This is a genomic window from Nostoc sp. JL33, from assembly GCF_017114985.1.
Lineage (GTDB): Bacteria > Cyanobacteriota > Cyanobacteriia > Cyanobacteriales > Nostocaceae > Nostoc.
Genome location: NZ_JABXKP010000080.1, coordinates 57,672 through 113,312, shown reverse-complemented (window position 1 = coordinate 113,312; position 55,641 = coordinate 57,672). Strand labels below are relative to the sequence as shown.

The window sequence follows — 55,641 nt, the reverse complement described above, 5'->3', positions numbered from 1 at the left end:
CTTTTAAGTTAGGTATCTTGGGTAAAACGAAGCGAAATGTAGCGTACTTTTGTGTAACTGATTTAGACGAACGTGGCTTGATAAATAGACATCTCCAGAAATTAAATATGCGTTACCCAGAACCCTTGTAGAGACGTAGCAGTGCTACGTCTCTACATTCTTTTTCGGAAAAGTTGGGACAGCAACTAAGGACGATCACCCTAGCTTTCGTTTTGTTTTTTGCAATCAATAATTTGTGCTATTACGACTACTTACACAAACAGTAGCTTAACGGCTAATTTCGATCAAGCTACGATGTGAAATAAGAACAGCGAGAAAAAGCGATCGCTGAAGTCTAGACTTAATCCTTTAGTCCTCGCTCATCTGAAAATTTACCATTTCATAAATATCACTAAATAAAATTTGGAAATTTCTATAAACCAGTGTTAACAATGCATCGGGTGATTCATATTCAGTTAATACCCATTTACCATCTGAGTTTTTAGCAAATTGCTCAACCTAAAATTTGTATTGCTCAATCACGATATATTGTTTAAATTCAGGAATTGAACGATAACAACGAAACTCAACTGTTTACTATTCCCTGATTTAAGCAATACTGCCCCGCTTTCTGGCTTCTTTGTAGGAAGTTCCCACATTTTTCAGACCAGCTTTAATCATTTGTTGTTCAAGCAGGGCAAAGAAACGTGCTCTATCGCCACCTTTTACGACTGCTTGATTATGGGCTTCGGCGATCGCTACAGGGTAGCCATATCCTTTTTGCACTTGTGCTAGCATTAGCCCTAGTGCTTGATCTAACATGGTTGCATTCTCCGCTACCCATGCCGGAACTTCGATTCGGGCGATTTCAGTACCAACGTGGACGTAGCAAAAGTAAATGGTTTGGTCTCCGTAGAGTTCGAGAATGGGGGAATTACTGCGCCACAGGGTACTGCGTTGTCCTGGTTTGAGTCGGGTTGCCCAAACAGAAGTATCTCGCAACTGTTCAAAAATTTTACAAGCTACTTTTTCTAGCTGATTTGGGCAATAAGTTTTACAGTCTGGGGCTGGATGAGGACAAGCCAACAACCGTAAAAAGTTCATTGTTTCGATGCTGCGAGAGGCGCTGAGATAGCCCATCAGAGGAATTTGAGCATCACGCATCTGCTGCCAAGCTTCGAGGATGGGAGGTAAAATGCGATCGCGTGCATCCATCGGCAATTGTTCTAAAAACCAGTAAATTAACGAACCATCTACCATCGCCAGTGCTGGCGCTTCCCCCTTCGTCGCACATGCAAGTTCTGCTAACACTGTTGTTTCTGAAGCAGTGCGACGGAAACTCATCCATTCCTCGGTTCTAATTCCCCACTGTCGAGACATATATAAATCTTCTGGGCGATAAAATACCTCTGGCAAACTATCAAGTAGCGGATGGCGATTTTGTCCGTAGTGCAAGACGACCCTGCCAATATTTAGGAGATAACAGTAAGCAATTTCGTGATGGTTGGGGGCAATTTGCGAACCATCGGTAGCGATGACAGTATGAATTTTTGGGGGAACTGGGATATCGATGCAGGTTTCTAACGGCTCCATTGGGGTAGCATTAGCAAAGAGAATGCGATCGCGCCATTTTTCCTGGCGATCGATTAAATCTTGTTGACACTCGTAAGCATTTTTGAGATGTTGTTGCGCCAATTCTAAACGCTGGCGACTGGCAACAGCTTCTAAAGTAAGATGTTGACTTAAACCCTGCATTTGTCGCGCAAGTTTTGTCAGGTCAAGCATAAAGGTAAGTCAAGAGTGAAGAGTTATGAGTTATTATTTCACTGAAATGGAAAGACGGAAACTCTGATTTCTAATCCTTGTTATTTACGTACATCTTTTAAATATTCTGCTTCGTTGATTTTAGTCCACTTGAGTGGACTTGGGCTATTAACCCGGAACTTAAGTTCCGGGCGGTATATCGGGAAAGGCAACAATTTCACTGTTACAAACATCTGGGCAATCACAAGCCCTTCTAGGGTGAATGTATCAAGAGATTATTGCAATATATTTAATATATTAAAGCCAAACAGAGAAATGTTTGGTAAATTGAGACAGTGATAACAACTGAATCCGTCGATCATTTTGGGCGGCTTCCCGTTCTGCTTGGGTATTATAGCCCCAGTCTGCAAGGAAGAGTTTCACATCTTCAAGGTCTGCTTGCTGTTGGACTAACTGCAATGTCTTAAGTCTGTCTTCTACAAACCAGAGACTAACTGGCTTTTTATCTGCTGCTTGAATTAATTCTCGCAGAATTTCGTATTTGGAACGCTTGACTTCTTTCCCAAAAATCGCTGCGGCTGGTAAATTCACTCCTTCTTGTTGCAACAACTGCTGTATAAAACGCCCTTCTTTAGTTGTCACAATGTATAGCTTAACTCCACTGTCAAGAGTTAATTTGATTTTTTCTACTACACCCGGATAAAATCTATGCAGACTTAGCCAACCGTCTAAATCGGTGGTAATCCATTCATCCCGTTGGTTATCTAGTTTTGCACCAATTTCTCTTGCTTGTAGCTGATCATCTAACAAAAGTTTCGGGGCGATGCTTACCCATTCATGAAGAATTTTATCATCAGGAATTCCATCTACCAAGGCTTTGATTAAAACGGGCATTTCCCAACCTGTTTCAATTACAGGTCGCAGACGATAGAATCTCAAAGCTAAATCATCTGGTGGTGTGTGGTTAGCAGGCGACCAAATTTGACAGTAGGTGCGCCATGATACCTCAAAATATTCAATTAGTCCGTCGCAAATCACTCCATCAAAGTCCAGGGCTAAAATCGTGGGACTACTTGCGGTCATTGTTTTGAGGATGAAACTGCTGTTGTCAGCTTACCCGATCCTGAAAGTAATTTTTGTATAAGAATATCTTAACAGATCAATCTAGATTCAATCTAGCAATAGCCTTTAGTAGCTAAGTTGTTTACAAAAGCTGAGTATTTGATAATTATGTATTATACTAACCACATATCCGCTCATAAGTGAGATCAATAGTACGTGATTTTGTGTAAATCCGAACTGGAAGTGTTTTAATATCTCCACATTCTCCAGAACATGCATTTACAAATGCAGTACCTTTTTCACCTACCACCTCAATAACAAAATAAGTACTGTTGCCAACAAAAACAAATGTTTGGTAATTTCTACCTTCAGCCAAAGCATATGCTTCTTTAGTTCCAATATAATCTTCAAGTTGCTGGCATTTTTCTATTTTTTTGATTACATTCTTATAAGAAAACCCGAACTGATTAAGTCCCACCATATTGCGAAATGCAATGGGTAAAATTAAGCCTGGTGTAAGCTTAATTGTAGCTGCAATGATATATGGAATTATAACGATAGCTAATAAAGGAATTATATATTATATTATCCGCTTACGAATAGAAGACGGCTTATTTTGAAAATTTTGGCTATACAAACATGAAAAATAAATACATATTAAAGGAGTTGGTATTAAAAAACTATAAAATATGCCAGCTATTATAGCAAGTGTTGTCAAAATAGGAGTTTGTATAAGAGATATTAAAAATAAAACGAAAATCATTAAAATATTAACAGGAAAAGGAATATACAAAATATATAATAGAAGATTAAAACTACATCCACAAAATATAGCTAATATTACAAAGAATATATTAATATCTTTTTGCTTTTCCCTCAAAGTCCATAAAGTAACTGCACCACAAGATAAAGCTACAAAGAGAGCCATAGAAAAGCTAAATGGATAGTAACCGGGTGCTTTTAACCAAAAACCAACAAATTTATCCCGAAAAATTATAATTGGTAAACTTAAACATACCAAAAAAGGTAAGCTGTAAATGATAATCAGTAAAGTTGTTTTAAGTGCAATAGACTTTACTTCTGAATTGCTTTGATTTATTTCCATGTTGTAATAAGCTGATATTTTATTGGTAATAAATAAAACATGTATGCGATCGCCATAACAAATCGAATGCGATTCGGGATGCTTTGATTAAGCAATCACCTGAAGATAGAGAAAAATTTACTCACAAGGCATCGCAAGTTACTAATGAATTACAGCAGTTGCATAGCTGGATTAATCAACAGATTCAAACTATCCCCGCACTCGGCGGAAACTGGTGACAAGGCATGATGCATTCCAATATTATGGACATGCTTTTGGGATTGCGATGCCTGCGGCGGGCGTAGCCATCGCAGGTACTTTAATTGGCATTAGTACCGAAGAACAACCAAGCGCTCAAACAGTCCAGCGATTAGTAGAGTCAATTAAAAAAATAGGCGTTACCGCAATTTTTTTTGAAACTACAGTTAACCCAGCCTTAATTAAAACTGTTGCTGAAGAAGCAGGTGTGAAATTAGCACCAAATCAACTCTCTTCTGATTCAATTGGCGCTAAGGGAAGTGATGGGGATTCCTACATCAAAATGATGGAAGCGAATACTCGTACAATTGTAGAAGCATTGGGGGGAAAATATACCCCATTTTAACTAAAGAAATAAGGTGAAAATTAGCGTACTTTTTTCTTTTTGGCACTTGATTATTAAAACTCCCTTGTGTGGGTTTGCTTTTCATAATTAGAGTCTTCAGTACCAAGCAGTTTGTCCCAAAAGGTAAAATACAAACCGTAGTGTACTTTATATTTGCTATGATGTATTGAATGATGCATAGAACCGATAAGCCACCTTCCAATCCAGTAGCTCTTAGATGAGTTGGGAAATACCTCAAATCCGAGATGGGTAAACACTGCCCACACTGTCATAGTTATTAGTGCAGTAAGTAAGGTGATAAAATGCAACGGAACTATGAAACTTACACCTACAAAGAAAAGTCCTTGGACGATCGCCTCTGGCAAGTCGAACGCTGATGAACTCCAGGGCGTTGGCTCTTTTGAACCGTGGTGTCCATAATGCATCCATTTAAAAATCAGAGGCTGGTGAAACATCCGATGGATAAAATAAAAGTAAGTATCTTGAAGAACTAGCACCGCAATAAAGCTAACTACTAAATACCACAGCCCGTACTTGTATAAGCCAGTGTATAAAAGCGTTCTTCCCAAACTATACTCTGAGATAATAAACGCTCCACAAATAGCAAAAACCACTGCGGAGAGTACAGATAATTTGATATCCTTTTTAATCGAAGAACTCATCAACGGTTTTAAATGCAAACTCCTGTTGGCGAGGGACTTTCCCAGAAGTAAATAAAAGAGCAAGTATGCTCCCCCAGCGATCAGAAAGTATCGGGCAAGAGTAATAACGAAAAGGAAAAAGCAATAATACCAAAATGAGTGGTTCGTCAATTAGACCCATCCGTAATATTAATAAGGTGAAATTAAAGGTAAGTATTCAGTCCATACCAAAATGTCTACAATTTTGGCTAAATCTTAAGCATTATTGCTTATTGACAAATGGTTAATAACCTTAAACTCTCACCGATGTTCTGAGTCTGTGAAAGCCAGTTCTTGTGATGAAACAGTCAATTGAAACAGTCAATTTTTTCAGCCAATATCCTACACACTACTTTGATTATTTCATTTTTTGAAACCTTTGAGAGCATCACATCAAAGTAAATATCTAACCTAAGACGTGTCCTTCTGAAAATCTCTCCAAAGAAAGAACTCTTTGTATCCTCGATTTTCTACAGTGTTATTAGTAAAGCTAGAATTTTCAATACCTGAAAAAGCCATGACTGATAAAAATCAAGGAAATCAAATTAATCAACCAGTAAGTGAGGATACACATTTACGCGAAGAACCGAACGTCAATGAAAGAAACTTAACAGCGAATCCAGGAGATAAAATTGCTGATGAGTCTCAATCTGTTGAAGAAAAGGCTCAACAGGTAGCTGTGGATGATGTACCAGACATTACAGGCGACAAAATTACAGTCCCGACTTATTTCGTTGTAGATGAACCCGACGGCGAAAAGAAAGCACTCCACCACGTTAAAGATGCTGAAGAGATATCTGACGTAATTCGGGCAGCACGAGTTGACGAAAATGGAAATCGAATTTGGTGGTAGCCCTTCATTGAAGAGACACGGGGACACAAGAGTTCTTTCTTTGCGTCCCCGTATCTGCCTTGTTTGATGAAGTTAGTGAATTAATGGCGCAATCAAAATCTGGAAATTCTCCCACGAGGATGATGGCAAATGTCACAAGGTTAGTTAAGAGTCAATGAGAAGCAACACAGCGACCAAGTTATACAATAGCTGTTCGTAGACGTTGAAGTAACAAAATTTTCTAATGCTATGCCCTCAACACAACAGCAAGTTACTTCTACTGACAGCTACAACTACCTGCTATTTTTGCCGGATGGGCTACGCGCGGCCGGAGGCGATCGCAACGAAACACAACAGCCACTTTTGCCAACAATCCTGTTTTTACATGGTGCGGGTGAGCGAGGTTCTAACTTAGATGATGTGAAAAAGCAGGGTATTGCCAAAATTGTTGAACAACAGCCAGACTTTCCCTTCATTGTCATTTCTCCCCAATGTCCGCGCGGTGAACATTGGAATGTAGAACGATTGAGCGCCCTTCTAGATAAGGCGATACCTGGCGAGAAGCCCCAAAGCGGCTATGCATCCTATGTTGATCCAGATCGGGTTTACCTGACCGGCTTAAGTATGGGTGGTTACGGAACATGGCATTTAGCAGCAGCGCAGCCCCAAAGATTTGCAGCGATCGCGCCTATCTGTGGCGGTGGGAACCCACAAGCAGCACGTAAGTTAAAAAACCTCCCTGTGTGGGCATTTCACGGAGCCAAAGATAATGTGGTTCCCTTAAAGGAGTCTGAAATCATGGTTTCTGCACTCAAAGCCCGCGGCGGGAATGTGAAATTTACAGTTTACCCAGAAGCGGATCACGACTCCTGGACGCAGACATACAATAATCCAGAGTTGTATGAGTGGTTTTTGCAGCATCGGCGACAGCCGACTGTGGGTTAAAGCACCAGGAATCAGACAAAGGTGATTGCAGAGAAATTAAACTGGCATTTATAATCAATTTAAATTATCTGTATAACCTCAATTTAATTAGAGCATGTTTGTAAAGCCCTGGCGACTAGAAGTCGCGGCTACACAGACAAAACCCGCCTGCGCGGGTTAAAAGCCTTAGTTTTTCCTTAGTTCACGGAGGTAGACTTTGATTGTGTAGTAGCGACTAGAAGTCGCCCAATACTTTTAAAACATCCTCTTAAAAAAACTATTGAACATATTTTGTCTAATTTAGTATTGATAACTTGCTACATTTCGTTTTGCTCATCTACTGTTTCTCCAAGCGGATGAATTATTTTTCCCTCAAATTTTGCACCTAAACCGAGCGCTAATTCAATTTTATAAATTGTTTCCAACTCAGCTTCTAACTGCTCAATCGTTGGTAAATTTCCTTGCAACGGCTCCGGTAAAGTATCTTTTAGCTGATATACTGAAACACTAATCGGCTTATGCATATCCCGCAGAGAGTATTCGGCAATTACCTTATTTTTGCTTTTGCACAAAATCATCCCAATCGTAGGCTGATCATCTGGGTGTCTCAATAAATCATCTACCGCACTAACATAGAAATTCATCTTACCAGAAAACTCTGGCTTGAATTCTTCAATTTTCAGGTCAATCACTATATAGCAGCGTAAACGCAAGTGGTAAAACAATAAATCAATATAAAAATCTTCACCGCCAATTTCAAGATGATACTGACTACCTACAAAAGCAAAACCAACCCCTAATTATAGTAAAAAATCGCGGATATGGTTGATTAAAGCACGTTCTAAATCGCGTTCCAGAAAATCTGTCCCTAAATTTAGAAAATCAAAAGTGTAGGGATCTTTCAATAATTGCTGTGCTAATTCTGATTGTGGTTGAGGCAGAGTGCGGTTAAAGTTGGTGGTTGCTTTACCCTGACGGTGATACAACTTGCTTTCAATTTGATGAACTAAAACATTCCGACTCCATCCATACTCGATAGTCTGTTGCGCGTACCACAAGCGTTCTGTTTGGTCTTTAATGGTATCCAATATACGGGCATTATGACCCCAAGGAATTAGTGCAACAACCTGTTGCACTAATTCCTCATCTGGATAAGCTTCGGCAAATGCCCGCATATACTTAAGGTTACGAAGGGAAAAGCCCTTCATCTCTGGAAAAGCTTTCTGCAAATCAGCCGCCAGACGATTGATAACTTTTGCTCCCCAACCTTGCTGCTGTTGGCGATTCAGAATATCTCGCCCAATTTGCCAGTAGAGTAATACTAATTCTTTATTAACTGCAACTGCTGCTCGTAATTGAGCGCTAGAAATTCGTGTTTTTAATTCAGTTAAAAAATCTTCATAGCCAACGATCGCAGATGCGCCGGTTTGTGAAGCTTCGGATTTCTCGCCTCTAGGCATAAAAAAAAATTAACGCTACTTCTATACTGCCAGCATCACGCAAAATTTTGCTAACCAAATTAGGGATACACTCAGCAGCGAGTCTGAAATAATCGTTTCCGTGCTGAAAGGCTGCGACGGGAAGTAAAATTTCCAGTTTACCCAGAAGGCGATCGCAATACAACAATCCAGCATCGGCGGCGGAAGGCTGTCGAGTTAAATTTGCCAGCATTTGCGTAAGTGCGATGTCTACGACGGGCTACGCCTACGCTAAAACTTCAACATATTTTCATTAAAAATATTTTTTAGCGCCCAAAGAATAAAACTTCTAAGAAGTCTTCGCTTGTACATTTGACATCAGAGTATATAGCTTCAATAATGTTCTTACGTAAAAATCAGTACTCATATAGAAATCCTATTTGAATTTTGCTAAATATACTGAGAGCCGAAACCTGATCCGGCTAGTTCTCAGTCAGTTTGGCTTTTATAAATCAAATTGAATTGTTATATAACCTGATATTAATAGGGTTGCATTATGCTTTTCTCGAATTCAAAAACTAGCTTAAAAATTCGCCAAAAAAATAATAAATGCGGAATTTTTTGGAGTTGTAGTAACATTGTGCTGCTCGCAGGATATTTAATCACTCTACCGATTTGTACATTGATAACTTTATCCTTATTATTGCCTTTATTAACTACTAGCTTATCCGCTTCCATTGGAACCTCGTACCACTCTACATCGATTCCTTGGATAGATAATGCGTCGGAATGTGAACATACTGGGAGAAACTGGCGCGATCGCAAGTGTTGGGATAATCAACACAATCCCCTGTTCTGAATGGATACCGCACAAAAAAGGTATGCAAACAATCAGAACAATTGCTTAATTTGACAAAACAGGTTAATAGCCTGGGAATTAGATCAAAATAGATATGTAGCCTGTTGTTTGTCCAACCTTGAATCAACCTAACTTTGTGCGAAATCTGCAAGAAACTCACTTAAATCGTGCCCGCGCCAGTCTCAGACAAGCGCTGTCTTGGTATGGATATCTTCGCAAGTCAGGACAGCTTTCATCAAACCCAGAATTAGTAGGTTTGGTGAAACCAGAATTGGAAGCTTTGAATTCCACACTCAACAAACTGGACTCTAACGTTATTAAAATTGCCGCCTTTGGTTTGGTGAGTCGTGGTAAGTCAGCAGTTTTAAATGCCTTGCTGGGAGACAAGATTCTGCAAACTGGGCCCCTGAACGGTGTCACTCAATGGCCGCGTTCCGTCCGTTGGCAGCCCGGTGGTAAGGTGTTAGTAGAGTTAATTGATACCCCCGGATTAGATGAAATTGAGGGTGAGTCACGGGCGGATATGGCGCGAGAAGTAGTGCATCAGGCGGATTTAATCTTGTTTGTCGTGTCTGGTGATATCACCCGCACTGAGTATCAAGCACTGCTGGAATTGCGGCAAGCACAAAAACCCCTGATTTTAGTGTTTAACAAGATAGATTTATACCCAGATACAGATCAGGGAGCGATCTACCAAAATTTGCAACAACTGGGTACAGGACATCCGAAAGCGAAGCCTCTACTACCTGATGAAATTGTGATGGTGGCGGCGGAACCAGCCCCAATGGAAGTGCGAGTTGAGTGGCCCGATGGGCGTGTCAGTTATGAATGGGAGACACCAGCACCGCAAGTAGAGGAACTAAAGGAGACAATTCTGAATATTCTGAATCGAGAAGGGCGATCGCTTCTGGCTTTAAATGCACTCATCCAAGCACGGGATGCAGAAGCGGCGATCGCTCAAAAAACCATCGACTTACGCGAACAAGAAGCCGAAGATATCATTTGGCAATTTACCAAATACAAAGCTTTGGCAGTAATGCTTAATCCCATTGCTTTTTTAGATATCCTTGGCGGAACTGTCGCCGATTTGGCTTTAATTCGCGCTTTAGCTAGATTGTATGGTTTGCCGATGACTAGCTATGAAGCCGGGAAAATTTTAAAAACGATTTTATTTAGTTCCGGTGGCTTGCTGCTGGGAGAATTAGGTAGTAGTTTGCTTTTGGGTTTGGGTAAGAGTACTGCTGCAATAACCAGTGCTGATAATCCTAGTAATATTACTGCCTTTGCTGGCAGTGCGATCGCTCAAGCTGGTATTGCCGGTTATGGAGCATACTCCGTTGGCAAAGCTGCTCAAGTGTATCTCGAAAAAGGCTGCACTTGGGGACAGTTGGGCGCTAGCAGCGTCATTCAAGAAATTCTTTCTCAAGTTGACCAAAACACAATTCTGTATCGTCTGCGACAGGAATTAGGATTAAAGTTATAAGATTTTTGAGTTGTGTTCCGAAAAGTTTCTGTTAATACTTCTATACGGCGATGCGATCGCGCCAAAAGGGTAAAATAACCCTTGAGCGTAGGCGTAGCCAGCCGCAGGCATCGCCATTCACCTCTAACATCACGTTATCATCGAATATTGTGGAATTTACATGCGTAATTACTAGTATCTATGACATTAATAGAATATAGATAATTAACTAAATAGGAAAATTGAATGGAAGGTAAAAGATTTATCCGTACTCTGCGATTAGAAAACTTTCTTTCTTATGGAAGTGAGGGTGAAGAAATTGAACTGCAACCTCTGAATGTATTAATTGGCCCTAATGCTTCTGGGAAATCGAATTTAATTGAAGCAATTGGAATTTTAAAGGCAACACCCACAGACTTACCTGCCCCATTTCGGCAAGGGGGAGGGATTGGTGAGTTTCTGTGGAAGGGTGGACAGGAAAATCCAGTAGCTACAATTGAAGCTACTTTAGATTACCCTCAAAGACCCCAAAATTTACGTTATCAAGTTAGCTTGACAGCAATTGGCCAAAGACTACTAGAGCTAGTTGATGAAGCTATAGAGAATGAACGACCATATCCAGGATCGGATGATGTCTATTTTTACTATCGTTACCAACGTGGTCGTCCGGTTTTAAATATTAATAAGTTAGACGATGACTTCAACATTCAACGTACTCTTCGGCGAGAAGATTTAATTCCAGATCAGTCAGTTTTATCTCAACGAAAAGATCCAGACTTGTATCCAGAACTCTCTTATCTCAGCACTGCATTTTCTAATATAGGTTTATATCGTGACTGGCAGATGGGGCGATATTCAGTACCACGAAATGCTCAAAAACCTGACTTACCTGAACATCCTCTACTAGAAGATGGAAGTAATCTGGGTCTATTTTTAAACAATTTAAAGAATAAAATAGGTCATAGGAAAATTATTGATAAGCTGAAAAAATTTTATGAAGCAGCCGAAGAACTGGGTGTAATAATATCTGGTGGTACAGTACAGATAATTATTCGTGAAGAGGGTTTAATTGAACCAATTCCTGCAAATCGGTTATCTGATGGTACACTCCGTTATTTATTTTTAATGGCTTTACTTTTAGATCCCGTTCCACCGCCACTTATATGTATTGAAGAACCAGAGATTGGTTTACATCCAGATATTTTACCGACTATTGCAGAAATGCTCATTGAAGCGTCTCAGAAAACACAATTAATAGTGACAACTCATTCTGATGCTTTAGTTTCTGCTTTGAGTGAATATCCCGAATCAGTCATAGTTTGTGAACGAGATAAAAAAGGTAGCCACCTCCATCGTCAGGAACCTGAGAGATTGGAAAAATGGTTAGAAAAATATACCCTTGGCGATCTCTGGCGGATGGGGCAAATTGGTGGAAATCGTTGGTAATGAAGATATACATTTACATTGAGGGTGCTGGAGATGAAGATGATACTGAACTACTACTCAGACCACGCCCAGGTTTTCGTAGTGGGATCAGAAGTGGAAAAGAAACCACAACTGGACTACGCCCAGGTTTTATAAAATTTTTTCACGAACTATATGATATTGCTGGTGAAAACATTAAAATATTTATCGTTATGTGTGGATCAAGGCGTGATGCTTATGAAGATTTTAAAACGGCTTTAGAGTCTCAACCAGAAGCTTTCAATGTTTTATTAATTGATGCTGAATCTCCAGTTGATTCTACTGTTACACCTTGGGAACATCTCAGAAGTAGAACAGAAGATCATCCTTGGATTTTAGATGCAGTTAATTTTGAAGATGATCAGTGTCATCTGATGGTACAAACGATGGAAGCATGGTTTATTGCTGATATGGATGCTTTAAAAGAGTTTTATGGGGAGGGATTCAGGGAAGATGGAATCCTTCAGGGAATGGCACGGTATGGTAGCGTAGAAGAAGTTTCTAAAGCTACTCTGAAAGTATGGCTTGAGGCAGCTACTCGCCGTACCGATAAGAGAAAATATCATAAAACAAACCACGCTCCAAAGCTCTTGGAATTGCTTGATGTAGCTAAGGTTCGCCAAGCTTCGGCATACTGCGATCACGTCTTCACCACATTAGCCGCAATAATGGATGCATCAGCACGTTAATATAACGAAGGGTAAAAAATTCTTCAGCGATCGCCATTCATCTTTAACATCAAGCTATCATCGGATATTGGGAAATTTCCGTGCGTAACTCAGTAGCATCTATGACCGCTTCTCACTCTGAAACTCCATCTCCCAAACCTGACGCGAGTACTTTTATTTCCGACCATCGACAGGTAGACCGCACCAAGCTAAGTCAAATGTACCTGCACTATGTCGAGACGAAGGATAAGTACCCTCACGCCGTATTGCTATATCGGGTAGGAGATTTCTTTGAATGCTATTTCCAAGATGCTGTAAAACTAGCGCAAGAATTGGAATTAGTACTCACTAGTAAGCAAGCTGGGGAACAAGGACGAGTGGCGATGTCTGGTGTTCCGCACCACGCATGGGAACGGTACGCGACGCTACTGGTAGAAAAAGGCTATGCAGTCGTAATTTGCGACCAAGTGGAAGATGCTTCAGAAGCTGCAGGTAGATTGGTGCGGCGGGAAGTAACGCGCATCCTGACTCCTGGCACTTTGCTGGAAGAGGGAATGCTCAAATCAAGTCGCAATAATTACTTGGCAGCAGTAGTAATTGCCGCAAACCATTGGGGTTTAGCCTATGCAGACATCTCCACAGGGGAATTCCTCACGACTCAAGGTAGTGATTTAGAACATTTGACACAGGAATTAATGCGCTTACAACCTTCTGAGGTGCTAGTTCCGACAAATGCGCCTGATTTAGGTAGTTTGCTGCGTCCAGGAGAAACTTCGCCGCATCTGCCCCAGTGTTTGCCATCATCATTTTGCTATAGTTTGCGATCGCAGGTTCCCTTTTCCCAAGCCGAAGCTAGACCAAGATTATTGCAGAAATTTAAGGTGCGATCGCTCGAAGGACTCGGTTGCGATCATCTTCCCCTCGCCGTTCGTGCGGCTGGCGGTCTTCTGGAATACTTGGAAGATACTCAAAAAGAAAACCCTGTCACCCTTCAAAGACTCCGCAGCTACACTGTCACCGACTACCTAATTGTTGACAATCAAACCCGCCGTAACCTGGAAATCACTCAAACTGTCCGGGATGGCACTTTTCACGGTTCCCTACTCTGGGCATTAGATCGAACTAGTACAGCAATGGGTGGGCGTGCTCTGCGGCGGTGGTTATTGCAACCGCTACTCGATATTAAAGGCATTCGGGCGCGGCAAGATACCATCCAAGAATTGATGGAAAATACGCCCCTGCGTCAAGATTTGCGGCAGTTGTTACGCCAAATTTATGACCTGGAACGCCTGACGGGAAGGGCGGGTTCTGGTACAGCGAATGCTAGAGATTTAGTAGCTTTGGCAGATTCCCTCTCACGCTTACCAGAATTATCCAGCTTAGTAACTGAGGCGCGTTCTCCCTTCCTCAAAGCTTTGCAGAAAGTCCCAAGTGTCTTAGAAGAATTAGCACAAAAGTTACACGCACATCTTGTCGAGTCGCCACCCATACAAATCAAGGAAGGCGGATTAATTCGTCCTAGCGTAAATTCCCTGTTGGATGAAAGGAAAGCAACTGTAGAAGCGGATCAGCAATGGATTGCCAACTTAGAAGTTGATGAGAGAGCTAAGACAGGAATTTCAACACTGAAGGTAGGATTTAACAAAACTTTTGGTTATTATATCAGTATTTCCCGCACCAAATCTGACCAAGTACCCGCTAATTATATCCGCAAGCAAACCTTGACGAATGAGGAACGTTACATCACCCCAGATTTGAAGGAACGGGAAGCGCGGATTCTCACAGCGCGGGATGATTTAAATCAGTTGGAATATGAGATTTTTACGGCGTTGCGGGAAGAGGTAGCACAAGAGGCGGAGGTAATTCGCAATCTGTCTCGTGCAGTGGCGGCGGCGGATGTGTTGTGTGGTTTGGCTGAGTTGGCGGTGCATCAAGGTTACTGCCGTCCAGAAATGTTGTCAGGAAGGGAGATAAACATTGTTGATGGGCGTCATCCGGTAGTGGAACAGTCTTTACCTGCGGGTTTCTTTGTGCCGAATTCGACTCAATTAGGGAGTAGGGAATCGGGAGTAGGGAGTAGTGAAGAAGAAATTTCCCCACTCCCCACTCCCCACTCCCCACTCCCCGATTTAATCATTCTCACTGGGCCAAACGCGAGTGGTAAAAGTTGTTATTTGCGTCAGCTGGGATTGATTCAGTTAATGGCGCAGATTGGTAGTTTTGTACCAGCTAGGTTTGCCAGATTGGGAATATGCGATCGCATTTTCACCCGTGTAGGTGCAGTAGATGATCTTGCAACTGGTCAATCTACGTTCATGGTAGAGATGAATGAAACAGCGAATATTCTCAACCATGCCACATCTAGGTCACTGGTGTTGTTAGATGAAATTGGCCGCGGAACAGCGACGTTTGATGGTCTTTCTATAGCTTGGGCGGTGGCGGAATATATCGCAGTAGATATTCGGTCACGCACGATTTTTGCTACTCATTATCACGAGTTAAATGAACTGGCTAGCATTTTACCGAATGTGGCTAACTATCAAGTGACAGTGAAAGAATTACCCGACCAAATTATCTTTTTGCATCAAGTCCAACCGGGAGGCGCTGATAAGTCTTATGGGATTGAAGCGGGAAGATTGGCGGGTTTGCCTGCGGTGGTGATTCAACGCGCAAAACAAGTTATGGGACAAATTGAGAAGCATAGTAAGATTGCGATGGGTTTGCAAAATCTGGATTGATATCGATTGCCAAAATAGATGTTCGCGTTGTCAAAACTATTCTAGAGAGGGTTAAAATTTGAGGGGCGTTTCCGTTATGGTTTCTGTCCTGAAAAGGCGAAGTACAAGTCAATCAGATTAAAAATAATCTAGCCATATCTACAACTGCATAAGCTAATGCCCACGCCTATCTACCACATCACCCACATCAACAACTTACCCTCCATTCTTAAATCAGGTGGATTGATGGCAAACAGTAGGCTACGGCAAGAAAAAATTAAATACCTTGATATTGCTTATGGACACATCCAAGATAGACGAGGAATGACTCGTGTTATTTGTGGTGGTGGTGGTTCTTTACATGATTATGTACCGTTCTATTTTGCCCTCGCTCTCCCATGCTCTACCCTAATCACAAAAAGAGTGTAGATAAATATAGTGGTGGACAAACACCAATTCTCCATTTAGTTTCCAGTGCTTCCACCTTTAGGATGCGGTAATGGTGGCTTAGATTGGCAAGAAGTTAAGCCTTTAATAAAATTAGCCTTTGCCGAACTGCCTAATGTGGAAGTAATTATTTTTGAGCCATCAGGCGCACCAGCAGCAGAAAAGATGCTGGTTGCAACCAAAAAACCCAACATGACCCGTGGTCGCGCCCTAATCATTCACTTACTGGAAGCTTACGGTATCCCAGGCTATGAGTTAACCAAGCTAGAAATTCAAAAACTTGCCTATTTTCTCCAAGAAGCGGGGGAATTGCTCAAGTTACCCTATCAAAAGCATTTATATGGCCCCTACGCTGACAACCTTAATCAAGTTTTGAAACATATAGAAGGTCATTACATTCTTGGTTATGGTGATGGTACTGGCAGAGCAAGCATTTATGTATTGCCAGAAGGTAGAAAAGCAGCAAAGACTTTTTTAGAAGCAGAACCAGAAGCCCAAGAGCATTTAGAGCGAGTTAGCAAGCTGATATATGGCTTTGAAACACCTTATGGGATGGAATTATTAGCGACAGTCCACTGGGTTGCCACCAAACACTCCAACCCAGCAAAAGATAGTGAAGAAGCGATCGCTCTTGTGCATAAATGGAGTGAGCGTAAACGCAAGTTATTTAAACCCGAACATATTCGGAAAGCTTGGCAACGCTTAGGTGAACAAAACTGGTTAGTATCCTAGCTTAAAGGAGCAGGAGATTTGCCAAGTAGTTGAAATCTTGTTAGCATTTATGCTTAAAATTGCACAATGAGGTTTATTTAGCATCTACTAAAAGCTAAAGTTGACCCTTTGCAGGACTCCAATAACCCATGCTGACTGAAATTTTGCCTTTCCGCTTTGAGTTAGACACGATCGCGATCGCTGGAGCGAGTTTGTGGTCATTAGCGCTATATCTAGGTTTTTCAAAAGTCAATGAATGGGTAATCGAGCAACTCAATCGCTGGTTTAACTTTGCGGAGCGATCGCTTTACACCAGCCAGTCAGAATTTGAAAAGACTCGTAAAGCCAGAGAATCACAAAACGCTTTCTACGCTTCTCTGTTCAGCATCGCGCCTTTTTTGGTAGTTGGTGCTTTATGTAACTGGGGTCTAGAAATTAGTTTAGGTGAAAGTTGGGGAATTAGTACAGGAATATTAGCTTGTATGGGTGCTGGCATTTATGAACTTGGGCGCAGGGATGGAGAATCTTCGGATTAAGAGACTTGCAAATCAGAAGTTCACAAAAATTGTTCGAGAACCTTTTTCAACGGTGACTTGATATTATAAGACCTTGCCTGTTCTCGAACTATCACTTCAATAATTGCATAAGCTAGATCGTGAAAAAATGCTTTAGAAGAGCCTATTTCGCCAAATACACCCCATCTAAAAGAAATTTCACCAGAGCCAAAGATGTTGCTAACTCCAGTTTCTTGAAGCTTTAATTTTGCGCCATCAACAACACTTGGGGCGTACTCTTCAGTTATGCCAACTCTCACTATATCTAACGATGATGCAAGAGAAGTATTCAGTTGGCGCTCAAATTCAGTTGAAATGCTAACCTTTAATACTAACTTGCCAGAGTCATTTGGCTCAGAAATAGCACCTAAGCAGCCATACAAAAATCTCGCTCCTAGAGGCGCTAATATCTCAATCATTACTTCTCTTTTAGAGAATGAACCAATTTTTGTATTCTCAAGGATGATTTCTATCCTTTCATCTATTACAGGATAAAAAACAGGTTGGCGATCTCCAGGAAAATATAATGGTTCATCTTGCCAAATACGAGCTTTTCCCGTTAACCCTAGATCAAGTGCTTTCATATTTACTCAATTCCCCAAGCTTTTCTCCAATTTCTATTGAAGTCTTCTGGATAAGCTTTAATTACTTCAGGATGATACAAGCTGTATGGTGATACACCATAATATGCTATGGCCATAGGATGAGCCGTATACCAATCATAACCTTGTTCCATTAGTGCAGCCTCTTTTAGTTCATGAAAGTAGAAACTAGCATCAGCTCCAGAAATTTTCTGTCCCAAATCTAAAGTTTGCTCAAGTCTCTCAATCATTTTTTAGCTGGGTAAGAATTCATCAAACTTACTTATGTGCTTCCTAATAATCTCCAGTTTTTCATGTTCAACATTATACTCTTTATCAGTTAAGGTTCCAAGAAAATTTTGGTCGCTATTTACAAACACAAGAGTGACTTACTTTTACCTAAATGCATCACATTTTTTCAGTATAGACATAAAAAACCACTATTTAAAATTCAAATTAATTTCTGCCCACTCCTCCTACTTTCCAATTTCCTCGCCAACAATCTGTGCTATCTTCTGGGCTGCACCGCTTTCGCCGCGAATCTTACGAAGTTTAGCGCGGATATCATCCAATTTTTCTGGATGGGCTAATAAATCTAACACCATTTCCCCAATTTCTTGCGGTTGAAGTTTACCCATAAGTTCTGGCACTATCTCTGACTGTGCCCAGATATTTGGCCATGCTAATAAACCTTTGCGTCTCACGAATCTTAGGAATAGCCAATTAATCACCTTAGCAAAAGGCGTACCGACTCCTGGCAGATTTGCCAACAACCCAGGTAAACCATCCCAAGCACGCATGGCATCAAGTTGCTGTGTTGGCAGCAAAACAATCATTGGCACTCCTAAAGCACCGAGTTCAGCAGTGTTTGCCCCCACCGTAGTCAAGCAGATACAGCACTGGGATAATAATTGATATGCAGGGTTTTCTTGCCACAGTTCCACAGTTAAGCCCGTTGTTGTTTTGAGCAATGCCTTGCTGCTAGCATCCTCTGGGACAATTAAGGAAGCACCGCCAAAGCCAAAGATTTCAGCAATAGAGTTCTTTTGAGGATCGGCAAAACTAGCTAAAGTTTGTAAATCCAAAGTCGGGGCTACAGGAATCACAAACTTGGCTTGGGGTCTTTTAGCATAAACGTATTCGGCAGTAGCTAAACATAATGGCACTCCTTGGGCTAATTTTGCCGCTTTTGAACCAGGGAGTAAACCAATCAATTCAGTTTTGAGTGATGGAGTTATAGCCAGAGGGGAATTTGAATTTAGGCTCTTTTCTGCAACACCTGCTGCTTCTACCATCAAATCACCGACAACGGTAAATTTGTGAGCATATTTCTGCGGGACACGGGTAGTAACTTCGGGTTTCATCACGCCAAAGCGATCAATCCAGTTATGCCAACGGGCTGACCATTCGGCGTAAATCACTGTGCGATATCCCAGCTTTTTGCCTATAACTACAGGGAAAATTTGATCGCCACCGAGGAAAACAACTACACCGCGACTTCTCCAGTCCCAATTTTCAAATGTTTTCCCCCAAAGCAAAAATTGCCAAAAATGTTCTGCTCCCTGAACTCTATCTACTTCTGGATAAGAAAGAGCGATCGCTACTTCTTTTCCACTAGCATTTGAGCAAGGTGATAATACTACACTGATCCTGACTTGATTTCGGTCATCGCCGAATTTTTGCCGCAACGCCTTTACTACTGGGCGTACCCAGGTTGTTACCTCACCTGGGCCATTTGATAGGATGAGAATATCTACTTGAGTCATTAGTTAATGGTCAAGAGTTATGGGTCATTAGTCAAGAGGGAAATATTACCTAATTCGTTCCTAATTTTTAGAGACACAACATCGCGGGAAGGTTGAAGAAGAATTAAAGGGTAGGGAATCCCACCCCTACAAATGCATCTGTCGCATTCTTTTTTGAAATTGGTAAATAAATCTCAAACCTCTATTATGTAGAAATCGAATACTCTAGGGAACGTGGATTATCGATTCTTTTGGAAGCGTCTAATATTTCTAGCCCGGTAATATTTCCATCTTCGTCGTAATCTAAAATTATCCCTGGCTTTTCTTCGTCACTATCTTCTATCGGTACATCACTCAATATAATTATTAATATATCTACTTCTGGGTCATAGGTAATTTTCATATTTCTCTCCAGTATTTTTCAATCTTACTAGTACCGCAGGAAGTTACGCATTCACGCATTCAAAAGTATTATGAAATAAGCTATGAGAGGGATTTGAAATGGTTGCTCTATTTCCGCCGTGGCGTACTAGTTTTATCGCTTATTTCAAGTGCTTTATATCTTACTAAAACAAGCTTGTTTGTCCTGGTAATACTTTACTCTTAATTTTCTTACTATCGCCACTAGGTAACATTTAATAAGCCTTGCTCAATAGCATAATATCTTTAAATAACTATTTAACTATTAAGATAATATTACAAATTGTTTACATTAAGGTGAGCTATTACTTTTATATAAAGTCAACAAATACAAAGAAATATTTCGTTTTTTATATCGATTTGTGTCAGATAGACGATAAAATGCCCTCTGGGTAAGCGTTTTCTGATAAAAAACACATATTGCCTAAAAATCACAAGTTACCTGTGGCTGATGATGCCGCTAGGAACTTACAGAGAGAACACGCATCAAAGGAGCCGAAGAAGCATGTTCACACACGTCAAGTCCACCATTAGACACATTGCGCCTGATAACTTACGCGGACGTAATTTAATCAAGGTGGTCTATGTCGTGCTTGAGTCCCAGTACCAGAGTGCTTTGTCGCAAGCGGTTCGCACGATTAACGCGAACAATCCTAACTTGGCGATTGAAATCAGTGGGTACTTGATTGAGGAACTCCGCGACCCAGAGAACTATGAGGAGTTCAAACGAGAAATTGAGAGTGCGAATATCTTCATCGCTTCCCTCATTTTCATCGAAGACTTAGCACAGAAAGTAGTAGCAGCAGTAGAACCACACCGCGATCATCTGGACGTTTCTGTTGTCTTTCCCTCAATGCCAGAAGTAATGCGCCTGAGTAAAATGGGCAGCTTTTCCTTGGCACAGTTGGGTCAGTCAAAAAGTGCGATCGCGCAATTTATGCGGAAACGCAAAGAAAAATCCGGTGCGGGATTCCAAGATGGAATGCTGAAGCTTTTGCGAACGCTGCCGCAAGTGCTGAAGTTTTTACCAATGGACAAGGCACAGGATGCCCGAAATTTCATGCTCAGTTTTCAGTATTGGCTAGGTGGTTCTCCAGAAAATCTGGAAAACTTCTTGCTGATGCTAGCTGATAAATACGTATTTAAAGGTTTAGAGAAACAAAATTTTGCACCTTCTACATATCAACAGCCGGTGGTTTATCCCGATTTAGGGATTTGGCATCCTTTGGCTCCTAGTATGTTTGAGGATGTCAGAGAGTACCTCAATTGGTATACAGCTCGTAAGGATATTTCTAGCGATCTCAAAGATCCCCTAGCTCCTTGTGTCGGGTTAGTCTTGCAACGCACCCACCTAGTTACAGGCGATGATGCCCATTATGTAGCAATGGTGCAGGAGTTAGAAGCACTAGGCGCACGAGTACTACCTGTGTTTGCTGGTGGTTTGGATTTCTCCAAGCCTGTTGAGGCTTACTTTTATGAACCAAATACCAACATACAGTTGGTAGATGCAGTGATATCGCTGACTGGTTTTGCTTTAGTCGGTGGCCCAGCCAGACAAGACCATCCCAAGGCAATTGAGGCACTCCAACGCTTAAACCGTCCTTACATGGTGGCGTTACCCTTAGTTTTCCAAACCACAGAAGAGTGGATGGATAGCGATTTAGGCTTGCATCCAATTCAGGTAGCTTTGCAAATTGCGATTCCGGAATTGGATGGGGCAATTGAGCCGATAATTTTATCAGGTAGAGATGGGACTACAGGGAAAGCGATCGCACTACGCGATCGGGTGGAAGCTGTAGCCGAACGCGCTTTAAAATGGGCTAATCTCCGCCGCAAACCGAAGCTGGATAAAAAAGTCGCCATCACCGTTTTCAGCTTCCCGCCAGATAAAGGCAACGTCGGAACCGCCGCTTATTTAGATGTATTCGGCTCAATCTACGAGGTGATGAAAGCCCTCAAAAATAACGGCTACGACTTACCAGAATTGCCAGAATCCGCCGAAGCGTTGATGCAAGAAGTCATCCATGATGCACAGGCGCAATACAACAGCCCAGAACTGAACGTTGCTTACAAAATGTCGGTTCCTGAGTATGAAGCGCTGACCCCATACTCTCAACGCCTAGAGGAAAACTGGGGCCCACCTCCGGGACATCTCAACAGCGATGGGCAAAACCTGCTAATTTATGGTAAGCAATTCGGTAATGTCTTCATCGGTGTGCAACCGACATTTGGTTACGAAGGCGACCCGATGCGGCTGTTGTTCTCTCGTTCAGCTAGTCCTCACCACGGTTTTGCTGCTTACTACACTTACTTAGAGCAAGTTTGGAAAGCTGATGCCGTGCTGCACTTTGGTACACACGGTTCCTTGGAATTCATGCCAGGTAAACAGATGGGGATGTCTGGTGACTGTTATCCAGATAACTTGATTGGCTCAATTCCTAACCTGTATTACTACGCAGCTAATAATCCGAGTGAAGCGACAATTGCCAAACGTCGAAGTTATGCCGAAACAATTTCTTACTTGACACCGCCGGCAGAAAATGCTGGTTTGTATAAAGGTTTGAAGGAACTGAGCGAGTTAATTGCTTCCTACCAAACCTTGAAAGATAGTGGACGCGGTGTTTCCATTGTCAACAGCATCATGGATAAATGCCGGATCGTGAATCTGGATAAGGATATCAATCTGCCAGAAACCGATGCCAGAGACATGAGCGCTGATGAGCGGGATAATATTGTTGGCAACGTTTACCGCAAGTTGATGGAAATTGAGTCGCGGTTGTTGCCTTGTGGGTTGCACGTTATTGGTAAACCTCCAAGTGCAGAAGAAGCGATCGCAACTCTCGTCAACATTGCTAGTCTAGATCGTCAAGAAGAAGGACTTCAAGGCTTGCCGGGAATTATCGCCAATAGCATTGGGCGTAACATTGACGATATTTACCAAAATAATGACCGAGGCATTTTACAAGATGTCCAATTACTGCAAGACATCACCTTGGCAACCCGTGCAGCAGTTACCGCCCTTGTGCATGAGCAAATCGACGCTGAAGGGCGAGTTTCTCTAGTTTCCCGGTTGAATTTCTTCAACATGGGCAAAAAAGAACCTTGGGTAGAATCATTGCATAAAGCAGGTTATCCCAAAGTTGATAGCGCAGCCCTAAAACCCCTATTTGAGTATTTGGAATTCTGCCTGCAACAAGTTTGTGCCGACAACGAACTCGGAGCATTACTCAGAGGCTTAGAAGGTGAGTACATCTTACCTGGCCCTGGTGGTGATCCCATCCGCAACCCGGATGTATTGCCCACAGGTAAGAATATCCATGCCCTCGACCCCCAATCCATCCCAACAACAGCAGCAGTACAATCAGCCAAAATTGTCGTAGATAGGCTTTTGGCACGTAACAAGGCGGAAAACGAAGGAAAATGGCCAGAAACCATCGCTTGCGTCCTCTGGGGAACCGATAACATCAAAACTTACGGCGAATCCCTAGCACAAATTATGTGGATGGTAGGCGTGCGTCCAGTTCCCGATGCCTTGGGACGGGTGAACAAGTTGGAATTGATATCTTTAGAAGAGTTGGGACGCCCCAGAATTGATGTAGTAATCAACTGTTCTGGTGTATTCCGCGACTTATTCATCAACCAAATGAACCTGCTAGACCAAGGGGTGAAGATGGCGGCTGAGGCGGATGAACCCTTAGAAATGAACTTTGTTCGCAAACACGCTTTGCAACAAGCTGAGGAAATGGGGATTAATCTGCGTCAAGCAGCGACGCGCGTTTTCTCCAATGCTTCTGGTTCCTACTCGTCAAATATCAACTTGGCAGTAGAAAACAGCACTTGGGACAGCGAAGCCGAGTTGCAGGAAATGTATCTCAACCGGAAATCTTTCTCCTTCAATTCCGATAACCCCGGAATGATGGACGAATCCCGGCAGATTTTTGAAAGTACATTGAAAACTGCTGATGCAACTTTCCAAAATTTAGATTCTTCGGAGATTAGCTTAACGGACGTTTCCCACTACTTCGATTCCGATCCTACTAAGCTGGTTGCAAGTTTGCGGGGTGATGGTAAAAAACCAGCATCTTATATTGCAGATACAACCACAGCTAACGCGCAAGTGCGGACATTATCAGAAACCGTGCGTTTGGATGCCCGTACCAAATTGTTAAATCCCAAATGGTATGAGGGGATGTTATCTCACGGTTACGAAGGTGTGCGCGAACTCTCCAAGCGGTTGGTAAATACAACGGGTTGGAGTGCGACAGCCGGCGCTGTGGATAACTGGATTTATGAGGATACTAACGAAACCTTCATCAAAGATGAAGAAATGCAGAAACGGTTGCTGAACCTCAACCCCCATTCTTTCCGCAAGATTGTATCAACTTTGTTGGAGATGAATGGACGTGGTTATTGGGAGACTAGCGAGGATAATTTAGATCGTCTGCGCGAGTTGTACCAAGAAGTTGAAGACCGGATTGAAGGGATAGAATAATCCCTAATCATAAATGTAGGGACGTTTTATAGAACGTCTCTACATAAAAAACGGTTTTGACAAATTGTATGGAATGCGGCTAAATGAAAATCAAATATATAATTATAGATATGTATGTCTGCTAAAGATGTCTTTCATGAAGTTGTCAAAACAGCTTTACAGAAAGATGGTTGGCAAATTACTCACGATCCACTCACAATTAGCGTGGGAGGAGTTAATCTTTCGATTGATTTAGCCGCCCAAAAGCTGATTGCAGCAGAACGTGAAGGACAAAAAGTTGCAGTCGAAGTCAAAAGTTTTTTAGAAAGGTCGTCTGCTATTTCAGAATTTTATACAGACAGCATTAGGACAGTTTATTAATTATAGAGGTGCATTACGACGGCGGCAACCGGAGCGTGTTTTGTATTTAGCAGTACCTTTAACAACTTACAAAACATTTTTTCAACTTGATTTTCCTAAAGAGATGATAGCAGAAAATCAAGTGAAAATGCTTATTTATGATGTAGAACAAGAGGTGATTTTCCAATGGATAAATTAACTCGATATCGCCAGCTTGTACAACAGATACTACATGATTATAGGGAGCAAAAACCAGCTAACGGAAATATAGAAGTTGAAACAATTTTTGATACAGAACGTGACCATTATCAAATAGTTCATGTAGGGTGGGAAGGTCAAGACTGGGTACATAGTTGTATTATTCATATTGATATTAAAGGTGGGAAAATTTGGCTTCAGTGGAATGGTACAGAAGATGATATTGCAGCTAATTTGGTAGCTGCGGGAGTTCCCAAGGAAGATATTGTGTTAGGTTTTCAGTCTCCTTTTATGAGACAGTTTACAGAATATGCAGTGAGTTAGGAGATGTTTTGAAAATCTCCAAGTACTACTTAATGAATCCTTGGTAACTGAATAACAAAACAAGAGTTATGACAAATGTTTATGCTCAACAACTAGAATTATTTCAATTATTTGAACCTGCAAGTATCATAATTTCTCACTCAAAATTTACATTTATAGATTTATTCGCTGGCATAGGTGGATTTAGAATTCCTCTGCAAGAATTAGGAGGAATATGTCTAGGCTATTCGGAAATTGATAAAGAAGCTATTAAAGTTTACCAAAATAATTTTATTCGTGATGTCAATACTAACGAAGCATATTTAGGAGATATTACTCATTTAAATAAGCTCCCATTTGAGATAGATTTGCTAGTTGGCGGTGTTCCTTGTCAACCTTGGTCAATAGCTGGTAAATTACAAGGTTTAGACGACCCCAGGGGGAAGCTATGGATTGATGTTTTTAGAGTCGTCAAAGCTAACCAGCCCAAGGCATTTATATTTGAAAATGTTAAAGGTTTAACAGAGCCAAGAAATAGAAATAGCCTGGAATATATACTTAATAATCTTACAGTATGTGGTTATGTAGTTAAATACCAAGTGCTTAATTCCTACGATTTTGGTTTACCTCAAGACAGAGACAGGATATTTATTGTTGGAATTAGAAATGATATTGAAAAATGCTGGGCTTTTACCTTTCCTAACTCCTTAGATAAACAGCTAAAGCTTTATGATGTAATTGCTGGTATTCAACACAGTAATTTTGCGAAAAAGAAATTTCCACCAGAAATTTTATTTGCTGATGGTAAAATACCAGCTTCTAGAGGTAGATTTCAAAAAATAGATGAATTAAATGATTTTTTTACTTTTGCTGATATCAGAGATGGGCATACTACTATTCATTCTTGGAACTTAATAGAAACAAGTTTAAGAGAAAAGCTCATTTGTCAAACTATCTTGAGAAATAGAAGAAAGAAAATTTATGGACTAAAAGATGGTAATCCTTTAGAATTTAAAGTATTAAAAACTCTTATTGCTAGTTTACAGATTGAAGAAATAAATACTTTAGTAGCCAAAGAAATTCTACATCTTGTAGAGGGTAAAGGCTATGACTTTGTTAATTCTAAAATTTCTTCAGGAATTAATGGTGTTTCTAAAATATTCTTGCCTCATGCTGAAGCTATTGCAACTTTAACAGCAACCGGAACTAGAGACTTTGTTGCAACTATATCTATAGAATGTCAGGAGCCAGAAGCATATAAGCAAACTTTTATTCAAGAAATTTATATGAAAAAGAAATATAAACCTTTAACAGCTAAAGATTATGCTAGATTACAAGGATTTCCAGAAACTTTTAAAATCGCTGAGAGTGAGAGTACAGGGAAGCATCAATTTGGTAATGCGGTTTCTGTTCCTGTAGTTTACCATTTAGCAAAAGCTTTGTTAAAAATAATCACCATAGGTTAAATGAATTTAAATATGGCAGCTATTAGTTCAAACACTCGTGCAGTAATTAAAGGTTATCTAGAAGGATTTATTAAGGCTCTTGTAGATGAGTATAAAGGGCGTAAAATTTTAAAGCCAGATAATGCAGCAGAGTATTTATTAAGATTCTCATCTAATGGAGAATTGAAACCATTTCAAGCAGCACTGATTCCACCAGAATTAATACGTATCAACCAATTTGAAAGAGGTTTGAGTACAAAGCTAGGTAATTCTTTTGAAGAATGCGCTCGCTTAATTGCTCTAGAACATCATCAAGAGGTACGTCGAGGTTATGATATTAAATCGGAAGTAAGTATTGCTGCTTTTGCACAAGCTGAACTTCAAAAACAAAATTACGAATCTGCTGCTAAAAAAGAACAAGCAAAGCCATCTTTTGAACAAATGATAACAGCCGTTATTAATGCTTGTCGTAGTGATGATTTAGAAATAAAGGTCGTTCGCGCTGATCTTTATATTCTGGCGCAAGACGGCACAGAATTCTTATTTGAAATCAAAGCTCCTAAACCAAACAAAGGACAATGTTTAGAAGTCTTGCAACGTCTGCTTAGATTTCATTTACTGCGCGGTGTAAATCGTCCTCAATTACAAGCTTACTATGCTATGCCTTATAATCCATATGGGATCACCAAAGCGGATTATAAATGGACACAGGCAAAAAGCTATTTACCTTTTGAAGAGGCTGTAATTATCGGAAATGAATTTTGGAATATTGTAGGGGGAGCAACTGCTTATGAAGAATTATTAGAAATCTATCTAGAAGTGGGACGAGATAAAAGTAAATATATGTTGGATGCTTTAGCTTTTGGGTTTTAAGAGTTATTTAACAAACACAACCAGGGGTAAAAACTTAATCAAGATCATAACAGGCGATGTCTAACGACAAGCCGCTGCGCGTCTACGCTTTATTTTTGAGGTTTTCTGTAAAGCGATCGCACTCACATCTTCCATACAGGCGATCGCATTATTTTTGAGGTTTTCTGTAAGGCGATACCTACGATGAGCTTCGCTAACGCACTCACTCTTTCACAACAAGCGATGTCTAACGACAAGCCGCTCCGCGTCTACGCTTTATTTTTGAGGTTTTCTGTAAGGCGATACCTACGGTGAGCTACGCTAACGCACTCACTCTTCCATAGAGGCGATGTCTAACGACAAGCCGAAGAAGCGTCTACGCTTTGTTTTTGAGGTTTTCTGCAAGGCGACGCCGAACAGCCCGTCGTCAGACATCGCTCCTCATAAACTATTGAAGGATAAAATTAAAGCATGACTATTCATAAAACAGATATGCTAAAAACGCTTTGGGCTACTGTTCGGCAAGGAAAAATCGAATTGCTAGAGTCAGAGGAATTACCAGAAGGGACAAGAGTGTTAGTGACGCTGCTTCCTGATGATGAAACTGAATTTTGGCTTCAAACCAGTCAAACATCACTCTCATCAGTTTGGGACAACGCTGAGGATGATGTCTATGCCCAACTACTCTAAAAATGACATCATTTTGGTTCAGTATCCCTTTTCAGATTTGTCCAGTTCAAAAGTTAGACCTGCTGTTGTGGTAAGTACGCCACACGTTTCTGAAGACATCCTAATTACACCCTTGACAAGTAAAATTGGAGCATTGCTAGAAGGTGAGTTTGTCTTGTCTGAATGGGCATCAGCAGGGCTAAACGTAGCTACAGCAGTCAAGAGAGGTTTATACACAGTACGTAAAAGCTTGGTTGTAAAAGTGATTGGCAAGTTAGCTGATGCTGATGCTGAACTGTTAGAGAAATCTTTGCGGTGTTGGTTGGGGTTATGATAGGAGCCAGCAATAGTATTGGCAACTCCGCAAAATTGAGAATTGAATGTTTTAAAAAGCAATCGCACTCACTCTTCCATAACAGGCGATGTCTAACGACAAGCCGCTCCGCGTCTACGCTTTGTTTTTGAGGTTTTCTGTCAGGCGTAGGCGTAGCCCGTCGTAGACATCGCACTGTTAGGCATCAAAGCAGATGCAGCGTTTGATTTGATGGACAAAATCTTGTCCGCTATATTTAAGGTGTACCATTTGCTTCCTCACTCCAAGTTAATCAGCATGGATATCACAGCTACTTTGAACGAAATCGCAACTCTCAGTGTTGAAGATAGAATCCGTATTGTACAGGCAATTTGGGATACCATCGCTGCGGAGCAAGTTTACCCTGATTTAACAGATGCACAAAAGCGAGAGCTTGATCGTCGAACTTCTGACTATAATTCAAATCCAGATAATGTGCTGACTTGGGAGGAAATCAAAGCATCAATTAAGGGGCAGCAATGAATTATGTCCTGGTGTTTCGCCCAGAGGTTCGAGAAGAACTCAATGATGCACACAGTTGGTACGAGAGTCAGAAACCCGGTCTGGGTGACGAGTTTTTAGACTGTGCAGACGAAACGGTGAATCGAATTTCTCAGATGCCAGAATCCTATGTAATTGTCTACGGTGATATTCGACGAGCAGTAGTGAGACGATTTCCCTATGCTGTGTACTATCGGATTGTGTCGAGTCGAGTAATAGTGACGGCAATTTTTCATGGTCGCAGAGATCCAAAATCGTGGCAGACGCGAACCTAACACTGATGCTGTTAAAAATGCCTTAATTAAAGATGGCTGGATAATTATAGCTGACCCTTATTTTTTGCAGTATGAAGATGCAGAACTTTATGCTGATTTAATTGTAGTAAAAAGCCTTATTAGCAGAACAAGAAGGACGGAAAATAGTTGTAGAAATCAAGAGTTTTATCAGTCCTTCTCCCATGAGAGATTTTGAAAATGCTTTAGGTCAATATATTCTATACCGCGATATTTTACAACTAGCCAATAAAAACTATAAAATTTATCTAGCCATCAGAGATACAGTATTTGATACTTTCTTTCAAAGAAAATCTATTCAAGCAGTAGTTAAACTTCAGCAAATTGAATTTATTATTTTTAATAATGAGAGGGAGGAAATTACTTTATGGATACATTAATAGCATATCGAGAGTTAATTAAGCAGGTGCTAACTGAATATGATAATTTATCTCGTCAATCACCTGATAAAAATGCTGAAAATTGCTTAGTGTTTGATGAAAATCACGATCATTATCTCTGGTTAACTGTAGATTGGCAAGGTAGCAAAAGACTTAAGTATACTCATGTTCATATTCGGATTAAAAATGAGAAAATTTTCATAGAAGAAGACTGGACAGAAGAAGGAATAGCGACTGAATTAATGAAGTTAGGTGTAAGTAGCAACGATATTGTGTTAGCTTTTCAGCCTCCAGATGTGAGAAAATTTACAGAATTTGCAACAGCTTAGTAAATTATTGTTCTACCCAGGCGATCGCTTAGTTTTTGAGGTTTTCTGCAAGGCGATACCTACGGTGAGCTACGCTAACGCACTTCTCTTCCAGAACAGGCGATGTCTAACGACAAGCCGAAGAAGCGTCTACGCTTTGTTTTTGAGGTTTTCTGTAAGGCGATCATAAACTCTTGGACAACAGGCGATGTCTAACGACAAGCCGAAGAAGCGTCTACGCTTTGTTTTTGAGGTTTTCTGTAAGGCGATCGCCTACAATGCCATTATACAATCAGCGTTAGCGCAGCTTACCGGAGGTATCGCTTTGGTAATGGGGGAGTGCGATCGCTTGTATATTAAATTTTATGGGAATATTCAAGTTTAAATTTTTCTATGGATGGGTTAACTATCAACTTTGCCCCTGTTCTTCAAATAACAGATGAGCAATTCTTCCAGTTATGTCAGATTAATGAATTAATCAGATTTGAGCGTAATCCTGATGGCACATTGCTACTAATGCCTCTAGTTGGAGGCTTAACCAGCAACCGCAATGCTAATTTAACTGCTCAACTTGGAGTGTGGAATCGTGATGAGTCAATAGGTATAGCTTTTGCTTCTTCGGTTGGGTTTATTTTACCAAATGGGGCAGTTCGTTCGCCTGACGCATCTTGGTTAAGACGTGACAGATGGGATTCTCTTACACAGGAGCAAAAAGAGAGATTTCCGCCTGTATGTCCTGATTTTGTCGTGGAATTGCGTTCTGATACTGATTGTTTAATAAGGCTACAAAATAAAATGCAAGAGTACCGAGACAACGGTACTAGATTAGGTTGGTTAATTGATTTAGAAAATCGGCAAGTAGAAATTTATCGCTTTGGTAGAGATGTTGAAGTACTGCAATCTCCTGCTAGTTTATCAGCAGAAGATATACTACCTGAATTTGTGCTTAATTTTGAAGATATCTGGTGAATTGATTAACATACGAAGTGCGTTAGCGTAGCTCACCGTAGGTATCGCTTTATTTTTAAGGTTTTCTGTAAGGCGATCGCAACATACAAAAAGACTCAAACTATGAGTGTATCCAACACTAACACTGATAACGCTGGTAAAGACGGCAACCGCGCATCATTTGTCAATAAAAATGATGCATCTCCACGAATAGCAGTAGCCATTTGAATAGCATCTGGGGTTCTTAAGTTATAATCTGCCCTTAATTGTGCCGCATTTTCAGCGATGTCGGAAAAAACTTCGATAGCTGTTAAACCTTGGGAATTAAATAGAATTTCACGATATTGTTGAGCTAATGCTGTGTTTCCTTGTTGCAAGGGATAGACTAACACTTCCGTGATAGTCAAAACTGATGTTATAACACTAAACTCACCACGAAACATCGCTTTAAAAAAAGCATCTGTAACATCCAAATAATTAGGATTTTCTTCAATAAAGTAAATCAGTGGAGCAGTATCCAAACCGACAATTTGCCCCTGTAACTGGATTAGCCATTCCATGAATCACGTTCCTGATTAACGTATTCTTGAGCATCAACGCCATTCCAGATTTCTTTACCTAACCCACGTAATTCGAGGATACTACGCTTTGGCTTAGGTGTCATCGTCACCTGTTGACGAATTAAGCTTGACAAGTATTCAATTAAACGTATTTGCTCTTCAGGAGTTAGGCTTTGAGCTTGCAGTAGTACTTCTTGATAATTAGACATAAAATTTACACTTCTACTTCTCTGGATTCTAAGTCAAATATACACAGACAGACTGCATTTCTTTATTTTACAAATAAACCTAGACAGGCTTGATATGTGCTTGTTTATCAGAATAACTATTGCGATCGCACACTCTTCCATAACAGGCGATGTCTAACGACAAGCCGAAGAAGCGTCTACGCTCTTTTGTTAACTATTATTTATTTAAGGCAAAATCTCAAAGCTATCGCAGTGCTGAGGCCGATATAATCTAAAGTCTCGCTGATCTAAAGTAAATATTTTTTTAATCCCATAGCGTTCAGCTATTGCCATAACACTTGCATCTACAAAATCAATCCGACTATCTGCATACTCATCCAAGATTTGGGCGACACGAATTACATCTTGGTCTGTTAAAGCTACTAAACTAAATCGACTCGCAGATAGTCCTTGTAAAAAAGCTACTACTGTCGCTATACCTGCATTACGTCCCACTAAATAAGCTAATTCTGCTAATACTGTTTGGGGTAACAGAATTTGTTTTTGTTGTATATATACTGTTGCAACAACACTGTGCATTGCATCTAAACGATTCAACAATGCTACAACAAAACCCGTATCAGCTACCGCTAAGGTTATTTCCACGTCCAACCAGATTTTTCAGTAATCTCCTGTTGGAGAATATCTTCTGAGTTTGTAGCCAAATCAGGTGTTCCTGCAAATAAGCCAATTAATGGGTCAGACACAGCATTATCAACTGTTTCTAGGAATTGGGTTTCGAGATATAACCTAACAGCTTCACTGACTATTGATTCAGGAGATTGTCCTCGTTGACTAGCCAGATTTATGACTTTTTCTACTAAAGTCTGTTCCAGTTTCCAGTTAAATGTAGAGTCCACCAGATAACTTCTCTCTCTTTAGTAACAAAAGATATTCTAACAAATATGGGTTTGATGCTCACTATTATACTTTTTTGTCTTTAAGTTAAATATACACAGTGATACCTACGGTAAGTGAGTTTTAGCAGCTTGTAGCACTTTTAACATGGTATCTGCGGCTTCAACTGCATCATAAGGCGACCACACAGGATAGGACTGATCGGGCTTAATCAGCTCGGTTTCCTGTTGGGCTAATTCTGAGATTAAAACCTGCATAATGTAAAACTTATCTGCTCGACTAAGTTCTCGCAAAGTGGAGATTAATTCTGCTGAAACCATGCAAAGCACTCCAGTAAATCAAGTCTGCTTCTTGATCATAGATTATTCGTTGGGTTTCACTGCGATCGCCTCAAGCTACAACTAGAATCACTTTCGCGACTTACACGCGATACAAGTCAAGCAGCTATTAAAAATTGAATACCTAAATAATGCGTCACCGATAGCGTAGCGGTAGCGAGTCCGCGTTCGCTTTTAGCGTCTCGTAGAGAGCGTCATAGCCCGTCGTAGACATCGCTCACTCTTCCACAACAGGCGATCGCTCATAGGGTTATTATAAAGTTTTTAAACGTTCAGCGATCGCATTTGCTATTTTGGCGATCGCATTTGCTATTTTGGCGACCTCATTTGCTATTTCTGCGACCTCATTTGCTATTTGGGCGATCGCATTTGCTATTTGGGCGACCTCATTTGCTATTTTGGCGATCGCATTTGCCATTTCCGCGATCGCATTTGCTATTTTGGCGACCTCATTTGCTATTTTGGCGATCGCATTTGCTATTTTGGCGATCGCATTTGCTATTTGGGCGACCTCATTTGCTATTTGGGCGATGCCTACGCCTACGCCGTCACTGGTTGGTTTATCCCCAAACAACGACAGATACAAATGAATATGTAAAAATACAGACTAACTTTTAATCGAAGCTGTTAATTAAATCCACAAAATTACTGTTATCACGTACAAACGTATCCCACTATCTTGAAATAGAACTATTGAAGAAATATCTCCCATGTCTTTAAAAACTCGCGGTTCTGCTGCTGTAGACAAAGCTCAACGCCGTCTCGCCCTGCTTAAATCCATTCATGAGAATCTAGATTTAGGGCACGGATTAAGCATTGAAGCTTACACCAGCCTCATCGCGAACACTCGTGCGACGCTAGAAGCCCATAATACGCTTTTGTCTAATGTTGAAGAATCTCGTAGGACGATAACTCAGATGGACAAAACACTCTCGGAACTGTCTCAAAGGATGCTCAGTGGAATCGCGACTATCTACGGCAAAAACAGCATGGAGTATTCAAAAGCGGGCGGCTCTAGTCGAAAGCGAAGTAAAAAATCTATTTCACAAGTTCCTTCAATTGTAGCGGTTTGCGTCACTCAACCCACCCAAACTGCAATTGCGAGTGAGCCAACTAACGGCAACGGCACAACTCCTTTGTTGCAATAATCCACCTGAATTGATCCGCCACTTCTATTTTTACTCATCATGTCGAAGCTCATACTTCAAGTTAGAACAAACGATAATCTCTTGGATTTGCTTGCTAAGTCTGAGTCTGCGGCATGGATTGTTGCAGCCGATAAAGTTCAAAAAATTACACACGTCCAAGTTGTGAATTTTTCGGGTACGCAGATGATAGAAGGAATATTTGATAAAAATAACAGTTATTGCTTGGATAATGGCAGGCTTGTTCTGAAATTTTCAGACGGTCGGATCGTCAATTGCAGCATTCAATTTAATGCACAAAACCCTGTCCACTATATTTGACTTTAATCTTGAAGATGTCTAATCAATTGATTAGAATACGAGATGCGATCGCAAAAAAACCTCGTTTCCAGGCAGAGGCTGGAAATGCACCTCATTGCGGCTCTGCTGCTCTTTCTTGAGGCGGAGCCTCCACTAGGCATTTCCAGTCGGAGACTCTTAACGAGACAATCTGTAAAAGCTTGTTAGTTTTATATTTATTTAGATAAAGTGAATTTTTCTCGCCAACTTAATTAAACAGACTACTCCAAAAGCCACGCAGCCTGAAAAAAGTCGCGCTCACAAAACATAGCATAACGATAGGTTGAATGCACAACAGGATTAATAGTGGCATAATTGTCAACTAAACTTTCTAATTGTTGCGTTAGTGGCTGAAAGTCTGCGCTACTGTAAGTACGAATCCAGTCTGCATATTGATGATTAGGAATACCGTTACCAGCCAACTGTTCTCCCAAAAAAGAATACAAACGCATACAAGGAGACATCGCCGCAGCAGTTAAACCCACATCTCCACTCCAAGCAGTTGCTAACAAAAAGTCAGTATAGCGGCGCGTGGCAGTTCCTGGTTCTACAGAATGCAAATTGACTCCCCACTCAGAAGCATAGCCAGTATGCAGCCGCAGTTCTTCTAAAACTCCACTAGCTAAGTTATGAAATGTGGTGAAACCTAACCAGTCTGGTGCTTTAGCTGCGGCGATACTGTACGCACGGGCAAAAGCTTCTAAGAAAAAAGCATCTTGCCCTACGTAGTAAGCAAATTTCACCTGCTCAAGAGTACCATCGCCAATGCCTTTAACAAAAGGATGCTCTAGGCAAGCTTGGGCTAAGTCTTCATTTGCTGCCCATAATTCGTTAGATAAAGTCATTTGTTATTTGTTATTTGTCATTTGTCATTTGTCATTATCCCTCTGTTCTTTCAAATTTCTCTCTCAAAAAGGAAGCACTCAAAAAGGGAAGAACTGAAGCAAGATTGAGCCAAGACTTCCCAAAAAGTCAACGAAACTGGGGCTACCAGTGCTTACCTTATCATTTACGGGTGTTTGCAGTTCTTTAATAAAAGCTTGGGCTGTTTGCATTCCGAGGCTGTTGCTTTGGGATGTAAACAATTTTTCAGCAACTTGGGCATCTTGGAATGCACCTTGCCTATCTAGTATTTGGTAACGGGCGACACCACGAGCTAAATAAGCACCCGCATATTCTGGTTTAATAGCGATCGCTTGATTAAAATAACTGATTGCTTGCTGTTGGTTGCCTTTTTGCCCTTCTGCTACACCCCAAGAATAAAATTCTTCTGGTGAAGCAATTTGTGATGGTATACCAACTGCACCCTGAAAGTTAGCGCCACTCAGGTAAGCGCCAGTCAGTTCTGCATTTGCTAAATAAGTATTTCTCAAATCAGCACCCGTCAAATTTGCCCCACCAAGTTTAGCTTCGCTGAGGTTAACACCAAATAAACTAGTGCCACTTAAGTTTGCACCCCGCAAATCTGCGCCGCTCAAGTTTGCACGGCTGAGGTTAGCATTTGTGAGATTAGCACCGCTCAAATTGGCTCCAGATAAGTCAGCCATCACTAAACCTGCACTAGTCAAATCACAGTTTTGACATTGTTTGGTTGCCAATAACTGCTTAACATGTTCAGAATTTGCTGCTTGTACGGTTGTTGTCAAAATAATCGTGGTTAAAAATGCGGCTGCGCCTAGAATTTGATTTTTCATATTTACGTTATATTTATTACTCAATATTAAACATTAACTGAGACGGATTTATACCTCAGCCTATGATATGAGCAATCTTAACAATTTGCCCTCTGTAGTTGCTTATATCACTTGTAAATTTGGGTATAGCGGTTCTCAGTTGGGTTCAATATGCCCGCTTCTTGGGGAGTCAGCAGAACTCTATATTGTAGTTCTTGGCTTATATGAAGTTAGGTGTATTTTATTTATCTAAGAATCGCTATAAAGACTCGCTGCTTGTGCAAGTTCACTTCTCCAGTCTTCAGCCTTGGAGAAGATAAACTCAATTTTGCAAATAAGCTCAGGGTGAATGTTAAAATAACTGCTGTAAAACTGCTAATTATTTATACTGATGTTAACCCTTAATAGGCGTACTGTTGCCTTTAGAGGCTAAGTACAACATTTTATTAATTCGTAGCGAATTCTCTGCGTGCCTAGCCTGCGGGAAGGCGTTCGCGTAGCGTCTCGTAGAGAAGCGCCTATGCGTTTAAATTGCAACTTTCAATTCGCCACGGTTTTACGCCTTCACGATAGTCAAAACAAACATTAAGACAGTCAGAAAAACGTGAGTCAGCAAGACAAAATCTTAGAAAAAATTCTCTCTGGGACTTCTGATACAGACATCCCTTTCGCCCAACTATGGCAACTTTTATATAGACTAGGCTTTGATGAGCGGATTCGTGGCGATCATCGGATTTTTATCAAAGCCGATGTTGAGGAAATATTGAACCTGCAACATAAGAAAGGAAAAGCCAAAAGCTATCAAATTAAACAAGTTCGCGCAGTGATTCTCAAGTATAAGCTAGGAAGTAAAAATGATGTTTCGTTATGAAATTATTCTCTACTGGAGTGAATTAGATCAAGCCTTTATTGCTGAAGTGCCAGAGTTATCAGGCTGTGCTACTGACGGCGATACTTATCAAGAAGCCCTGCATAATGTAGAATTAGTTATGCAGGAATGGATTGAAACAGCTAAAGATTTAAAGCGTCCAGTTCCTGAACCTAGACCGCGTTTGATGTACATTTAATTCATACACTTTTTGAAACTCACCCATCGGTTGACTTATCAAAACTTGTCAACAATATTAAAACTGTAACATCGCGTCGATTGCACTCTGAGTATAGTGAGCATTTATCTTATGTTTTACTGGGGAACTAAACAATATCTAAAAAATTAATTTGTCGGAACAGGAGCTTCACCCAAACCCCTCAAGTCTCGCCCTGTGGGACGGTTATTATATCCTTGAAAGTCCCGGTATTGTTGTGCCTCCTCCTCTGGAACACGAATGCCCTCTTGTGGCGGTGTTACCCAGATAGGGCGATGTTGAGCATCTCGATAGTAAAACTCGGCTTTTTACTTGACCAAAAGTTCAAATACACATGTATATATGGCGAAAAAACTTTTGCGATCGCCACTATACTTTAGTTAGCTTAAAGTCTGTAATTCTTCTCTGCCTAGAATTTCTTATTTAAGCCAGCGAATTTTTATTACTAATTATTGCCGAGTGGAATCTTTGAGCAAATAGCGGAAAGTAAACCAAATTGTGTAACCAAGCCCAATTAATTGGAGAAATGGAGAAACTAGTGGAATATCATTTATTGCGTTGAGTACTGCTAGAAAAATTCTCAGTGCCGTAACCGCTATCACAAGCAAAGCAAAGCTGATAATCGGTAGTTTGTATTCTTGGTAGAATCTACCTATGTACTCAGGTATTTTTGCCCAAAATATAGAAATCTGTCTACCAATTGTTTGCGATTGTTCTTCATTTACCGAGGAAGGTGGTAACATAGCCAGGTTTCCAGACTCTGAACCTTTAAGTTCTTCTATCTGGCTTTGGGAGGCAGCATCGACATACTGCTGTTGCTGTAATTCTGTATCCATAATTATCTCCTGATTTTCTGCAATGAGAGCAGTTTTAAAGTTTACTAAATACGCCTATAGCACGCCGATGTTTAAGTCCATTATTTCTCCTTATTACTCCTTAGCGGCACTGGTAAATATTTGTTTGCAAATTTGTTAGGACTTTAATAATATTTAGGCATTTTTAGATTTACTTTTCATCAATCTTTTGGAATAAATTTCGTCTTCAACAAGAGTGATAGAACAAGTATTACGACTTCAGGCAATAAATTTTTAACAATCTGAGGATATTTGATTTAAGTGTAAGGTATTAATAAAGATATTTAACTAGCTAGATTTGATGGTATGTATCGATTTAGCAAACTTTAGACATGATATTTGCTGATAGCACGTAGTTAGCTAAATGCTAGCAACTAGTTACATAAATGCGAGAAGCTAGTCACAAAAGTTATAAGTATTTAGTTAGATTAAATTTAATCACCAGTAATACATTAATACTAAAATAACATTTTGCATCATACTTTCGGGTGATCAAACTATATTTAATTACTTCTATTGATTAAATATCAAGAGGATTGAACTCAATCCTTGGACAGAAGATTTATATAAACTAAATTGTATAATTTATAAAAAAGATACAGCAATATTTTAAGCAATAAAATAATGCCAGTCCAGAAAATAAGTGAATTTGATACAGACTACCGTAATACTATTGAAGGTAACGACATCAAAGGAATGGGTGTGTATGTCCAGGGACTGATGAGAAGATTGGCACAGTAAATGATGCTGTAGTAGACGACCAAGGAGCGCGAGTCAGGGCGCAGCCGTCAGCTGCGCCCTGACTCACTCTTTTGTAGTAAATTTAGTAATGATAGTTCAAATTGTCGGTGCAATAGGGGTTTCTATAGTATTAACAGATTCGCTTAAAAAACTATTGGCTTATTTTGACCTGATGCCATTTTTGCAAGAAACTTGTTAATCGACACGCTTGCGATCGCTGTCAGATCCGTTTCTGGGAATATTGCAGTTTTGATGTGTCTTGCGATCGCACAAGCGTAGGTGGATTGAAGTGGAAATCTCTCGGTTGACATAGAATCTCGGTCAATGCTATTAAAACTACATGCTGGTGACAACAAATGACTAATAATCAACAAATTGCTTACCCTCTGATGATTCAACAAGAGCATCTAAAGCGTCTAGGCACAGACGAATTAGCCCTGCTCCGTAATCGCCGCCAGCAAAAGCCTGTTGTGAGAAATCCGAGTTTTACTGTTCGGATTCTAAACACAATCGCGATTGCCTCTATTGCGAGTAGTTGCTTGTTTGGGATAGGCACGCTTTCATGTTGGGGGTTAGAAATTATTGAGACGAATCTCTCATCAGTTACCCTCAGTAAGCAGCATGAATGGCAGATACGAAAGCATATCTGCTTGGGCTGGATGCTAGTTGGTTTATTTAGCTTTGTTGCTAGTGCCTCATTCGGTGAAAAGCCTCAGCGACAAATTAATGAATAGTACCAATTGCCAGAGAGCAGGAATCACTCCTTTATTCATTAAACAAACAACAGTATTTTAAATTATGAAACTACCTCAAATGATCGTCACAACAGTGACAGCAATCACATTTGGATACATTGGCTCCCAATACTTCACTAAAAATATTATGTATATCATAGGCGGTGGAATGGCTGGGCTTGGTGCAGTAGCATATGTTATTCCACCCAAAACCAAACAAAAGCCAACCCCCACACAACCGAAGGCACCTGCGGGAACTACCCGCCACTGAGCGCACAGATGGGAGCAAATGCTCAAAAAATTAATGAATCGTCAATCTAATTCATAATTAATAATTACTAATTCATAATTGCAAGACGCTCTCTACGAACGCGAATAGCGTGTCGCAGACAGACGCTAAAAGCGTATCTTGTCCTCCGCAGGAGTACGCGGACTCACGAACGCGAATAGCGTGTCGCAGACAGACGCTAGGCGTAGCTTGGACTCCGCAGCAGTACACTATAAGTGGTTGCTCTGAACCCATAAAATTTATGAATTATGAATTATGAATTAATAATTATTTGGTCAAGCGCTGAGTGATTCCGCCTCTCTGCCGAAAAATTATGTTTTTACACATTTGGGATGCTCCCTGTGGAACTTGTCCAAAGTCCAATTACTTAGTTACTGGCAACTTTACAAATCACCATAATATGTGATTTATATTTGTCAGTACTATAGTGAATAAGTTGTAATCCAGAACGTTCTATTTCTTGCAAAAGTTTAGGCATTTCATACTTATGATGTCGCCAAATAGTAATCTCTTCACCTTCAGAGATTTCAATCTTTTTATCTATCCCCATCCGACTGAAATTTATAGTGTAATTATGACGAAGTTTCATATTAGCAACTATACTATCTGTTTTTAAATCATACTTTCTCACCAATTCACAATCTTCAGATTTAATTCCAATCTTGTTTTTAACCCATCCATATACTTCTTCTACATGATACTTGCAGCCACCTCTAACTTTTCCATCCCATTTAGAGTTAGAGCCAGTTTCGTTAGTGAACACTAGAAAATCATTTTTTCCCATGCTATCTCTAAAGTTTTTGAGTACCCCATCTCTATTTTGATGATTACCAATCGTAACTCCTAAGTGGAAAAATATTTTTGCTGTGTCGTCAATTTCAAGACTAGCTTGATTCTGGAATAAAATTTTGGGTATACAACTATTTTCTATATCAATTGTGGAACTTATAAACTCGATTAGAGGAAACCATTTTTTAAAATTACTTCTGGATAAATGAAGTAATTCATCGCTAATATCTAAAGCAATATATTTATTAACTTTATCTAATTTGTTAAGTCTGAGAATAAAATTTTTAACTGGATATGAATTTCCGGCACCAACGTCTATAATATTGACTTTTTCGCCACTTTTAATATTGCCATTAAAATATTTAAAGTTGTCCTTTAAAAGGTCAATTTCTACATTTGATGTTCGATACCATCTAGGAATAATGTATTTTCGATAAAAATCATCCCATATTTTTGCGCCTCTCCCTTTATAAGAATACTTTAGAGGTATTTCTCGTCTGACTTCTAATGCATGAATTATCCCTAAAACTTCTTCTTCAGAAAAAATAGAGTAAAACTCAGAACTTGGCTTTGCTGTGCGACTAATAGCAGTTGAGATATCCGAGGGAAGTTGGGAATTGCTATGAAAATTTTCAGCCATTATACTTGTTGTTTGGTTTTCTTAGGTCTTGAAATGGATTAGCCGCAATGCTTGCCAAAAAGGTATTCTCCCATGCCAATGTCCCAAAACTCGGAATTTGCCCCATAAATAGGAAAGTTGCTCTCCATCCCATATTCCCCACTCTCAACTGGCCCATTGGTTTTATACAATCAAAGTACGAGATAATTTTCCAAAGATACAGGGGTAAATACCATTGGTTCAGCAACCAGAACTCCAGGAAACTTCGTCGATACAGTCAACCCAGCGCGTGCTTAAGAGTTTAAGCACTTACCGATGGACTTCGCTGGGAGCCTTAGCCAGCCTGTTGCTGTTGACGATCGCCAACGCACTTACGCCGCAACTATTTCGGTGGGGAATTGATGAAGGTATCACACAAAAAAACCTCCAAGTTGTGCTATACAGCGCCGCCTGGATGGTAGTCGCGGCGATCGCTCGTGGTGTATTTAACTTTGGACAAAGCTATCTAGCAGAAGCAGCGTCTCAGGGTGTTGCTTATGACCTGCGAAACAAAATTTTCAGCAAGATTCAAAATCTCAGTTTCAGCTTTCATGACCAGGCGCAGACTTCCCAACTACTAACCCGTGTCACCAGCGACATTGAGCAGATCCGTACCTTTGTTGGTACCAGCTTAATTCAGGTAATTGGTGGAGTTGTGACATTGGTATGTGTTTCGGTGATTTTGCTGGTGATGAACTGGAAATTAGCACTGATTACACTAACGGCAGTGCCGCTAAATGCATGGTTGATGGCACAATTTATCACTCGGAATAACAAACATTTTCGGCAAGTACAAGAGCAACTGAGCGGACTGAATGCTGTATTGCAAGAGAACTTGCTAGGAATACGGGTAGTGAAAGCGTTTGTGCGCGAGTCAACTGAAAGGTCGCGTTACACGACGATGAATGATGGCCTAATCAAGGCAAACATGAAGACAATTAGCGCCATCCGTAATACCTTCCCGTTGATATTTTTGCTGAGTAATTTGGTAACACTGGCAGTTTTCGCATACGGGGGAGCGCAGGTGATTGGGCATAGGTTCTCCATTGGCGAACTGGTGGCGTTTAACTCCTACCTAGCGTTGATTCTCCAACCTATTTTGTTGATTGGATTTGCTGCACCTGCGATCGCTCAATCAGCTGCTTCCGCCGAACGAGTCTACGAAGTTGTAGATGCGGAGGTAGAAATTCGCGATCGCCCCGGTGCTGTTCCATTTGAAACCTGCGGTGGTAGAATTACCTTTGAAAATGTTTCCTTTCGGTATCCAGGAGCGACAAGCGAAACTCTCAAAGAAGTTTCCTTTGAAACCAAACCCAACGAACTGATCGCCGTTCTCGGGATGACTGGTTCCGGGAAAAGCACAATTATGAACTTAATTCCCCGCTTTTACGATGTTACAGGGGGAGAGGTTCGCATTGACGGACGAGATGTCCGAAGTTTCACGCTCAAAAGCCTCAGGTCGCATATTGGCATTGTATTTCAGGAAACCACCCTCTTCTCCGGCACAATCCGCGAAAATATTGCCTATGCAAAACCCAATGCAACTCTAAAACAGGTGATTGAGGTTGCAAAAACTGCACAAATGCACGATTTTATTAGCAGTCTGCCCGATGGCTACGAGACGATTGTTGGTGAACGGGGCGTGGGCTTGTCTGGTGGACAAAAACAACGAATTGCGATCGCTCGTACCTTACTGACCGATTACAGCATTCTGATTTTGGACGATAGTACCTCGGCTGTGGATGCCAAAACTGCTGCCCAGATTCAAGCCGAACTAGATGACTTAATGCGCCAAAAAGCTTGTACAACCTTTGTAGTAGCTCAACGCATTAGCACCGTCAAGAATGCCGATCGGATTTTTCTCATGGATAAAGGACGATTGGTGGCACAAGGCACTCACGAGGAATTGATGCAAACCAGCCCACTCTACGGTGTGATTTTGGAATCTCAGGTAAAGCCGAAGCAAAAAAATGATTCCAAGTTAGCATAATTACTCTAGCTGGAAATTTTGATCACAGCCTTGTAATAAAGACTTTTAATCTAAAATCCCAAATCTAAAATCCAAAATTTTTATGAGAGGCACAGTTCCCCTTGTTGCATCTGAGCAGACGAGTCAGCAACCTTCCACCCTGCGGCGCTTTTTGCAATACGTGCTACTGTATCGCAAAGAAATTCCCATCGCCCTGACACTAGTATTAACTGGTGCTATAACCCAGGCAATTGGCCCATTCTTTATCGGCTGGTCGATTGATCACCTAATTGCACAAGGTAATTTGCAAGGACTACTGCTGTTATTAGGGCTATTAGGGCTGAACTATGGACTTGGTGTTTTGGCAATCCGGGGTCAAATTCTTCGAGTCGGCTGGATTATGCAGCGATTGCTGGCTCAACTGAGGCAAGACATTTTCACTAAAATCCAAAGTCTGCCACTTAGCTTTTTTGATCGCAGCGAAGCAGGCGATTTAATGAGCCGCTTGCTGAATGATGTTAATACTGTAAATCAGGCATTTGGACTGACGATCGCCCAAATGCTGGGCAACACTTTCAGTTTGGTCGGCATAATCATTGCGATGCTCTCAATCAACCTGCAACTCGGTTTGTTGAGCAATCTGGTTGTGCCACTGATGATTTTTACCACAAGCTTATTTGCACGTTGGGCAAGAGCCAGGTTTCGCGTTACCCGGCAGACGATTGGGCAGCTTTCCGCCAAGTTAGAAGAAGATATTGGCAGCGTGCGAGAAGCACAGGCATTTAATCGTGTACAGATGAACATCGCAGAATTCGACATTCTTAACGCCGCCAATAGAGATGCTAACGTTGAGGCTGTGCTAATTACTTCAGCTTTTCTGCCCTCCATCGATTTTCTCAACACACTAGCAACCGCAGGCGTGCTGGCCTATGGTGGCTATCTCGCAGTCACGGGATCTGCAACAGTGGGTGTGGTGACAGCCTTTTTACTTTACGTCCAGCAGTTCTTCCGCCCGATCCAGATTCTTAGCCAGTTTTATACCCAAGCTCAATCTGCATTCGCCGGATTAGAGCGAATCTTTCTATTGCTAGATGAACCGTCACAGCTCAATGACGCACCCGATGCCACAGAAATGCCGCCCGTTCAGGGTGAGGTGACATTCTCAAATGTCAAGTTTGGTTACAACCCAGAGCAACTGGTTCTCAAAGGAGTGAATTTGCACGCCTATCCAGGGCAGATGGTTGCGTTAGTAGGGCCGACCGGTTCGGGAAAAAGTACGATTATTAACTTGATTTTGCGCTTCTACGATGTATCTGGCGGTGCAGTGAAAATTGATGATATTGATGTGCGTAGTGTTACTCAAGCAAGTCTGCGGCGTCAAATTGGCATCGTCCTGCAAGACAATATTCTATTTAGTGGCACCGTCGCTGAAAACATTGCCTTTGGCGCTTCCTATGCCACCCAAGCTGATATCGAAGCGGCTGCACAGATGGCAAATGTGCATGAGTTTATTACCTCACTGCCACAGGGCTATACAACTCAATTGGGTGAACGGGGCGCTCCCCTGAGCCAGGGACAGCGACAACTGATCAGTATTGCCCGTGCGGTGTTGATTAATCCCCGGATTCTGATTCTTGATGAAGCCACTAGCAGCATTGATACCCGCACAGAAGCGTTAGTACAAACTGCGATCGCCCGCTTGCTGCAAGGTCGTACCAGTTTCGTAATTGCCCACCGCCTCAGTACAGTTACTCAGGCAGATCAGGTATTAGTGATTCAGCAGGGAGAAATTGTAGAGCAGGGTACTCACACCGAACTGATCAATCAGCAAGGTGTCTATGCCAACCTCTATGCCCTGCAACTGGGTGCAGCAGACACAATGGTTCTTCAAAACGAAAGGTAAAATATATATAGCTCGAATTTATCACTTGCCAGCAAAAGAATGAAGCTACCTAACCTCGATTCACAAACCATCAATCGCATCATTGAAATGGCATGGGAAGACAGAACATCTTTTGATGCTATTGAGGCTCAGTTTGGGCTGCTGGAGAAACAGGTAATTGCCCTAATGAGGCGCGAAATGAAAGAATCTAGTTTCAAGATGTGGCGAGAGCGAGTCACCAAACGCGATACAAAGCATTTATCTAAGCGAGAATTTATTGCCGGTCGGTTTAAATCGCACAATCAAAAAATGTAAGTAATCAGATGAGCGACGCCGAATAGCCCGTCGTAGACATCGCTATGATCTGATCTGTTCAATCAAAATATCGTCCAGAACCATCAGAGGCTAAAATGCTGTAGAAGGGATAAGCTTGCGATCGCTTATACCAATTGAGTGAAAACTACCAAATTCCGAAGCACAATGACGAAAGTTACACTCTACATAGCAGCTAGTTTGGATGGCTACATTGCTCGTAGCGATGGCGGAATTGATTGGCTATCAATCCTTGACACAGAAGCGGAAGACTACGGTTACGCTGCTTTCTACGAATCGATTGATGCTATTGTCTTAGGCAGCAAGACATATGAAATTGGACTTAGTTTTGATCAATGGCCTTATCCAGAAAAAAAATCCTTTGTTTTCACTCAGCGCCATCTCAAATCTGAGCGTCAGGACATTGTGTTTGTTTCTGACACAGTGAAACAGGCGTTGGCAAATATAGAGGCTCAAGGCTTGCAAAACATCTGGCTAGTTGGTGGTGGAGCATTAATCAATTCATTTCTTCAGCACAGTTTGATTGACGAATATATTATTTCAACTATTCCAATTATCTTAGGTGGCGGTATACGCCTTTTCCCACCATTTAGCCCTGAAGAAAAATTGGAGCTGATTAACTCAAAACAATATTCTACGGGTTTACTCCAAGCACATTATAGACGAAAAGGAAAGGTTTAAAATAATTCGTAATTCGTCATAACGAATTACGAATTATGAATTAGCTAAAGAAGCTTCTGAACAGCGTTACTAAAGTCCTCGTAAGGAGAAACTCCCACGATGGTTTCTGCTAAAATACCATCTTTGAAAATTAAAACCGCCGGAATACTGCGAAGACCGAATTTTTTGAAAATCGGCTTGTTGCTGTCAACGTCTACCTTAACAACTTTAGCGCGACCTTTGTATTCCTCGGCAAGTTGATCCATTAACGGACTGATCAGGCGACAAGGGCCACACCAAGTAGCAGTAAAATCAACAACAACGACTTTCTCTTCACTTCCATTTAAAACAATATCAAATTCACTCTCTTCAACGTAAGTAACTATGTCAGTATCAGTAGACATTTTTTAATTCCTTAGTGTCAAACTAAAATTCCAGCAAAAAGCAACTATACAAACTATACTCTCTTCTGCCTGTCAGATTCACCAGTGATTTAGATTGGGAAACCCCCGCAACTGGCTTTTGCTGAGTAGCGTATATTTTATAACCTACAAGTTTTGTACGTAGGGTGCGATCGCGCTAATAACCTTTTGTTAATAAGACTATTTTTAGTTTTCTGATTTTCTCTATTTATTTATCTTTGCATAGTTTGGTGTTTTCCTACCTATCCACTTATATTTATTTCCTATTTTATCAGTAAAAATACTTGTTTATAAAAAATTTCCTTATTTAATACCCCAGATATATAGATTAATACTAAAACACTTGATAACCGTAATACATAAAATTGCAATACTAATCTTTGTATAAAAAATATTTTGATTAAATTGATTATTGTTAAGATATATAACAGTAACATCTTAGTCAGGGTATATTAAGTTAATGGCTATTTTAAAAGAGTTTCCAGGAAATCATTTAAAATCAATTTCTAGCCAAGGAAATAAGACGGTCGTTGAATCTTTAGCACAACAATGGGCAAAAAAATATATAGGGAATCTCAAGGTTGATGTTGATATTGGTAGGGTAGAAAAAATAGAAATACCTAATTTATCAGAGATAGTATCACCAGAGGGACGAAAGAGAACTGCTCAAAAAGTATTAGAGTCCTTGCGAAGTGTTAGTGCTAGAGCCTGGAATAAGACTGAGCAATTATTATCAAAAGAAATTAAACAACATGGCATAGACTTAAACCTAATTAATCCGTGGGAAATCTCAGGAGATTCTTTTAACATTTACCAAAAAGCTTTGGATGTATATACTCAACAAACAACATCACAACCTCTTTCTTTGGTAAGGAACCTGGTTGACTCAGAGAATCCACTTTATAAACAGGCATTAGATGTTTATACAGAACAAGTGGCTCCTAGCAAGCTGGCTACAGTAATTGGTGGGGATATAGGAAAGCTCAGAAAAAAATACACAAGTCAAGACCCTAGAGTTATTGGCTTTGTAAGTATGCAGTTTCATTACACAAGTCAAATGCTCATAGAATCACTTGAGCCAATAGAACAATCACTTATTAGTACATACTTTAAAGTTATTGATGACCATTTGTATATGCCACTGCAACGTGCTTATGAAGCAGCAGCTAACCATGATTCTGATTCTCTAGCATTATCCGCAGTGCAAAAGTTACTACCAATTAGTACACAAATTGCTAAAAGGATTTGCCAAAGAGTAATTGAACTTAACCCAAATTACAACTCAATGTCTGGTGGATTAAGTAATCCAATAGTTAAGACCTCTAGTATTCGGGATGTAGAAATGTTTCAAATATACCTGTGGGTATGTGCTTTAGAAACAAGCTGTGAAGCTATCCTACAAGAGTTATTTCCCTTATGTGTAATGCTCTATCCTAGATTAAAAGTGCAGTGGGAAGTAGTCCGTCAAATGCTACATTTGCTAAGACAAGAAATAGACATTAGCTTGACTCCTCAAGAAGCTGAAACTTTAATGCCATATTTCCAGGTGTTGTGGGATATGTTCTCTCCAGAGGTGTTTGCTGAACTTGGATTGTAATCGTGGACTTCCAAAGAATAAATTACTCAACAAAGAATTAGATCCCCGACTTTTTTAAGAAGTCAGAGATTTTGCTTAAGCTAAGTGCCATTCCACCCTAGCAACCTACCTAATCCGAAAATTTCATACCTTCAAGCCGTAGAACACTTAATAGCCATTCTCTTGAGAGAACAGTTCTAACAACCCAATTGTGCCTACAAAAAAAGTATAAATAGCATATTTTATTCGCATCTTTTTTCTTGAAGGTGCATAAAAAGCTGCTATAATACTTTCCACAAAATGGGTGGTCATGGCAAAACGCTCAATCCAAAAAATGGGATTAAGGCTGCTTGGTAGATTACTATTAGTTATTACTGCATAAATATTCCACGATTCTAATCCAATTGCGCTTGTTATAAGCATTGTAGATATAATCTTTACCAATATAAAAATGTTTCTATTTATAAACTTTAAGTTCATCCTATTCACCAAAAAAATGTTTAACATATCTACAATACTCGGTGAAATAACAAACAAGTGAATATGTGTTATTTAAAAATTAACACCAAGTTAACCAATCTTATATCATGATTTCCATTTTTGTAAAAGCCTATAAAAATATGCACATGGTGTATTAAGCCAATATTCCCAAACTATTGAGAATGGATTTGTGGAAAAAGCTATGCAGTTTTGTTATTTGAGAATTTATCGTTAAAAGTTTCCTCCTTACGAGGATTCAGCAAAATAACATTGATCGTCTGATTTAATACCTCAAAAACCCCGAAAAACAGAAACTATACTACTCAGGTAAAAGGATGTTTCAAAAGTCTAATTTATTACTGACCGGGCGACTGGAAGTCGCGCGCCAGGTGCTTCTCCCAAGGGGAGACGCTGCGCGAACAAGTCGGCGGAGCCGCCCAACGCACTGGCTTGGCTATACAGACAAAACCCACCTCCGTGGGTTAAAAACCCTTGATTTTCATTAGTCCACGGAGGTGGACTTTGCTTTGTGTAGTAGCGAATTCTATTCGCCTAGTACTTTTCAAACATCCTCTAAGAAGAAACGCCATACCCGTAAACACTACGAGTAATGAAGGTTAAATCACCAGATATTTAAAAAATGAGAGAAGTGTGGAATAATACATAGGTGGTAAATCTCATTGCACTCGATAGATTGATAAGAAATTTAAAGCTATGATTGCTCAACATTACAATTTAATTCATGTTGAAAACAACTTGCTTAAACAAATCAAAATTAAAGAAAATCAGCTAAAAATTGCACAAGAATCTAATCTGCTCTATGTAGCAGAAGGATTACAGAATGAATTATTAAAGTTACAGTGTCAATTGTCAGAGCCGCTAGACTCAGAACCGCTAGACTCAGAACCGCTAGACTCAGAGTCGGAAGACGTTGAAATTCAAGCGTTGATGAGCTTGCTAGACGATTAAGATTGTAAATTTGTGTTGCAAAGCTGATTGAAAACACAAAAACTCTGCTAGCGGGAACAGAGCATAGCGATCGCTCAATTATAAGCAGGACTGACGCAAAAAATCGCCAAAACCTTGAATTTACGTAGGGGCAATTCATGTAGCTTTAGCTGACCGCAGGGTATTTCCCCTACAATTCGTTAGTTTTGCGTAAGTCCTAATAAGGTGTCATAGAAGGATAATGATTGTTACTTAGATAATAAGATGTTAAAGTTTTTGCTGAATATATGGTCTTTTAATCTGCGGTACTGAATCAATCTTAAGAACAGGTTTAATTGAGCGCTGTTGCCTTTGGTAGCTAAGAAGTTGAATTTCTCTCTCAATCGAATCTTTTCCTTGCCTAAAAAAGTCTTGAGAATTATATGGAACCAAGTCACGGGATAAATGTTGAGCTTGTCTTGGAGTCAAACTAGGGAAGGCTTGTTGAGCATTGGTAGAAGTCTGTACAGCCAGCAAAAAAGCTGTTGAAACCAGCAAGGGTTTTATTTTTATACATCCGGTAAATATCAGGTTTAACATAATTGATACACTTGTTGTGTGAATGCTGCTTCAAACCATTTTGTGTTGGTCTGATTATAAGTAAAGTACACTTATTCAGTTGCTAATTACCTCCTACAAATGGGTGAATTAATCAGCTAAACAGCTAGTACAGCAGGGCGGAATTGAAAATTCAAAATTCAAAATTCAAAATTCAAAATTCAAAATTCAAAATGAATACAGCGTAAGCGTTTCATTGATTTTGAATGGTAGCTGGATTTAGGCACGGCCTAAATCCAGCTACCATCTCAATTAACTAGATATATTAGATCCCTTAGAGACCAATAACGTTCAGGGAGGATTGATTGATGGAAGACAAAATAATTACCGTTACAAAAGAGCGTGCTTTAGTGCTTGCTAGATTGGCATTAATTCAAGATAAAGTTCTAATTATTGAAGACTCACTTAATGCTACTTATAGAGAGCGTAAGCTAGGACTTGGGGATCAAAATAGAGGATGGAGTGTATGTGCTAAACTTGACTTAGTTGGACATTGGGATCCAGATTTAGTATTTGTGAGCGTGTCTGATCCTGATCAAAAAGTAAAAATCCAACCAATACTTTGACAATATAGCAAGTAGAGTGCGTTAACCATAGCGTAACGCGCCATTATTGAGTTAGCAGGGCAATACGGTGCAAATGTTCTTAATCTGTCACCCTACTCCCCAGATTTTAATCCAATTGAACTTTGGTGGTCGCAACTTAAGTCTTTTTTACGTCAGTTCTCTCCAAGCACAACAAAAATGGTTGATACTCTAATTGCTACTGCCCTCGATTTACTCAATCCTAAGCATTTATGAAACTGGTTTGCAAACTGTTGCTACTGTACTTCATAAACCTGCAATCTGCTGTAAAGGTAGGCAAACTTCCGCGTCTCCTACATGAACTGATAAAACTTGAGACAAGCGGTATAAATTAGTATGATAGAACATTGGCGGAACTCGTTGCGATCGCTAAGACAATTAAAGATGTTCGCACAACGCAGGTCTAATATCAATCTGATAGACTATCTTAAATTTGAAATTATAAAAGCTGGTAGCTCAGGGCTGATAACTAACTATGAGTGAAGCCTTATTCTGTATCGAAAATCTGCGAGTTGCCTATCCTCAACGGAGTGGAGAAGAAGCAAGCTGGGCGGTTGATGATGTATCTTTCACCTTGCAACCAGGTGAAAGAATGGGATTGGTGGGAGAATCGGGTTGTGGTAAGTCAACTATCGGACGCGCAGTAATGCGTTTATTACCAGCCTCTAGTCGTGTTGAGGGGCGGGTGACATTTCAAGGACAGTCGCTGTTTGACTTGATGCCTAACCAGTTGCGGAAGTTTCGCGGAGAGGCGATCGCCTTAATTTTTCAAGATCCGATGACACGCCTCGATCCATTGATGACGATTGGTAAGCATTGTATTGAAACCCTTCAGGCGCACTCACCAAAATTATCAACGCGTCAAGCCAAAGAAAAAGCACTTGCTACCTTGGCAAAGGTGAATATTCCAGCCAGTCGCTGGAATCAGTATCCTCATGAGTTTAGCGGTGGAATGCGCCAACGAGTAGCGATCGCTTTAGCTTTACTCCTCAACCCCAAGTTGATTGTTGCCGATGAACCCACCACTAGTTTAGATGTCACAGTATCCGCGCAGATATTGAAAGAATTAACTCGCCTGTGTGGTGAAGAAAACATGGGATTGTTGCTGATTTCTCACGATTTAGCAATGGTGGCTGAGTATTGCGATCGCATTGGGGTTATGTACAACGGCAAGATAGTCGAAATGGGTTCTACAGAAACCGTATTTAGACACCCTCAACATGAATACACGCGATCGCTTTTAAAAGCAGCTTTACACATTCAAGCAGTAAAAGATAGTGGAGAGTTAATAATTGTCAATGACGCAGAAAAGCAATTACCGATTATTAATCAGCAATCCCCAATTTTGAGTGTCAGTGAACTCAAGCAATACTACACTATAGAACCTAACTTTATCGAACGATTGTTTAACACACAAGCGCAGACAATTAAAGCAGTAGATGGTATCAACCTGGATCTTTATCCAGGAGAAATTCTCGGCTTAGTTGGGGAATCAGGTTGTGGTAAAAGTACGCTATCACGAACAATCTTGCAACTAATTCGTCCCACTAGTGGCAAAGTTGAATTTTTAGGACAGGATTTAACTAAACTGTCGCGTCAAGAAATTCGCTCCTCAAGGCGGCAAATACAAATGGTTTTTCAAGACCCTCATGCTTGTCTCAATCCAGCGATGACAGTGGGACAAAGTATCGCTGATCCTTTATTTATCCACAATCTAGCCAATCCTGCTAAGGCAAAAGAACAAGTTTTATGGATGCTAGATAAAGTTGGGTTAACACCGCCAGAAGTGTATTATGAGCGTTATCCATCAGATTTGTCTGGTGGACAACAGCAACGAGTAGCGATCGCTCGTGCTTTAATTACTCACCCTAAACTTCTCATTTGCGATGAACCCGTGAGTATGTTAGACGCTAGCGTGCAGTCGCAAGTGCTAGATTTGATGTTGCAATTAAAGGAAGAGTTTGAGCTAACTTATCTGTTCATCACCCATGACCTTTGGTTAGCGCGATTTTTGTGCGATCGTATTGCCGTGATGAATGGCGGTAAAATTGTCGAGCTCGGTCTGACAAAAACTATTTTTGCTAATCCTCAGCACCCTTATACCAAAACCTTACTAGCTGCTGCTCCATTACTAGCACGCGCTTAACTAACTCCTGTACAGACGCGATTAATCGCGTCTCTCCTGTACGCGATTAATCGCGTCTCTCTTCCCTCCCCTCAAGTAATTTAGTTGGTTCTCCAGTCGAACCATATAGCTCAACGTATCTTTTAAACAGCAAGGCAGTCTCGTGATTTGAAGCCCTGCTTAAGTTGAATAAACGCCCGATGTTTTTATCAGCTAAAGCTCTTAGATACGGCAAATCTTCAAATAGTGTCAAACAAGAAGCAAAATGAAATATTATTTGTAATAATGGCTTTGGCCACTCTAGATCACTATAAATATCTATAAAGAACTGATGCTCTGAGTCATTTAACGGGAAAGCATGAAATATAACAATTATCCTTTTGTTATTGTAGACTGGAATACTCAGTTCAACAGTGTAGGGAGTATGTAATATTAAATCCACCTCTACAATCGGTTGCCGCCAAATTCTCAAAGGATTAGCTGGCGAGTCTAATATTGTTTGGAATTTGATTATTCCGCCGGTGTTTGTTGGCTGAAAGTGGCTAACTTGAAAAATTTTCAGGTTATTAAGGCTAAAGCTATGAACTGTTTCTAAATGTTTTAAGTTCAATAAATGATAAATTTGGCAAATATAAGGAAACGGTAAAATATACTCCTGGCTAATCATGTGGAGCTTTTTTACTTGAAGCTTGTTAGCTTGAGTACGAGCGAGATATTCTTGATATTCGTTGGGGCCTAAATCATTGCTGTTAAAGCTTTCATCAGGCTTGAGATATAGCCAACTCAGAAAAAAGAAAGAGGCTGTAAGTAACTGACATATTTCTATAGGAGATAAATAACCATCAGCAAATGCAGCTATGCTTCTATCGGTTATGCCAAAAAGCCAAGATGGAATACCAAATAGCCAAATATTACTTTTGATTTGATCTATAAAAAGTGCTATCTCAACATTTGATATATTCCTATCCTTATTTATACTTAAATTATCATTACTTTTAAAGCAATTAGTAAACATAATATTTTGATTATTACTTAATACTAGTAATACATAAAAATTTACTATTTATATTAAGTTTAAATACAAAACATAGGAACAACCTCTATCTTTAGCTGTATATACAAGTTGTATTTCTTCATGACCGTTTAATATCAAGTTCTCATGAGTCTGGCTAAAAATATCAAGCTATTCTTAGATGTAATCCTAAATCCTATGCATATCCAGCCAGAATAAAATTATTTGTAAGTCTTGCTCTTAAAGGATTCGATATGTATTTTTCGAGCATAAATTAAAAATAACAACTTTGCTAAAATCTTTCTGCTAGCTGAGTACAAAAATTAAAATTGTCTCATTTTTACAAAAGCGGTATATATATCTAGATAAAAAAATTTATCTTGTTTGATGCCAAGCTATCTGGGGAGAATATGTCAAAACTCCAGTGAGGTTAAGCAATGGTTAATCAGACATACACAGCTGATGTCTTAGTTGTCGGTGGGGGAACCGGAGGGACTGCGGCTGCTATCCAAGCGGCGCGACGGGGAGCCAAAACGATTCTGGTGAGTGAATTTCCTTGGTTGGGGGGAATGCTAACTTCGGCTGGAGTATCCGCACCCGATGGCAACGAATTAGAAGCCTTTCAAACTGGGTTATGGGGTGCGTTTTTGCAGGAATTGCGACAACGACAGCCCGGAGGATTAGACAACAGCTGGGTAAGCTTTTTTAGTTACGATCCTCGGATTGGGGCGCAGATATTTGCAGATTGGGTGCAAGAATTACCAAATCTGCACTGGATTTCTGGACAAGTGCCAATAGATGTATTCCGACAGGGTGATTCTATTACTGGTGTGCGCTTTGCTGATTTTGCTGTCACAGCCAAAATTATTCTCGACGGCACAGAATTGGGAGATTTATTGGCTTTAGCTGAGATACCTTACCGATGGGGCTGGGAATTGCAATCTGAGTGGGGAGAACCCAGCGCCCCAGTAGCTTTTAACTCTTTCACCAAGAGATATCCGGTGCAAGCGCCCACTTATGTAGTGATTATGCAAGACTTTGGTGAAGCGATGTCTACGACGGGCGTAGCTGCGGCTCCAGAAATTCCACCTGCCCCTAACTATAATCCATCCCAGTTTACAGGTGCTATGTATGGCTATGGAACAGAGACATTTTTGAATTACGGACGCTTGCCTGGGGGTCTATTTATGATTAATTGGCCAATCTGTGGTAATGACTACGGCCAAGGAGTAGAGCGGTTGATATCAGATGTATCCAGAGGTGAATTCATCCAAGAATCTCGCTGGCACAGCCAAAATTTTGCCCATTTTATCCAAAAACAGCTTGGTCGTCGCTATGGTTTAGCAAAAAAAGTATTTCCTCACACCCCTACAGCTTTTGCACTCCATCCCTATTACCGGGAAAGCCGCCGCTTAGTAGGGCTAACTACTGTCCGAGAACAGGATATTTTGCCGATCGCCGCAGGTAGAGTTGCATCTATATTTAATGATGCGTTCGCCCTTGGCGTTTGCGAAGCGATCGCAGTTGGTAACTACGCCAATGACCATCATTATCCTGGTGTTCAATTCCCACTGCAACCTAAATCTATCCGTTGGGGAGGACGTTGGACTGGGACTCCCTTTACAATTCCCTACAGTTGCCTAATTCCAGCTACAACAGATGGTTTCTTAGTCTGTGAAAAGAATATTTCTGTCTCTCACATTGCCAA

62 protein-coding genes and 5 pseudogenes (1 of these 67 cut by a window edge) are annotated in these 55,641 nt (G+C 40.5%); 41 read left to right on the top strand and 26 right to left on the bottom strand.

Annotated elements, in window-relative coordinates; genetic code table 11:
* Window positions 1-588: 588 nt before the first annotated feature.
* The 4 genes from HWQ23_RS24140 to HWQ23_RS24125 form a co-directional block, all read right to left on the bottom strand.
* The gene (locus HWQ23_RS24140; protein ID WP_292833839.1) at window positions 589-1,764 is read right to left on the bottom strand and encodes a DNA double-strand break repair nuclease NurA; all 1,176 of its coding nucleotides are present in this window, start codon (window positions 1,762-1,764) and stop codon (window positions 589-591) included.
* A 276-nt stretch (window positions 1,765-2,040) separates the two neighbouring features.
* Complete coding sequence (locus HWQ23_RS24135; RefSeq protein ID WP_292833837.1) at window positions 2,041-2,826, bottom strand: HAD family hydrolase; 786 nt, start codon at window positions 2,824-2,826, stop codon at window positions 2,041-2,043.
* A gap of 157 nt (window positions 2,827-2,983) precedes the next feature.
* Window positions 2,984-3,286 (bottom strand): hypothetical protein, encoded by a 303-nt coding sequence (locus HWQ23_RS24130; RefSeq protein WP_292833834.1) that lies wholly within the window; start codon window positions 3,284-3,286, stop codon window positions 2,984-2,986.
* Window positions 3,287-3,385: 99 nt separating this feature from the next.
* Window positions 3,386-3,910, bottom strand: coding sequence for a hypothetical protein (locus HWQ23_RS24125; RefSeq protein ID WP_292833830.1), 525 nt, complete (start codon window positions 3,908-3,910; stop codon window positions 3,386-3,388).
* A gap of 65 nt (window positions 3,911-3,975) precedes the next feature.
* Between HWQ23_RS24125 and HWQ23_RS24120 the strand changes: the two are divergent.
* A pseudogene (locus tag HWQ23_RS24120) lies at window positions 3,976-4,493 on the top strand (metal ABC transporter solute-binding protein, Zn/Mn family); the annotation flags it as partial.
* Window positions 4,494-4,546: 53 nt separating this feature from the next.
* Here the strand turns inward: HWQ23_RS24120 and HWQ23_RS24115 are convergent.
* Window positions 4,547-5,155: a sterol desaturase family protein gene (locus HWQ23_RS24115; RefSeq protein WP_365742510.1), complete on the bottom strand. Its 609-nt coding sequence runs from the start codon at window positions 5,153-5,155 to the stop codon at window positions 4,547-4,549.
* 535 nt (window positions 5,156-5,690) lie between these two features.
* Here HWQ23_RS24115 and HWQ23_RS24110 point away from each other — a divergent pair.
* On the top strand, window positions 5,691-6,026 hold the full coding sequence (locus HWQ23_RS24110) for a hypothetical protein (RefSeq protein WP_292833824.1): 336 nt from the start codon (window positions 5,691-5,693) through the stop codon (window positions 6,024-6,026).
* A gap of 228 nt (window positions 6,027-6,254) precedes the next feature.
* On the top strand, window positions 6,255-6,950 hold the full coding sequence (locus HWQ23_RS24105) for a carboxylesterase family protein (protein ID WP_292833821.1): 696 nt from the start codon (window positions 6,255-6,257) through the stop codon (window positions 6,948-6,950).
* Between the two features lie 296 nt (window positions 6,951-7,246).
* Here HWQ23_RS24105 and HWQ23_RS24100 read toward each other — a convergent pair.
* Window positions 7,247-8,389, bottom strand: a pseudogene (locus tag HWQ23_RS24100) (PDDEXK nuclease domain-containing protein).
* On the bottom strand, window positions 8,382-8,600 hold the full coding sequence (locus tag HWQ23_RS24095; protein WP_292833818.1) for a hypothetical protein: 219 nt from the start codon (window positions 8,598-8,600) through the stop codon (window positions 8,382-8,384). Before HWQ23_RS24095 ends, HWQ23_RS24100 begins: the two are co-directional and overlap by 8 nt.
* Window positions 8,601-9,126: 526 nt before the next feature.
* Here HWQ23_RS24095 and HWQ23_RS24090 point away from each other — a divergent pair.
* The 8 genes and pseudogenes from HWQ23_RS24090 to HWQ23_RS24050 all read left to right on the top strand — a co-directional run bounded on the left by HWQ23_RS24090 (window position 9,127) and on the right by HWQ23_RS24050 (window position 17,211).
* On the top strand, window positions 9,127-9,255 hold the full coding sequence (locus HWQ23_RS24090) for a hypothetical protein (RefSeq protein ID WP_292833815.1): 129 nt from the start codon (window positions 9,127-9,129) through the stop codon (window positions 9,253-9,255).
* An 87-nt stretch (window positions 9,256-9,342) separates the two neighbouring features.
* On the top strand, window positions 9,343-10,689 hold the full coding sequence (locus HWQ23_RS24085; RefSeq protein ID WP_292833812.1) for a GTP-binding protein: 1,347 nt from the start codon (window positions 9,343-9,345) through the stop codon (window positions 10,687-10,689).
* Between the two features lie 225 nt (window positions 10,690-10,914).
* Window positions 10,915-12,114, top strand: coding sequence for an AAA family ATPase (locus HWQ23_RS24080; protein WP_292833809.1), 1,200 nt, complete (start codon window positions 10,915-10,917; stop codon window positions 12,112-12,114).
* Window positions 12,114-12,821, top strand: a complete 708-nt coding sequence (locus HWQ23_RS24075; RefSeq protein ID WP_292833807.1) for a DUF4276 family protein — start codon at window positions 12,114-12,116, stop codon at window positions 12,819-12,821. The genes HWQ23_RS24080 and HWQ23_RS24075 overlap by 1 nt, the downstream gene beginning before the upstream one ends.
* 101 nt (window positions 12,822-12,922) lie before the next feature.
* Window positions 12,923-15,538 carry a DNA mismatch repair protein MutS gene (gene mutS / locus HWQ23_RS24070; protein ID WP_292833804.1) on the top strand — a complete coding sequence of 872 codons (2,616 nt, stop codon included), beginning with the start codon at window positions 12,923-12,925 and terminating at the stop codon, window positions 15,536-15,538.
* Window positions 15,539-15,694: 156 nt separating this feature from the next.
* A pseudogene (locus HWQ23_RS24065) lies at window positions 15,695-16,017 on the top strand (DUF4433 domain-containing protein).
* A complete protein-coding gene (darG, locus tag HWQ23_RS24055; protein WP_292833795.1) occupies window positions 15,992-16,696 on the top strand; it encodes a type II toxin-antitoxin system antitoxin DNA ADP-ribosyl glycohydrolase DarG in 705 nt (234 codons plus the stop codon). The pseudogene HWQ23_RS24065 and the gene darG overlap by 26 nt, the downstream one beginning before the upstream one ends.
* Window positions 16,697-16,824: 128 nt before the next feature.
* Window positions 16,825-17,211, top strand: a complete 387-nt coding sequence (locus HWQ23_RS24050; RefSeq protein ID WP_292833792.1) for a hypothetical protein — start codon at window positions 16,825-16,827, stop codon at window positions 17,209-17,211.
* A 20-nt stretch (window positions 17,212-17,231) separates the two neighbouring features.
* On the opposite strand, the gene HWQ23_RS24045 is transcribed toward HWQ23_RS24050, so the two are convergent.
* From HWQ23_RS24045 to HWQ23_RS24030, 4 genes are all read right to left on the bottom strand, one after another.
* Window positions 17,232-17,813, bottom strand: a complete 582-nt coding sequence (locus tag HWQ23_RS24045) for a hypothetical protein (protein WP_292833789.1) — start codon at window positions 17,811-17,813, stop codon at window positions 17,232-17,234.
* A gap of 2 nt (window positions 17,814-17,815) precedes the next feature.
* Complete coding sequence (locus HWQ23_RS24040) at window positions 17,816-18,061, bottom strand: hypothetical protein (protein WP_292833787.1); 246 nt, start codon at window positions 18,059-18,061, stop codon at window positions 17,816-17,818.
* A gap of 225 nt (window positions 18,062-18,286) precedes the next feature.
* On the bottom strand, window positions 18,287-19,576 hold the full coding sequence (locus HWQ23_RS24035; protein ID WP_292833785.1) for a glycosyltransferase family protein: 1,290 nt from the start codon (window positions 19,574-19,576) through the stop codon (window positions 18,287-18,289).
* Window positions 19,577-19,760: 184 nt separating this feature from the next.
* Window positions 19,761-19,958, bottom strand: a complete 198-nt coding sequence (locus HWQ23_RS24030; protein ID WP_292833783.1) for a DUF2283 domain-containing protein — start codon at window positions 19,956-19,958, stop codon at window positions 19,761-19,763.
* A gap of 522 nt (window positions 19,959-20,480) precedes the next feature.
* On the opposite strand from HWQ23_RS24030, the gene HWQ23_RS24025 reads away from it, so the two are divergent.
* The 13 genes and pseudogenes from HWQ23_RS24025 to HWQ23_RS23965 all read left to right on the top strand — a co-directional run bounded on the left by HWQ23_RS24025 (window position 20,481) and on the right by HWQ23_RS23965 (window position 31,076).
* Complete coding sequence (locus HWQ23_RS24025) at window positions 20,481-24,467, top strand: magnesium chelatase subunit H (protein ID WP_292833781.1); 3,987 nt, start codon at window positions 20,481-20,483, stop codon at window positions 24,465-24,467.
* 114 nt (window positions 24,468-24,581) lie between these two features.
* Window positions 24,582-25,005 (top strand): annotated as a pseudogene (locus HWQ23_RS24020) (XisH family protein).
* On the top strand, window positions 24,993-25,328 hold the full coding sequence (locus HWQ23_RS24015) for a XisI protein (RefSeq protein ID WP_292833779.1): 336 nt from the start codon (window positions 24,993-24,995) through the stop codon (window positions 25,326-25,328). Before HWQ23_RS24020 ends, HWQ23_RS24015 begins: the two are co-directional and overlap by 13 nt.
* 68 nt (window positions 25,329-25,396) lie before the next feature.
* On the top strand, window positions 25,397-26,773 hold the full coding sequence (locus tag HWQ23_RS24010; RefSeq protein ID WP_292833777.1) for a DNA cytosine methyltransferase: 1,377 nt from the start codon (window positions 25,397-25,399) through the stop codon (window positions 26,771-26,773).
* Window positions 26,774-27,625, top strand: a complete 852-nt coding sequence (locus HWQ23_RS24005) for a TdeIII family type II restriction endonuclease (protein WP_292833775.1) — start codon at window positions 26,774-26,776, stop codon at window positions 27,623-27,625. It begins immediately after the preceding gene.
* Between the two features lie 450 nt (window positions 27,626-28,075).
* Window positions 28,076-28,294: a hypothetical protein gene (locus HWQ23_RS24000; RefSeq protein WP_292833773.1), complete on the top strand. Its 219-nt coding sequence runs from the start codon at window positions 28,076-28,078 to the stop codon at window positions 28,292-28,294.
* Window positions 28,278-28,607 (top strand): type II toxin-antitoxin system PemK/MazF family toxin, encoded by a 330-nt coding sequence (locus HWQ23_RS23995; RefSeq protein WP_292833771.1) that lies wholly within the window; start codon window positions 28,278-28,280, stop codon window positions 28,605-28,607. The genes HWQ23_RS24000 and HWQ23_RS23995 overlap by 17 nt, the downstream gene beginning before the upstream one ends.
* 276 nt (window positions 28,608-28,883) lie before the next feature.
* The gene (locus tag HWQ23_RS23990; protein WP_292833769.1) at window positions 28,884-29,108 is read left to right on the top strand and encodes an addiction module protein; all 225 of its coding nucleotides are present in this window, start codon (window positions 28,884-28,886) and stop codon (window positions 29,106-29,108) included.
* The gene (locus HWQ23_RS23985; RefSeq protein WP_292833767.1) at window positions 29,105-29,401 is read left to right on the top strand and encodes a type II toxin-antitoxin system RelE/ParE family toxin; all 297 of its coding nucleotides are present in this window, start codon (window positions 29,105-29,107) and stop codon (window positions 29,399-29,401) included. Before HWQ23_RS23990 ends, HWQ23_RS23985 begins: the two co-directional genes overlap by 4 nt.
* Window positions 29,361-29,799, top strand: a pseudogene (locus HWQ23_RS23980) (XisH family protein). Before HWQ23_RS23985 ends, HWQ23_RS23980 begins: the two are co-directional and overlap by 41 nt.
* Window positions 29,787-30,128 carry a XisI protein gene (locus HWQ23_RS23975; protein WP_292833765.1) on the top strand — a complete coding sequence of 114 codons (342 nt, stop codon included), beginning with the start codon at window positions 29,787-29,789 and terminating at the stop codon, window positions 30,126-30,128. The pseudogene HWQ23_RS23980 and the gene HWQ23_RS23975 overlap by 13 nt, the downstream one beginning before the upstream one ends.
* A 187-nt stretch (window positions 30,129-30,315) precedes the next feature.
* Complete coding sequence (locus tag HWQ23_RS23970; protein WP_292833763.1) at window positions 30,316-30,492, top strand: hypothetical protein; 177 nt, start codon at window positions 30,316-30,318, stop codon at window positions 30,490-30,492.
* Between the two features lie 8 nt (window positions 30,493-30,500).
* Window positions 30,501-31,076, top strand: coding sequence for a Uma2 family endonuclease (locus tag HWQ23_RS23965; RefSeq protein ID WP_292833761.1), 576 nt, complete (start codon window positions 30,501-30,503; stop codon window positions 31,074-31,076).
* A gap of 95 nt (window positions 31,077-31,171) precedes the next feature.
* Here the strand turns inward: HWQ23_RS23965 and HWQ23_RS23960 are convergent, their stop codons facing one another.
* The 6 genes from HWQ23_RS23960 to HWQ23_RS23935 all read right to left on the bottom strand — a co-directional run bounded on the left by HWQ23_RS23960 (window position 31,172) and on the right by HWQ23_RS23935 (window position 33,612).
* Window positions 31,172-31,615: a type II toxin-antitoxin system VapC family toxin gene (locus tag HWQ23_RS23960; RefSeq protein ID WP_292833759.1), complete on the bottom strand. Its 444-nt coding sequence runs from the start codon at window positions 31,613-31,615 to the stop codon at window positions 31,172-31,174.
* Entirely contained in the window at window positions 31,603-31,824 is a 222-nt protein-coding gene (locus HWQ23_RS23955) for a hypothetical protein (protein ID WP_292833757.1), read from the bottom strand. The genes HWQ23_RS23960 and HWQ23_RS23955 overlap by 13 nt, the downstream gene beginning before the upstream one ends.
* A 204-nt stretch (window positions 31,825-32,028) precedes the next feature.
* Window positions 32,029-32,448 carry a type II toxin-antitoxin system VapC family toxin gene (locus HWQ23_RS23950; protein WP_292833755.1) on the bottom strand — a complete coding sequence of 140 codons (420 nt, stop codon included), beginning with the start codon at window positions 32,446-32,448 and terminating at the stop codon, window positions 32,029-32,031.
* On the bottom strand, window positions 32,439-32,702 hold the full coding sequence (locus tag HWQ23_RS23945) for a hypothetical protein (RefSeq protein WP_292833753.1): 264 nt from the start codon (window positions 32,700-32,702) through the stop codon (window positions 32,439-32,441). Before HWQ23_RS23945 ends, HWQ23_RS23950 begins: the two co-directional genes overlap by 10 nt.
* A gap of 105 nt (window positions 32,703-32,807) precedes the next feature.
* Window positions 32,808-33,020 (bottom strand): hypothetical protein, encoded by a 213-nt coding sequence (locus tag HWQ23_RS23940; RefSeq protein WP_292833751.1) that lies wholly within the window; start codon window positions 33,018-33,020, stop codon window positions 32,808-32,810.
* Between the two features lie 271 nt (window positions 33,021-33,291).
* Complete coding sequence (locus tag HWQ23_RS23935; RefSeq protein WP_292833749.1) at window positions 33,292-33,612, bottom strand: hypothetical protein; 321 nt, start codon at window positions 33,610-33,612, stop codon at window positions 33,292-33,294.
* Between the two features lie 136 nt (window positions 33,613-33,748).
* Here HWQ23_RS23935 and HWQ23_RS23930 point away from each other — a divergent pair, with 136 nt between their 5' ends.
* Window positions 33,749-34,186 (top strand): hypothetical protein, encoded by a 438-nt coding sequence (locus HWQ23_RS23930; RefSeq protein WP_292833747.1) that lies wholly within the window; start codon window positions 33,749-33,751, stop codon window positions 34,184-34,186.
* Between the two features lie 39 nt (window positions 34,187-34,225).
* On the top strand, window positions 34,226-34,504 hold the full coding sequence (locus tag HWQ23_RS23925) for a hypothetical protein (RefSeq protein ID WP_292833745.1): 279 nt from the start codon (window positions 34,226-34,228) through the stop codon (window positions 34,502-34,504).
* Window positions 34,505-34,743: 239 nt separating this feature from the next.
* On the opposite strand, the gene HWQ23_RS23920 is transcribed toward HWQ23_RS23925, so the two are convergent.
* On the bottom strand, window positions 34,744-35,367 hold the full coding sequence (locus HWQ23_RS23920; protein ID WP_292833743.1) for a TenA family protein: 624 nt from the start codon (window positions 35,365-35,367) through the stop codon (window positions 34,744-34,746).
* Between the two features lie 78 nt (window positions 35,368-35,445).
* On the bottom strand, window positions 35,446-36,216 hold the full coding sequence (locus HWQ23_RS23915) for a pentapeptide repeat-containing protein (protein WP_292833741.1): 771 nt from the start codon (window positions 36,214-36,216) through the stop codon (window positions 35,446-35,448).
* A 583-nt stretch (window positions 36,217-36,799) separates the two neighbouring features.
* Here HWQ23_RS23915 and HWQ23_RS23910 point away from each other — a divergent pair.
* From HWQ23_RS23910 to HWQ23_RS23900, 3 genes are read left to right on the top strand one after another with little or no spacing between them, the layout of a single operon-like run.
* Complete coding sequence (locus HWQ23_RS23910) at window positions 36,800-37,066, top strand: type II toxin-antitoxin system HicA family toxin (protein ID WP_292833739.1); 267 nt, start codon at window positions 36,800-36,802, stop codon at window positions 37,064-37,066.
* A complete protein-coding gene (locus tag HWQ23_RS23905; protein WP_292833737.1) occupies window positions 37,050-37,262 on the top strand; it encodes a type II toxin-antitoxin system HicB family antitoxin in 213 nt (70 codons plus the stop codon). The genes HWQ23_RS23910 and HWQ23_RS23905 overlap by 17 nt, the downstream gene beginning before the upstream one ends.
* Window positions 37,262-37,393 (top strand): transposase, encoded by a 132-nt coding sequence (locus tag HWQ23_RS23900; RefSeq protein ID WP_292833848.1) that lies wholly within the window; start codon window positions 37,262-37,264, stop codon window positions 37,391-37,393. Before HWQ23_RS23905 ends, HWQ23_RS23900 begins: the two co-directional genes overlap by 1 nt.
* Before the next feature lie 336 nt (window positions 37,394-37,729).
* Here HWQ23_RS23900 and HWQ23_RS23895 read toward each other — a convergent pair whose 3' ends face one another.
* Complete coding sequence (locus HWQ23_RS23895) at window positions 37,730-38,116, bottom strand: CAAD domain-containing protein (RefSeq protein ID WP_292833735.1); 387 nt, start codon at window positions 38,114-38,116, stop codon at window positions 37,730-37,732.
* Window positions 38,117-39,018: 902 nt separating this feature from the next.
* Window positions 39,019-39,186, bottom strand: a complete 168-nt coding sequence (locus HWQ23_RS33720; protein WP_375466570.1) for a Y-family DNA polymerase — start codon at window positions 39,184-39,186, stop codon at window positions 39,019-39,021.
* A 45-nt stretch (window positions 39,187-39,231) separates the two neighbouring features.
* Between HWQ23_RS33720 and HWQ23_RS23880 the strand changes: the two genes are divergently transcribed.
* Together HWQ23_RS23880 and HWQ23_RS23875 are read left to right on the top strand one after the other, a co-directional pair.
* Window positions 39,232-39,609 (top strand): hypothetical protein, encoded by a 378-nt coding sequence (locus HWQ23_RS23880; RefSeq protein WP_292833850.1) that lies wholly within the window; start codon window positions 39,232-39,234, stop codon window positions 39,607-39,609.
* A 64-nt stretch (window positions 39,610-39,673) separates the two neighbouring features.
* Window positions 39,674-39,880 (top strand): hypothetical protein, encoded by a 207-nt coding sequence (locus HWQ23_RS23875; protein ID WP_292833731.1) that lies wholly within the window; start codon window positions 39,674-39,676, stop codon window positions 39,878-39,880.
* Between the two features lie 385 nt (window positions 39,881-40,265).
* On the opposite strand, the gene HWQ23_RS23870 is transcribed toward HWQ23_RS23875, so the two are convergent.
* Window positions 40,266-41,327 carry an L-histidine N(alpha)-methyltransferase gene (locus HWQ23_RS23870; RefSeq protein WP_292833729.1) on the bottom strand — a complete coding sequence of 354 codons (1,062 nt, stop codon included), beginning with the start codon at window positions 41,325-41,327 and terminating at the stop codon, window positions 40,266-40,268.
* A gap of 214 nt (window positions 41,328-41,541) precedes the next feature.
* Here HWQ23_RS23870 and HWQ23_RS23865 point away from each other — a divergent pair, with 214 nt between their 5' ends.
* The 4 genes from HWQ23_RS23865 to HWQ23_RS23850 all read left to right on the top strand — a co-directional run bounded on the left by HWQ23_RS23865 (window position 41,542) and on the right by HWQ23_RS23850 (window position 46,210).
* Window positions 41,542-43,335, top strand: a complete 1,794-nt coding sequence (locus tag HWQ23_RS23865) for an ABC transporter ATP-binding protein (protein WP_292833727.1) — start codon at window positions 41,542-41,544, stop codon at window positions 43,333-43,335.
* 82 nt (window positions 43,336-43,417) lie between these two features.
* A complete protein-coding gene (locus tag HWQ23_RS23860; RefSeq protein WP_292833725.1) occupies window positions 43,418-45,217 on the top strand; it encodes an ABC transporter ATP-binding protein in 1,800 nt (599 codons plus the stop codon).
* Between the two features lie 39 nt (window positions 45,218-45,256).
* Window positions 45,257-45,511 (top strand): TIGR03643 family protein, encoded by a 255-nt coding sequence (locus HWQ23_RS23855; protein ID WP_292833723.1) that lies wholly within the window; start codon window positions 45,257-45,259, stop codon window positions 45,509-45,511.
* 165 nt (window positions 45,512-45,676) lie between these two features.
* Window positions 45,677-46,210 carry a dihydrofolate reductase family protein gene (locus HWQ23_RS23850; protein WP_292833721.1) on the top strand — a complete coding sequence of 178 codons (534 nt, stop codon included), beginning with the start codon at window positions 45,677-45,679 and terminating at the stop codon, window positions 46,208-46,210.
* Window positions 46,211-46,254: 44 nt separating this feature from the next.
* On the opposite strand, the gene trxA is transcribed toward HWQ23_RS23850, so the two are convergent.
* Entirely contained in the window at window positions 46,255-46,593 is a 339-nt protein-coding gene (trxA, locus tag HWQ23_RS23845; protein ID WP_292833719.1) for a thioredoxin, read from the bottom strand.
* 478 nt (window positions 46,594-47,071) lie between these two features.
* On the opposite strand from trxA, the gene HWQ23_RS23840 reads away from it, so the two are divergent.
* Window positions 47,072-48,208: a hypothetical protein gene (locus tag HWQ23_RS23840; RefSeq protein WP_292833717.1), complete on the top strand. Its 1,137-nt coding sequence runs from the start codon at window positions 47,072-47,074 to the stop codon at window positions 48,206-48,208.
* A gap of 147 nt (window positions 48,209-48,355) precedes the next feature.
* Here HWQ23_RS23840 and HWQ23_RS23835 read toward each other — a convergent pair whose 3' ends face one another.
* Entirely contained in the window at window positions 48,356-48,667 is a 312-nt protein-coding gene (locus tag HWQ23_RS23835) for a hypothetical protein (RefSeq protein WP_292833715.1), read from the bottom strand.
* A 714-nt stretch (window positions 48,668-49,381) separates the two neighbouring features.
* Between HWQ23_RS23835 and HWQ23_RS23830 the strand changes: the two genes are divergently transcribed.
* On the top strand, window positions 49,382-49,636 hold the full coding sequence (locus HWQ23_RS23830; protein WP_292833713.1) for a hypothetical protein: 255 nt from the start codon (window positions 49,382-49,384) through the stop codon (window positions 49,634-49,636).
* A gap of 246 nt (window positions 49,637-49,882) precedes the next feature.
* Here the strand turns inward: HWQ23_RS23830 and HWQ23_RS23825 are convergent, their stop codons facing one another.
* A complete protein-coding gene (locus tag HWQ23_RS23825; RefSeq protein WP_292833711.1) occupies window positions 49,883-50,194 on the bottom strand; it encodes a hypothetical protein in 312 nt (103 codons plus the stop codon).
* A gap of 326 nt (window positions 50,195-50,520) precedes the next feature.
* On the opposite strand from HWQ23_RS23825, the gene HWQ23_RS23820 reads away from it, so the two are divergent.
* From HWQ23_RS23820 to HWQ23_RS23810, 3 genes are all read left to right on the top strand, one after another.
* Window positions 50,521-50,778, top strand: coding sequence for a hypothetical protein (locus HWQ23_RS23820; protein WP_292833709.1), 258 nt, complete (start codon window positions 50,521-50,523; stop codon window positions 50,776-50,778).
* 42 nt (window positions 50,779-50,820) lie between these two features.
* A complete protein-coding gene (locus tag HWQ23_RS23815) occupies window positions 50,821-51,012 on the top strand; it encodes a transposase (protein ID WP_365742517.1) in 192 nt (63 codons plus the stop codon).
* Window positions 51,013-51,271: 259 nt separating this feature from the next.
* A complete protein-coding gene (locus HWQ23_RS23810) occupies window positions 51,272-52,942 on the top strand; it encodes a dipeptide ABC transporter ATP-binding protein (RefSeq protein WP_292833707.1) in 1,671 nt (556 codons plus the stop codon).
* Window positions 52,943-52,988: 46 nt separating this feature from the next.
* Here HWQ23_RS23810 and HWQ23_RS23805 read toward each other — a convergent pair whose 3' ends face one another.
* On the bottom strand, window positions 52,989-53,936 hold the full coding sequence (locus HWQ23_RS23805) for a hypothetical protein (RefSeq protein ID WP_292833706.1): 948 nt from the start codon (window positions 53,934-53,936) through the stop codon (window positions 52,989-52,991).
* A 434-nt stretch (window positions 53,937-54,370) separates the two neighbouring features.
* On the opposite strand from HWQ23_RS23805, the gene HWQ23_RS23800 reads away from it, so the two are divergent.
* A protein-coding gene (locus HWQ23_RS23800; RefSeq protein WP_292833705.1) for an FAD-dependent oxidoreductase crosses the window boundary here: on the top strand, window positions 54,371-55,641 show its 5' portion. 541 nt of this gene lie beyond the right edge of the window; only the first 1,271 of its 1,812 coding nucleotides appear in the window; it begins with the start codon at window positions 54,371-54,373; its stop codon lies beyond the right edge, outside the window.

What these genes read in the sequence shown, in the direction of transcription:
- HWQ23_RS24140 (WP_292833839.1), bottom strand. Translation starts at nt 1,764, where the DNA reads ATGCTTGACCTGACAAAACTTGCGCGACAAATGCAGGGTTTAAGTCAA.
- HWQ23_RS24135 (WP_292833837.1), bottom strand. Translation starts at nt 2,826, where the DNA reads ATGACCGCAAGTAGTCCCACGATTTTAGCCCTGGACTTTGATGGAGTG.
- HWQ23_RS24130 (WP_292833834.1), bottom strand. Translation starts at nt 3,286, where the DNA reads ATGGTGGGACTTAATCAGTTCGGGTTTTCTTATAAGAATGTAATCAAA.
- HWQ23_RS24125 (WP_292833830.1), bottom strand. Translation starts at nt 3,910, where the DNA reads ATGGAAATAAATCAAAGCAATTCAGAAGTAAAGTCTATTGCACTTAAA.
- HWQ23_RS24115 (WP_365742510.1), bottom strand. Translation starts at nt 5,155, where the DNA reads ATGAGTTCTTCGATTAAAAAGGATATCAAATTATCTGTACTCTCCGCA.
- HWQ23_RS24110 (WP_292833824.1), top strand. Translation starts at nt 5,691, where the DNA reads ATGACTGATAAAAATCAAGGAAATCAAATTAATCAACCAGTAAGTGAG.
- HWQ23_RS24105 (WP_292833821.1), top strand. Translation starts at nt 6,255, where the DNA reads ATGCCCTCAACACAACAGCAAGTTACTTCTACTGACAGCTACAACTAC.
- HWQ23_RS24095 (WP_292833818.1), bottom strand. Translation starts at nt 8,600, where the DNA reads ATGCTGGCAAATTTAACTCGACAGCCTTCCGCCGCCGATGCTGGATTG.
- HWQ23_RS24090 (WP_292833815.1), top strand. Translation starts at nt 9,127, where the DNA reads ATGCGTCGGAATGTGAACATACTGGGAGAAACTGGCGCGATCGCAAGT.
- HWQ23_RS24080 (WP_292833809.1), top strand. Translation starts at nt 10,915, where the DNA reads ATGGAAGGTAAAAGATTTATCCGTACTCTGCGATTAGAAAACTTTCTT.
- HWQ23_RS24075 (WP_292833807.1), top strand. Translation starts at nt 12,114, where the DNA reads ATGAAGATATACATTTACATTGAGGGTGCTGGAGATGAAGATGATACT.
- mutS (WP_292833804.1), top strand. Translation starts at nt 12,923, where the DNA reads ATGACCGCTTCTCACTCTGAAACTCCATCTCCCAAACCTGACGCGAGT.
- HWQ23_RS24050 (WP_292833792.1), top strand. Translation starts at nt 16,825, where the DNA reads ATGCTGACTGAAATTTTGCCTTTCCGCTTTGAGTTAGACACGATCGCG.
- HWQ23_RS24045 (WP_292833789.1), bottom strand. Translation starts at nt 17,813, where the DNA reads ATGAAAGCACTTGATCTAGGGTTAACGGGAAAAGCTCGTATTTGGCAA.
- HWQ23_RS24040 (WP_292833787.1), bottom strand. Translation starts at nt 18,061, where the DNA reads ATGATTGAGAGACTTGAGCAAACTTTAGATTTGGGACAGAAAATTTCT.
- HWQ23_RS24035 (WP_292833785.1), bottom strand. Translation starts at nt 19,576, where the DNA reads ATGACTCAAGTAGATATTCTCATCCTATCAAATGGCCCAGGTGAGGTA.
- HWQ23_RS24030 (WP_292833783.1), bottom strand. Translation starts at nt 19,958, where the DNA reads ATGAAAATTACCTATGACCCAGAAGTAGATATATTAATAATTATATTG.
- HWQ23_RS24025 (WP_292833781.1), top strand. Translation starts at nt 20,481, where the DNA reads ATGTTCACACACGTCAAGTCCACCATTAGACACATTGCGCCTGATAAC.
- HWQ23_RS24015 (WP_292833779.1), top strand. Translation starts at nt 24,993, where the DNA reads ATGGATAAATTAACTCGATATCGCCAGCTTGTACAACAGATACTACAT.
- HWQ23_RS24010 (WP_292833777.1), top strand. Translation starts at nt 25,397, where the DNA reads ATGACAAATGTTTATGCTCAACAACTAGAATTATTTCAATTATTTGAA.
- HWQ23_RS24005 (WP_292833775.1), top strand. Translation starts at nt 26,774, where the DNA reads ATGAATTTAAATATGGCAGCTATTAGTTCAAACACTCGTGCAGTAATT.
- HWQ23_RS24000 (WP_292833773.1), top strand. Translation starts at nt 28,076, where the DNA reads ATGACTATTCATAAAACAGATATGCTAAAAACGCTTTGGGCTACTGTT.
- HWQ23_RS23995 (WP_292833771.1), top strand. Translation starts at nt 28,278, where the DNA reads ATGCCCAACTACTCTAAAAATGACATCATTTTGGTTCAGTATCCCTTT.
- HWQ23_RS23990 (WP_292833769.1), top strand. Translation starts at nt 28,884, where the DNA reads ATGGATATCACAGCTACTTTGAACGAAATCGCAACTCTCAGTGTTGAA.
- HWQ23_RS23985 (WP_292833767.1), top strand. Translation starts at nt 29,105, where the DNA reads ATGAATTATGTCCTGGTGTTTCGCCCAGAGGTTCGAGAAGAACTCAAT.
- HWQ23_RS23975 (WP_292833765.1), top strand. Translation starts at nt 29,787, where the DNA reads ATGGATACATTAATAGCATATCGAGAGTTAATTAAGCAGGTGCTAACT.
- HWQ23_RS23970 (WP_292833763.1), top strand. Translation starts at nt 30,316, where the DNA reads ATGTCTAACGACAAGCCGAAGAAGCGTCTACGCTTTGTTTTTGAGGTT.
- HWQ23_RS23965 (WP_292833761.1), top strand. Translation starts at nt 30,501, where the DNA reads ATGGATGGGTTAACTATCAACTTTGCCCCTGTTCTTCAAATAACAGAT.
- HWQ23_RS23960 (WP_292833759.1), bottom strand. Translation starts at nt 31,615, where the DNA reads ATGGAATGGCTAATCCAGTTACAGGGGCAAATTGTCGGTTTGGATACT.
- HWQ23_RS23955 (WP_292833757.1), bottom strand. Translation starts at nt 31,824, where the DNA reads ATGTCTAATTATCAAGAAGTACTACTGCAAGCTCAAAGCCTAACTCCT.
- HWQ23_RS23940 (WP_292833751.1), bottom strand. Translation starts at nt 33,020, where the DNA reads ATGGTTTCAGCAGAATTAATCTCCACTTTGCGAGAACTTAGTCGAGCA.
- HWQ23_RS23930 (WP_292833747.1), top strand. Translation starts at nt 33,749, where the DNA reads ATGTCTTTAAAAACTCGCGGTTCTGCTGCTGTAGACAAAGCTCAACGC.
- HWQ23_RS23925 (WP_292833745.1), top strand. Translation starts at nt 34,226, where the DNA reads ATGTCGAAGCTCATACTTCAAGTTAGAACAAACGATAATCTCTTGGAT.
- HWQ23_RS23920 (WP_292833743.1), bottom strand. Translation starts at nt 35,367, where the DNA reads ATGACTTTATCTAACGAATTATGGGCAGCAAATGAAGACTTAGCCCAA.
- HWQ23_RS23915 (WP_292833741.1), bottom strand. Translation starts at nt 36,216, where the DNA reads ATGAAAAATCAAATTCTAGGCGCAGCCGCATTTTTAACCACGATTATT.
- HWQ23_RS23905 (WP_292833737.1), top strand. Translation starts at nt 37,050, where the DNA reads ATGATGTTTCGTTATGAAATTATTCTCTACTGGAGTGAATTAGATCAA.
- HWQ23_RS23895 (WP_292833735.1), bottom strand. Translation starts at nt 38,116, where the DNA reads ATGGATACAGAATTACAGCAACAGCAGTATGTCGATGCTGCCTCCCAA.
- HWQ23_RS33720 (WP_375466570.1), bottom strand. Translation starts at nt 39,186, where the DNA reads ATGTCAACCGAGAGATTTCCACTTCAATCCACCTACGCTTGTGCGATC.
- HWQ23_RS23880 (WP_292833850.1), top strand. Translation starts at nt 39,232, where the DNA reads ATGACTAATAATCAACAAATTGCTTACCCTCTGATGATTCAACAAGAG.
- HWQ23_RS23875 (WP_292833731.1), top strand. Translation starts at nt 39,674, where the DNA reads ATGAAACTACCTCAAATGATCGTCACAACAGTGACAGCAATCACATTT.
- HWQ23_RS23870 (WP_292833729.1), bottom strand. Translation starts at nt 41,327, where the DNA reads ATGGCTGAAAATTTTCATAGCAATTCCCAACTTCCCTCGGATATCTCA.
- HWQ23_RS23860 (WP_292833725.1), top strand. Translation starts at nt 43,418, where the DNA reads ATGAGAGGCACAGTTCCCCTTGTTGCATCTGAGCAGACGAGTCAGCAA.
- HWQ23_RS23855 (WP_292833723.1), top strand. Translation starts at nt 45,257, where the DNA reads ATGAAGCTACCTAACCTCGATTCACAAACCATCAATCGCATCATTGAA.
- HWQ23_RS23850 (WP_292833721.1), top strand. Translation starts at nt 45,677, where the DNA reads ATGACGAAAGTTACACTCTACATAGCAGCTAGTTTGGATGGCTACATT.
- trxA (WP_292833719.1), bottom strand. Translation starts at nt 46,593, where the DNA reads ATGTCTACTGATACTGACATAGTTACTTACGTTGAAGAGAGTGAATTT.
- HWQ23_RS23840 (WP_292833717.1), top strand. Translation starts at nt 47,072, where the DNA reads ATGGCTATTTTAAAAGAGTTTCCAGGAAATCATTTAAAATCAATTTCT.
- HWQ23_RS23835 (WP_292833715.1), bottom strand. Translation starts at nt 48,667, where the DNA reads ATGAACTTAAAGTTTATAAATAGAAACATTTTTATATTGGTAAAGATT.
- HWQ23_RS23830 (WP_292833713.1), top strand. Translation starts at nt 49,382, where the DNA reads ATGATTGCTCAACATTACAATTTAATTCATGTTGAAAACAACTTGCTT.
- HWQ23_RS23825 (WP_292833711.1), bottom strand. Translation starts at nt 50,194, where the DNA reads ATGTTAAACCTGATATTTACCGGATGTATAAAAATAAAACCCTTGCTG.
- HWQ23_RS23820 (WP_292833709.1), top strand. Translation starts at nt 50,521, where the DNA reads ATGGAAGACAAAATAATTACCGTTACAAAAGAGCGTGCTTTAGTGCTT.
- HWQ23_RS23810 (WP_292833707.1), top strand. Translation starts at nt 51,272, where the DNA reads ATGAGTGAAGCCTTATTCTGTATCGAAAATCTGCGAGTTGCCTATCCT.
- HWQ23_RS23805 (WP_292833706.1), bottom strand. Translation starts at nt 53,936, where the DNA reads ATGTTTACTAATTGCTTTAAAAGTAATGATAATTTAAGTATAAATAAG.